A 56,768-nucleotide genomic window follows, 5' to 3' on the forward strand; every position below is an offset into this window, starting at 1 on the left:
ATTTTAAGCTTTAGAGACTAATCGTCGCAGCTCGCATCGTATTGCTCTGCGGTAAGCAAATCATCAACACTCGTGGCGTCATCGAGGCGCATCTTGAAGAACCAGCCATCACCATAAGGGTCTTCATTGATGACTTCCGGGTTATCTTCTAAGTTTTCGTTGATCGCAATAATTTCGCCACCGATGGGTGCGTAGATATCCGACGCGGCTTTTACCGACTCGACAACACCCGCCTCATCGCCGGCACCGAGTTGGGCGCCAACTTCGGGTAACTCGACAAACACAACATCGCCTAGCGCTTCTTGCGCATGATTCGTGATGCCGACTGTCGCAGTACCATCGTCCTCAACGCGGACCCACTCGTGGCTGCTAACGTAACGTAACTCTGCTGGTGATTGGCTCATGGCATTCCCCCAAATTAAAAAGCGTATTCTACCCCAGAGCGGTAGAAAGACAATCAGGCAAGACCCATTGCGATTTTGGCCACTTTCCGCTTCACCGGACTTAACCGGTTAAACGTGGACATTCCCGCATTGCGCAACCAGCGCACGACAGGATTGTGCTGATCAAACAAGCGAACAAAACCTTCCATTGCGCCCGCAACGACCAGATTGTCAGTTTTACGCCGACGCTGATAACGCGCTAGCACCAGCGTAGACCCAAGATCTAGACCTTTGCTGGCAGCTCGGCCCAACTCTTCGGCCAGCACAGAAACATCAGCAAAACCCAAATTAATACCCTGTCCGGCTAAAGGATGAATGGTATGCGCAGCATCGCCCACCAGCACACAACGCTTGGCTTGATAGTTCATTGCGTGGCGTTGCCGTAGAGGAACGCAAATCCGCTGAGATACCCCCGTGATTGCACCCAGTTGGATTTCGCTTTTGTGCGCCAGCGCGTCCATAAAATCAGCGTCCTCAAGCTGCATCAGGCGCTCGGCCTCGCGCTCGTGCGCAGACCAAACAAGGGATACAAATTGATCGCTGGGATGACTCAAGGGCAGAAAGGCGAGCGGACCCGTGCGCAGAAACCACTGCCGCGCCACGTGCTCATGCATGCACTCTGTCCGAAGGGTGGCCACAATCGCTGACTGACCGTAAGGCCACTCGACGACATCAACACCCATGTATTGCCGAATAATCGAAAGTGCACCATCAGCACCAACTAACAGCTGTGCTGACCAAGTTTGCCCCGACTTTAACTCAATGCGCGCCTCGGACTCGGTTGTGTCAATCGCGTTAATCTCTTGCTGCATCAACGTTCGCACGCGACTTTGTTTCAGCTTGTCATGCAAAGCGGCCAGTAACACAGAGTTTTCGACGATGGCTCCTAGCTCACTCACTTGCAGCTCGGCGGCATCAAATTGCACAAAGCCTGTGCCCTCGCCGTCCCACACCTGCATCGATCGGTACGCTTGGCGACGGACCGACGGTAAATCTAGGCCCTGTTCACCTAAGAACTGCCATGAATTTGCCGCCACGGCACTGACTCGAGCGTCGAAGTCGTACACGGTTTGGGGCTGTTCATGTTGCACTTCGGCCCACGAACCCCGTTCGACAATCACCACATCAAGGCCCTGCCTATCTAAGGCCAGTGCGAGACTCGCTCCTGCTAATCCGCCACCAACGATCACAACATCACATTGACTAGACATAGTCGCCCTCACCAACAGCGCCCGCGGCAATCGCAGTAAATCGCTGCTTCACTGTCGGTATCAGATCCATGAAACCCAGGGCAAAATTGCGTACGGCACCCACCGCCCCTGTGTACTGAAATAGCTCGGGCAATAAATCACTGGCGTTCACGGTACGCCACTGATCCAGAGCTCGGCGCTGTGCATAGGGCGACAGAGCCGCGCTAGAAAAATCCTGGCTGCTCACGCACTGTGTTAGTACCTCGGTCAGACTGCGAATATCCCGCACGGATAAATTAAACCCCTGACCAGCTACCGGGTGAAGGGTGTGCGCCGCATTTCCTAACACCACAATACCCGCCCGAACTTGCTCAATACGATGCATCATTTGCAGCGGATACACGTGGCGCTCACCCACCTGTTCGATACGGCCCAATCGATACCCAAATTGCGCCTCTAAACTTTTGCAGAATTGCCGATCAGTCAGGCTCATAAGCTCGTCGATTCGATCTTTAGGTGCGGTCCAGACCAGCGCGCTGCGATTTAAGTCGCCCGCGTTGTTTAGGGGCAACATCGCCATGGGCCCCTGTTCGCTAAAACGCTCATAAGCGCAGTGACCATGGTGCTCTGCGGTGGCGACGTTGGCAATAATCGCACTGTGAGCGTAGGCCTTCGATTCGCGGAGCATGCCCAGACGCTGCGCCAAAGCAGATTGGCCACCGTCGGCAATAATCAGACAATCTAACAACTGTGCTTTACCGTCGGCATCGAATACTTCTACGCCGCGGGCTTTGGGCTGAATGGTCGCCACCTCGCTGGGGGCATGCACCCTGACTCGGCTATCTTTGAGTTGTTGGGAAAGTGTTTCGCCCAAAACCCGATTCTCGATGACGCCGCCTAATTGCGGCCAGTTGACCTGCTGCGCGGTCAATACTGTCGATCCCATCCTTCCCTTATTCGAGACATGAATGGACCGGATAGGACACGCTTGCTGGGACACATCCAGCAGACCCAAACTGTCCATATAGCGCAGAGTGTCAAAGCTTAAAGCCGTGGAGCGATCATCAAAAGATGGCTGGGACAACGGGCGATCAAAGTCTATCGACGCTACATCAAAAACATGAATAGCACAGCTTGCTCCGAACGACCTATCGAAAGCCAACGCGGCCAGCAAACCCACCATGCCGCCGCCGACAATACCTACATTATGCCTTATCGATTCATCCACAGCTCGATCTCTTCAACCGTTTTAGGCGCTTGTTCAGTCAGCACCTCAGGGCCTCGTTCACTAATCAATACGTCGTCTTCAATTCGAATACCGATACCGCGCCAACGCTCGTGCACCAAAGCGTTATCAGAGGCGATGTAAATACCAGGTTCTACCGTTGTTACCATACCAGCCAACAAATCACGCCAGCGACCCTCTCTCTGATAATCGCCGACATCGTGCACATCAAGCCCCAGCCAGTGCCCAACACGATGCATGTAAAAGGCTTGGTATGCTTTGGTGTCTATCAGGTCATTCAGGGTTCCCCGCAAGATACCCAAATCCAGCAGACCCTCGGTAATAATACGCACGCTAGCGTCATGACTTGCCTGCCAAGGCAGCCCCACTTGGAGCTGCTCGATCGCAGCCTTCTGGGCCAGTAACACGATCTCGTACACAGCTTTCTGCTCGGGGCTAAAACGCCCGTTCACGGGGAAGGTACGGGTGACATCGGCAGCATACATCTGATACTCGCACCCCGCATCGATCAGCACTAACTCTCCGTCACACATACGGCGGCTGTTTTTGTCGTAGTGCAAGGTACACGCGTTTGGACCGCTTCCAACAATGGGCGCATAAGCCTGTTCGCGTGCCCCATGACGAGCAAACACATACTGTAACTCCGCTTCCAACTGGTATTCATAAACACCCGGGGCCGCCGCTCGCATCGCCGCCTGATGGCCAGCAACTGTAATATCAGCCGCCTTACGCATGACCTCAAGCTCCGCAGCATCTTTAATTAAGCGGTGCTCATGCAACAGGCGATGCAAATCGATCAAATCGCCCGGGGCCAAACTTAAGCTCGAGGCGTGCTGACGCAAATGTGCCAAAATACCCAGCACCCGCTGATCAAAATCAGGACGCAAACCCACCGAGTAGTACACATGCTCACGCCCTTCCATTAAGCCAGGCAAGATGTCATCGATGTCATCCAAAGGGAAGGCGTCGTCGAAGCCGTAGTCACTGACCGCGCGCTCAGGGCCAACTTGCTCGCCCTCCCATAGGGCGGTTTTAGGGTCGGGCTCGGCGCAAAACAAGATCGCCTCACCGTGCGGACGCCCGGGGACCAATACGATCAGCGCGTCGGGCTCATTAAAACCACTGAGGTACCAAAAATCACTGTCCTGCCTGAAGCGAAAATGCGTATCACGACTTCGTATTTTTTGCGAAGCAGCCGGCACCAAAGCTACCGCATTGTCGACCATGTCGGTCATTAAGCGCTGTCGACGGGCTGCGTGATTTTTAAAAGAAGAACGCATGACTTGGATTAGTGCCAGATACGCTCGTGCTCATCTTCCAACGAGAGCTCATCGTCGTCGAGCGCGTAGGTGGAATACAAATTCAAAACCACCACGCGAACGTATTCTAACAACTCAAAAAAATCATTCTCTTGCTCATCGAAATCATCGAACCCACTCACCTCGACTCGCGCAATTTGGGCTAAGTCTCTGAGAATCTCTGCCGACTCGGTAGTCACCTGATCCGATTGTGTAACCCCTGCCGCAAAGCCTTTTAAGAAACCCTCGCACCACAGCGCTAAACCCTCTGATCGCAGCTCCAACTCATCATCATCGTCCGGCACGAGGGGCGAAAACCCGTAGTCAGGATCGCATAAGGCCCGCAAACTCGCTGCGGCTGCCTGTTCTGTGGCGACCATCAAATCACCAGTGATGGACTCTTTTAGCGCGTGCCCCATGGCCGCTAGCAAGTCGTCCGACCGAAGCCCGGACACCAGCAAACCCACCACGCAACCGTGCCACTCTGAGGGTGACAAATCGACCCCTTCCATCAAAAACAAATCGGCTACCTGATCAAAGTCACTCGCCAGGACTTCGTCACTTTCTATCCACATAAAAAACTTCCTTATCGCAACACGCCACGGCTCGCGTTGACCTAAATCGATGTCCCTACTATAGTAACCGAGAATTCATCGGTATACCGCAAATGCCTGCACATAAACCCGAAGCCCTAGAGCAAAAGATCGACCAACTCATTGCGTTGTGCAAAGAGCTTAACGCCGAAAACCAAATGCTGCTGGAACAACGCAACAGTTGGTATCGTGAGCGTCAAATGCTGGTCGAGCAAAACCAAGCCGTAAAAAATAAAGTCTCTACGGTGCTGGCTAAATTACAAGCCATGGAGCGTAGCGCGTGAATAAACCTTCCGGTGTCACGATTAACCTGCTGGATAAGCAATATCAAATTGCCTGCCCAGATGAGGAGCGCGAAGACTTAACGCTATCGGCGCGCTACCTTGACCAGCAAATGCGCAATATCAAGGCATCGGGCAAGGTCGTCGGCCTGGACCGTATTGCGATCATGGCGGCCTTAAATATCAGTCATGAATTGCTCAAGCTCAGTCGCGAACACAAAGCGTCATTGGAGCAAGCGCAGGACCCCGTAGACTCCGCGTCATCAGCAAAACTGTGCGAAAAAATCGAAGAAGCTCTGTATGAGCTACGTCAACTAAAGATTAGTTAATTCGAGGCATTGCGCCCCTGAATACGCTATACTAAGCGCGGATTCCTGGCATATTCGCCAGATATTTGTGTCCGCGAGCCGATATCAGCAAATCAGGGGCAAGCTCGCAGCGTCGGTGTGCACGTCCGCTCGACGGAAAGCCTAAAGCACTGCAGTAAGTCCCGCCTTGAACCGTTGGGTTCAAGGGCGCCCTTATCAGCGGTATGTTGGGAGTCCTTTTCACCCCTCGACCTTTTATGTCCACGTTCTATGGTCTGTCGCGTTAAGCACAGATACACTCACAGATCGTAGCAACACAGTAATCCGCCACCTGCGCACGTTCTGCCTGGAGGCGATAGTGCACGACTAGCTCGAACTCGATGAAATATGAACAACCAAGAAACTATCGCTCAGCACAAGCAGAACTTACGCCTTGAACTCAAGCAACGACGCCGGTCTGTCACGCCTGCCCAGAGAGATCGAGCAGCTGAGCAAATAGCGAAGTCCGCCTTGGCCCTAGCGAGCAACAGCAAACGCATCGGTCTTTATTACGCACTGCCCAACGAAGCGCCCACTCGGCCTTTAGCTCAGGCGCTGTGGAAAATCGGCAAACACGTCTACCTTCCACGTATCCACAACGATCGCCACTTACACTTTTTTTTGTGGGAGCAAGACACTGTTCTAGAATCCGGCAAGCTTGGCATACCCACACCAACAAGCAACAACACTGAAATTGCCGCTGAGAATCTCGATCTAATATTCATACCGCTGCTGGGGTTTGATCAATCGGGGCATCGCTTAGGCATGGGCGGCGGGTACTACGACACCACGCTATCTCGCACTGCGCAACCAATTAAGATCGGGCTAGCGTTTGAGTGTCAAGAGGTCGAACAAGTCCCTGTCGAGGAGCACGACATTCGCCTAGACCTCTTGATTACTGAATCGCGCGTGTTGCGCTTTCAATAATCTCTACTCTGAATAGACACCTGCTTGCAGGGGTGTCTCGGGGTTACGCGCCTCGGTCTTTCCGGCAAACATAGGTCCCACCACCGACACCAAAGCCCCCAACACAAAGCATACAGCAAGCACCACTAACGCATCTGGTTTACGTTTCACGACTTAGCCCATTGTTTCTTACGGCGCTCCTCTGCGGGGGCGCTCGCTTCTAATACTGTGAATATTTCACAAATGAAAGGAAAAGCTAGCACTACCAATAAGTATTGGCAAGTGCTGAGGCTTAAAAATTTAAATGCTTAACAAAGACATCCCATCAAGATGCCGCTTGCTCGGTGCTGGCCAGAAATTGCTGGTAAGCCGTATTGTTTGTCTCGTTCCAGAATCGATAGCCTAGGCGATTAAACGCTTCTTCTAATAGCGGCTCGTCTTTCTTACCCGCCTGAAAACCTACCAGCACACGCCCGTACGCGGCACCGTGATTTCGATAGTGGAACAAGCTGATGTTCCAACGATGTCCGAGTACCGATAAGAATTTGGCCAAAGCACCGGGGCGCTCGGGGAATTCAAAGCGGTAGACGAGTTCTTGACCTGCCTTGAGCGGCACATGCCCACCCACCATAAAACGGACATGCAGCTTCGCCATTTCATTATCGGTAAGATCTTCCACCTGATAATCGGACTCACGCAAAGAGCTTAACAAGCGTTCCAAATCATCACCGGCGGGGTTCACACTTAAGCCCACAAAAACTCGCGCTTTTGCTGCATCTGCGTAGCGGTAGTTAAACTCTGTGATATTCCGCTTACCGATCGCCTGACAAAAGGTTTTAAAGGCACCGGGTCGCTCGGGAATGACGGCACTGAGCACCGCCTCACGCTTTTCACCGATCTCGGTGCGCTCTGAAATGTAACGTAAGCGATCAAAATTGGTATTAGCCCCGCTGACGATAGTCAAAAGGGTTTTATCTTCCAACTCTTCCTGCTCGATGTACTTTTTTAGCCCCGCCAACGCCAAGGCACCGGCCGGCTCCGCAATACTGCGCGTATCTTCAAAAATATCTTTGATGGCGGCACACATTTCGTCGCTGCTGACCGTAATAACACCATCTATCAAATCTTTAATGACCCGAAAAGTTTCTTTGCCAATTTGCGCCACCGCGCACCCCTCGGCAAACAGACCGACTTCTTTTAAGGTTCCACGCCGCCCCGTGCGCATCGCCAAATCCAAACAGGCAGCATCGTCAGGCTCAACCCCAAAAACTTTGGTTTGCGGCCAGATGTACTTGATGTAGGCGGCCACGCCAGCGAGTAAGCCACCGCCACCCACCGGTACAAAAATGGCATCGGGCGCCTCGCCCAACTGACGCACAATTTCCACGCCGACAGTGCCTTGCCCAGCAATGACGTCGGGGTCGTCATAGGGCGGTATGTAAACCAAGCCCTGGGTCTCAACCAGCTTTTTGGCGTAGGCCGCAGCCTCTTCAAAGGTATCGCCATGCAGTACTGTTTTAGCGCCGCGCCCTCTTACCGCCTCGACTTTAATCAGAGGCGTTGTTTTAGGCATAACAATGGTAGCTTTTACCTTCATGGTCGCCGCTGCCAGGGCTAGACCCTGCGCATGGTTGCCTGCAGAGGCCGCCACCACACCACGACTTAGCTCCTGCTTAGAGAGCTTAGACATTTTGTTGTAGGCACCGCGACATTTGAACGAGAACACTGGCTGCATGTCTTCGCGTTTGAGTAAAATACGATTGCCAAAGCGCTGCGATAACAATCGCGCATCGTCGATGGGCGTTTCACGTGCGACATCGTAAACACGCGCGTTTAAGATGCGTTTTATGTATGATTGCGGCATGGTAGCGTTGGCTTAGTCAAATCAGCGAGTACCATACCAAATTGTGCCTCAAGTTTCAGCAGATTACCGTCGATGAATGCAGGCAGATACTCGATACGAACAGCAGAGATAAACCAATGAGCAAAACGCAAGACGAACTGAAACGGGAAGTGGCCCAGGCGGCATTGGATTTTATTGCTCCGCATCTCACGCCAGCCAGTATGCTCGGCATTGGCACGGGATCGACGGCCAATGAGTTCATTAACTTGCTGGGCACGAGCGGCTTGCCATTCTCTGGAACCGTTGCCTCGTCGGAAGCATCAGCCCAACGCCTGCGCGACTTTGGCATTCCAGTCCTGGACCTCAGCTTAGTCGACAGCCTGCAGTTCTACATCGACGGGGCCGATGAAGCTAACGGTGCCTTGGAACTGATCAAAGGTGGCGGTGCAGCGCTAACACGCGAGAAAATTGTGGCTGCAGCGAGCGAGTTTTTTGTTTGCATTGCCGACGAGTCAAAAGAAGTGGCGACGCTTGGCAAATTCCCGCTCCCTATCGAGGTGATACCAATGGCGGAGAACATCGTCATCAACGCCCTTCGCGCGATGGGCGGACGCCCAGAAGTGCGCGAGGGCGTTATAACCGACAATCGCAATATCATCATTGACGTCCACGATTTTATGATCGCAGATCCAAAAGCGACCGAAACAGCCATTAATCAAATTACTGGCGTGGTATGTAACGGCCTATTCGCTCATCGAGGTGCCGACTTGTTGCTTTTAAGCGGACAGACAGGCGTACGAAGCCTTAGAGCCTAAACATGGATCCAATTACCGCCTTTGTTACGCTCGCGCTAGTGATGGACCCTTTGGGCAACGTTCCCTTGTTTCTATCAGTATTGAAGGACGTACCACAAGAACGTCGCTTTAAAGTCATTCTGCGTGAACTCGTTATTGCATTGGCGGTGATGCTGCTGTTCCTGTTCGCCGGCGAAAAGGTGCTTAACCTGCTCGGCTTACAACAAGAGGCCATCGCAATTGCTGGTGCGATTATTCTATTTTTAATTGCGATACGCATGATCTTTCCCTCGCCTCACGGCATCATGGGCGAAACCCCAGAGGGTGAGCCGTTCATTGTACCTCTCGCAATCCCCGCCATTGCAGGCCCATCAGTACTTGCGATCGCCATGCTGCTGGTCAGCAACGACCCCGCTCGCATGGTTGAGTGGACGATCGCCCTGATCTGCGCGTGGCTCGCGACTTCGGTCGTGCTGCTAGCCTCACCCTTATTACTGCGAGCACTGGGCAATCGCGGCCTGATCGCCAGCGAACGCCTGATGGGGATGGTCTTGGTGATTATTGCCGTACAGATGTTTTTTGACGGTGTGGGCAAGTTTTTACATTTGAACTAGATTGACCCCAGCGAGCCGGCGCCATTAAAACGCCAAGCTGAAGGTAACGGGCCCATCGTTGACAAGAGCAACCTGCATGTCGGCGCCGAATCGCCCCGTCTGCACGTCCAAACCAGAACCCAGCATACAGCCAACAAAATAGTCGAACATTACATTGGCTTCAGAGGGCGGCATAGCACTGGAAAAGCTGGGACGAAGACCTTTACGAGTGTCGGCAGCGAGCGTGAATTGCGACACCAGCAACAGGCTTCCACTGACATCGCGCACCGACCTATTCATGCGCCCCTCGCCATCGGCAAAAACGCGATAGGCGAGCAGTCGTTCTGCCGCGCGCTCGCACAGCTGTCTGGTATCGTCTTTTTCTAAACCGACAAAAACTAAGAGTCCTTGCTCGATGGCGGCAACTCGGTCACCGCCAACATCTACCGATGCACTTTTCACTCGCTGCAAAAGTAATTGCATAGAATCACCGAGTCACTTGCCTTGCCCACCCCCGCCGCGAAGCAGGGGCTCGTCGCTTTAGGCTGCGCGCGAAGCGCGCTTGCGCTCGTGCTCAACCAGCAGCTTTTTGCGCAACCGAATAGCACTCGGAGTGACCTCAACCAGCTCGTCATCTTCGATAAACTCGAGCGCTTGCTCTAAGGTGTGACGAATCGGTGGCGTCAGCAGCAGGTTTTCATCGGTACCGGCAGCACGGATATTCGTCAGCTGCTTTGCTTTCGTTGGGTTAACGGTTAGATCGTTAGAACGACTGTGCAAACCGATGATCTGGCCCTCATACACCTCAATGTTCGGATCGATAAATAAGCGACCGCGGTCCTGCAGGGTGAATAAAGAGTAGGCTAAGGTTTTACCTTTCACCATGGATATCAGAACACCATTAACACGCCTAGCGATTTCTGTATGTTTAACAGGTGCATAGTGATCAAAGATGTGCGTCATAATCCCACCACCCGACGTGAGCGTCAGGAAGAGCGAGCGAAAACCGATCAAACCGCGTGCGGGCACCATAAACTCTAAGCGCACTCGACCATTGCCGTCTGGCACCATATTCTCGAGCTCGGCTCGACGATTGCCCAACTCTTCCATGATGGCGCCCTGATGCTGGTCTTCACAATCAATGACCAACTGCTCGTAAGGCTCTTGCATCACACCGTCGATTTCTTTGCGGATAACTTCCGGACGCGAAACACCCAACTCAAAGCCTTCGCGACGCATCGACTCAATCAACACAGACAAGTGCAATTCACCTCGGCCGGACACAATAAATTTATCAGGCGAATCGCCCTGCACGACACGCAGCGCCACATTATGTATCAATTCACGCTCCAGGCGCTCTTTAATGTTTCGCGACGTCACGTACTTGCCGTCTTTACCCGCAAAGGGCGAGTCATTTACCTGAAACGTCATGCTCACCGTTGGCTCATCGACCGACAGCGCAGGCAGAGCTTCGATGTGCGCTTGGTCGCACAAGGTATCTGAAATATTCAAGCCATCGATCCCCGTGATACAAACGATGTCACCGGCCTCAGCTTGGTCAACTTCGACACGCTCTAAACCGTGAAAGCCCATTACCTGAAGGATTTTTGCGTTGCGCTTGTTGCCTTCTCGATCGACCACAGCCACCGGGGTATTGGGCTTTAATTTGCCGCGAGTGATGCGACCCACGCCGATAACACCCACGTAGCTCGAGTAGTCCAGCGCTGAAATTTGCATCTGCAGAGGGGAGGTAGCATCAACTTCGGGCTCGGGCACACGCTTGATAATTTCGTTGAACAAGGGCGTCATGTCGTCGGCCATCTCATTGGGATCTAAACCCGCAATCCCCTGAATCGCCGAGGTGTAAACGATCGGAAAATCCAATTGTGTCTCGTTAGCACCCAGACGATCGAACAAATCAAACACCTGATCAATGACCCAGTCTGGTCGAGCACCGGGGCGATCAATTTTGTTCACCACAACAATGGGGTTTAATCCACGTTCGAAGGCTTTAGAGGTCACAAAGCGCGTTTGTGGCATTGGTCCATCGACAGCATCGACCAATAACAATACCGAATCGACCATCGACAATACACGCTCTACCTCGCCACCGAAGTCAGCGTGTCCCGGCGTATCCACGATATTGATACGATAATCGGACCAACGAATCGCCGTGTTTTTCGCCAAAATGGTGATACCGCGCTCACGTTCTTGGTCGTTACTGTCCATAACACGCTCAGCGCCATCTGAACGGCGATCAAGCGTGCCCGATTGCTGTAACAAACAATCCACTAAGGTTGTTTTACCATGGTCAACGTGCGCGATGATCGCGATATTGCGGAGCTGTCTAGTCAAGGGGGTTTACCTCAGTAGGATGGGCTAGGCCAAAAATGGCGCGCAGTATACAGCAGGCCGAGAATGCAAGCTACGGCAGTATTACCGTTACATATCCACATCCCCAGCCCAAAAGATCTGCCTCCCGCTACGCTACTCACCCTCAGAAAGCCTGTCGCGGCCACTAGTGCACCATATTGGCACTTACGCGCACCAATATGGCGCAAAAACCTCGTTTAGATCCATCCGATTTAGCTTCAAACCCACAAAAACAGTGCGAAATCGCCGAAATCGGTGCACAATCAACATGGCACACATATTGCTTTTAGGTTGTTAGCGATTTTGGACCAAGGACCACCATTAGGGGACGCCTGAGGTTCACACAACCGCAAACAGGCAAAAGCCCGCAATCAACGGAGGAATTACAATGTCAGAGCATACTCTGGATCTTATCAAAAGCAGCGAAGCACGCTGGGTGGACTTACGCTTTACCGACACCAAGGGTAAAGAACAACACGTAACCATTCCTGCGTCGGAAGTAGACGAAGACTTTTTCGAAGAAGGCAAAATGTTCGATGGCTCATCGATCGCCGGCTGGAAAGGCATCAACGAATCAGACATGATCTTAATGCCCGATGACGCGGCGTCTGTGTTAGACCCGTTCACCGACGATGCGACCGTTATCGTTCGCTGCAACATCATCGAACCTACCACGATGCAGGGTTACGATCGCGACCCTCGCTCGATTGCACAACGCGCAGAAGACTACCTGAAAACAACGGGTATCGGTGACACCGCATTCTTCGGCCCAGAGCCAGAATTCTTCGTGTTTGACGACATCAAATGGCACGCTGACATCAGCGGTGCAGGCTATACCATCAACTCCGAAGAAGCTGCGTGGGCATCAAACCTGCACTACGATGGCGGCAACACAGGCCACCGTCCTGGCGTGAAAGGCGGTTACTTCCCCGTACCACCAGTCGATTCGCTGCATGAGTTACGCGCAGCCATGTGTATCGCCATGGAAGAAATGGGCCTACCCATTGAAGTACATCACCACGAAGTGGGCACCGCGGGTCAGTGTGAGATCGGCGTCAAGTTCAACACCCTGGTGAAAAAAGCTGACGAAGTTCAAATTCTAAAGTACTGCGTACTCAACGTAGCGCACGGCTTTGGCAAAACAGCGACCTTTATGCCCAAACCACTGGTTGGCGACAACGGCTCAGGCATGCACGTTCACCAGTCTATCAGCAAAGACGGCGTTAACATGTTCGCTGGCGACGGCTACGCAGGACTGTCTGACACTGCGCTGTACTACATCGGCGGTATCATCAAGCACGCTCGTGCCCTGAACGCCTTTACGAACGCGTCTACCAACAGCTACAAGCGTTTGGTACCAGGCTTCGAAGCTCCTGTTATGTTGGCTTACTCAGCCCGTAACCGCTCCGCGTCAATCCGTATTCCTTACGAGCCAAGCCCCAAAGGCAAGCGCGTAGAGGTGCGATTCCCTGACCCAACAGCTAACCCATACTTGGCTTTCGCAGCGATGCTGATGGCAGGTATTGATGGCATCAAGAACAAGATCCACCCTGGCGACGCCGCTGACAAAGATCTTTACGATCTGCCAGCAGAAGAAGCCTTGGCGATTCCAACCGTATGTTCTTCGCTGCAACAAGCGCTTGAGTCACTGGACGCAGACCGCGCATTCTTAACCGAAGGTGGCGTATTCTCTGACGACATGATCGATGCTTACATCGACCTGAAAATGGAAGAAGTCACCCGCTTGAACATGACGACTCACCCCGTTGAGTTCGACATGTACTACTCTTGCTAAGCGACACCACTCAAGCACAAAGCCCGCCACTGGCGGGCTTTTTTATTGCTGACACAAACGATTCGCTCTGCTAGTCTGGATATCCTTAGGAAACACTCGGTTTTTAAATGCGAATTGCTCTGTTGTTTTTGATGCTAACGCTCTCTAGCTTCGCACAGGGGCAGACCCGAATTTACAAAGTGGTGGATGCAAATGGCAACATTACATTCACCGATAAGCCGCCCATAAGCACCCAAGAAAAGTCGAGCGCCGTAGAACTCAATCAGATCAATATCAGTGCACCGCCACCGGAGCGTGCGCGCAACACCAGCATCGACAACAGCAAGCCTGAAGCCAATATCGACTACGACATCACCATCACCAGCCCGCCAGACAGCACGACCATTCCCATGGGACCGGGCAACTTCTCACTCAGCGCCTCGGTTAGCCCTGCGCTGGAATATGGCGATAAATTGCAACTTATCCTCAACGGTGAGCCTTACGGCAGGCCTCAAAGCACCAGTACTTGGGGCCTAACAAATGTGCTTCGTGGCGCTCACGACCTGTCGATTCAGGCGGTGAGCGACTCAGGTAAAGTACTCTCGCAATCACGCCCTGTTCGCGTCTATGTACTGAGACCCTCCAAACTCTATCGCAACTAGCGCACCAAATTGGTGCAATTAAGTTTAGGCTGTGCTCAAATAGGGCGCAGCGCTCGACAAAATACCCGTTACACTCGCGATTTTTGTCCCAAATGGCGTTGTTTTGGCTCTCGATCAGCACCAAAAGTTGGCGTCATTCTTGCTAGATGTTAGCGAATAATTCGCGTTTTCTGGCAGATCATGGTCTGCCGATAAAATGGAAGGCACTCATGGCCCCAATAGATACAATCGATAGCTTAAGCACCGGTGTAATAACACTGGATAGCGAGTTGTGTATTTGTGCCATGAACTCCGCTAGCGAGGCCATGCTCTCCACCTCGAAAGCCCGCTTGGCGGGTACTCATTTTATCGACCTAGTGAAGAATGCAGACGACGTGGTACCTCAAATACGCGCTGCCATTGAAGCCCATACGCCCATCACACAACGCAGCGTTACGCTACAAAATAATGGCAACGAGCCCGTCACAGCTGATTTGACGATAACCCCATCAAGACCCGATCGTGATGGCAGTCTGCTAATTGAGCTGCACCCCGTCGATCGGATCATGCGCATCAGCCGAGGACAAAATCTCCTGCAGACCACTGAAACGACGCACCAAATCGTCCGTGGACTGGCTCATGAGGTAAAAAACCCACTGGGCGGTATCCGCGGAGCGGCACAATTGTTAGCCCGCGAACTCGAAGATCCCGATCAACTGGAATATACCCAGATTATTATTCGGGAGGCCGATCGTCTAAGAGCCTTGGTCGATCGTCTGCTTGGCCCGAATAAACCCGTAGACCGACTCCCTTTAAATGTGCACGAAGTGCTCGAGCACGTGCGACGCCTGCTCGAAGTCGAGAGCGACCAGAAGGTCAGGATCGAGCGCGATTATGACCCAAGCCTCCCGGATATCGTTGGAGACCGCGCTCAGCTGATTCAAGCCATCCTGAATATCGCGTTAAACGCTATTCAAGCCAACGACGGTGAGCACGAGTGCCTGATTACTCTGCGCTCTCGCGTACTGCGTCAGTTTACGATTGGCGCAATCCGCCACCGCTTAGTGTGTAAAATCGATATCGAAGACAACGGCCCGGGCATCGACGAAGCACTGATGGGATTAATCTTTCTGCCCATGGTCACCGGCCGCGCGGAAGGCACAGGCCTGGGCTTGTCGATATCGCAAAGTATTATCAATCGCCATGGCGGTCTGCTCGAGTGTCAGAGCGAACCCGGCAAAACCCTATTCTCACTATACCTTCCCTTGGAGCTAGATCATGAGTGATACCTCAAATGTGTGGGTCGTAGATGACGACGATTCGATCCGCTGGGTACTAGAACGCGCTCTCACCCAGGCGGGGATAAAATGCCGGTGCTTCGAAGAAGCCGACAGCCTGCTGGCAGAGATCAAATACGAACAACCCGACGCCATTATCAGTGACATTCGAATGCCGGGAACCGACGGGCTCGCCATGCTCGACGAGCTACACGCGAGCCTTCCAGAACTCCCTATCATCATCACCACAGCGCATTCGGACCTCGAAAGTGCCGTCGCCTCGTATCAGCAAGGTGCTTTCGAATATTTACCCAAACCCTTTGATATCGACGATGTCATTGCCATCACCGAGCGCGCCATCTCACATCGCCGCAAAACGTTAAAGACCTCGGAGGCAAAAGAGGAAGCGCTTCCTACCACCGAGATCATCGGTGAGGCGCCCGCAATGCAGGAGGTGTTTCGTGCGATCGGACGCTTAGCGCACAGCAATATTACGGTGTTGATCAACGGCGAATCGGGTACAGGTAAAGAGCTTGTCGCTCGAGCATTACATCGCCATTCACCTCGTGCCAGCGCGCCATTTATCGCACTTAATATGGCTGCGATACCTCGCGACCTTATGGAGTCAGAGTTATTCGGCCACGAAAAAGGGGCTTTTACCGGTGCCGCTCAAAAACGTGAGGGCCGTTTTGAACAAGCCAACGGTGGCACCCTGTTCCTCGACGAGATTGGCGATATGCCAGCCGAAACCCAAACACGGCTACTTCGAGTACTTGCCGACGGTGAGTTCTATCGAGTGGGCGGGCACGTCGCGGTAAAATCCGATGTTCGAATTATCGCTGCAACCCATCAGAATCTTGAAGAACTGGTGCGCAAAGGCGATTTCCGCGAGGATTTATTTCACCGCTTAAATGTCATTCGAATTCATATTCCACGCTTAGCTGAGCGACGCGAAGATATTCCAAAATTGATGCAGTACTTCTTTCAGCGCGCTGCCGAGGAATTGGGTGGCGAGAAAAAAGTTCTGCTGCCTGAAACCGAAAAATACCTGTGCACACTTGACTGGCCTGGCAACGTACGCCAGTTAGAAAACACCTGCCGATGGATCACCGTTATGGCATCAGGCCGGGAAATCCATATTGACGATCTCCCTCAGGAATTACGCGAACCCACTGTCCACGAGGCGATCGATTCGCCCTCAGATTGGGGTGGACAGCTCCGCGAGTGGGTCAGCACCCAGCTAGCGTCGGGGCGACAGCATATTCTGGACGAGGCAACACCGCGATTCGAGCGCATCGTCATTGAAGCGGCCCTAAACTACACCGGCGGCCGCAAACGCGACGCGGCAGAACTGCTAGGCTGGGGCCGCAACACGCTAACGCGCAAAATGAAGGAATTGGAACTATCCAGCCGGAGCTAAGCGTCTTACACTAGCGCCATGTTTCACGTTGTTTTATTTGAACCCGAAATCCCGCCCAACACAGGCAACATTATGCGCCTGTGTGCCAACACGGGCTGCGAACTGCATCTGGTTGAACCGTTGGGGTTTAGCCTCGACGAAAAACGCCTCCGTCGTGCGGGCATGGATTATCGCGACATCAGCGTGGTAACCAGCCATCGCAACTGGGAAGAGTGCCTACACGCTATTCGCGTAAAAAGCCCGAGCACACGTGTTTTCGCCTGCACGACGAAGGGCTCTCAGGCTCACACAAAGGCCGTTTTTCAGTCTGGCGACATTATTTTAATGGGCCCTGAAACTCGAGGCTTACCCATAAATATCATCGAATCTACCCCGGCCGAATATCGTATTCGTATTCCGATGGCGCCTGAATCAAGAAGTTTGAATTTATCGAACGCCACCGCAGTGATTCTGTACGAAGCACTGCGGCAGACAGGGTTTGAGGGATTGAGCTAAAACCCTAGTGAGTAGCTTCGCCTTGCTCAGCAGCTTGCGATTGAGCTTGAGCCTGTGCTAAAGCCTGCTGATACAGCGCATCAAAATTTACTGGCGCCAGCATCAACGCTGGGAACCCGCCTTTAACCACCATCGTATCGATGCTTTCACGCGCGTAAGGGAACAAGATATTCGGCGCTGCCGTGCCTAACAAGCGACGCAGGGTCTCACCTTCAAAGCCTTTGATAAAGAAGATACCGGCTTGCTGAACTTCGACTAGAAAAGCCGTTTCTTCCTCGATTTTAGCCGTGACCGTAATGGTAAGAACCACTTCAAAGTTGCCCTCTTCATCGATTTTGTCGCTCTTGGTGTTCAGATCGATGTTGATTTTGGGCTGCCACTGCTGACGAAACACACCGGGCGTTGCTGGCGACTCGAAAGAGACGTCTTTGGTGTAGATGCGCTGCATCACGAATTGTTGTTCTGGCGCCTGTGCTGCACCTGCTTCTGCTGTAGTTTGCTCGTCGGCCATGTAGCCGTCCTCCATTTATGGTTAGTTAAAAAATGTATCGAGTTTACCGGCACGCTCGAGCGCAGCCATGTCATCGTAACCGCCGATGTGAGTGGATCCAATCCAAATTTGTGGGACCGAGGTGCGCCCCGCTTTACGCGTCATTTCCTGACGCAGCTGCGGATCGCCATCGACCGCTATTTCTTTGTAACGAATGTTTTTCGCATTGAGTAAATGCTTGGCGCGAATGCAGTAGGGGCAAAATCGCGTGGTGTAAATAACGACTTCTGGCGTCATGACTTGGTGACCACTGGCAATTGCAACGCGTCCCACTCCATCATCCCGCCTTTCATCTTGTAGACGTCGCTGAAACCGGCGTCCAATAACTGCTTGCTGGCGCCTGATGCTGTTTGCCCCATGCGACACACAACAATCACAGGCTTCTCTTTGTAAGCTTCAAGCTCGCCCACTCGCGAACCCAACTTGGCATTGGGGATATGGACACTATCGGCGATGTGGCCTTTTTTGTAATCTGCAGCTTCGCGAATATCCAAAAATACGCCGCCGTGACTATTCACGCGAGCGATCGATTGCTGTGGCGTTAGGGCGGGCGCACCACGCGACAACTCGTGACGAATAAACATCACAATCAACACCGCCAGCGCAGCAAATAAGATCCACTGCTGTCCAACGAACTGCAAAAATAAACTTGTGTTCATGAGCTACCCATTCAGAGGCTGAAGCTTGCCCGTGTAGATTTACCAGCTAAGCGGCGCAGTATACAGGCTCAAGCGGCGTCTCACCAGCGCTCGGAACCCGCAAGGGTGCCCAAAAACGCAAATCCCGATTCGACACCAGCCCTACTCGGCGAAGTCCGCTTCCGTTACAATACTCAAGTAGCAAACACCCAGCGCCAAACTCTCGGAGACCCCTACTCGTGCCCGACAAAACACCTACCCTACTGATTATTCTTGATGGCTTCGGTCACCGCGAAGCAAAAGAAGACAACGCCATCGCAAACGCCAGTACGCCAACATGGGATCGCCTGTGGTCGCAGCGCCCCCATTCGCTTATTTCTGGCTCAGGTCTAGACGTCGGGCTACCCGACGGGCAAATGGGAAATTCTGAGGTGGGCCATATGAGTCTTGGCGCAGGACGAATTATTTACCAGCAAATCACGCGCATCGACAAAGCCATCGAAGACGGTGAATTCTTCAACAACCCCGCGCTATGCCAAGCAATTGACAGCGCCCAGGCGAACTCCGGGGCGGTGCATATTTTTGGACTTTTGTCGCCAGGCGGGGTCCACAGCCATGAAAACCACATCATCGCCGCCATGAAACTGGCGGCCCAGCGGGGTGCAACCAAAATTTATTTGCACGCCTTCCTCGATGGCAGAGATACGCCACCACGCAGCGCTAAAGCATCCCTAAAAGCCGTGGAAGCCGCATTCACGGAACTGGGCAAGGGACAAGTGGCAAGTGTCGTGGGACGTTATTATGCAATGGATCGAGATCAGCGCTGGGATCGAGTCGAACAAGCCTACACCTTGATTACCGAGGGCAAAGGTAAATACACGGCAAGTTCCTCACTCGAGGCTCTGGAGCAAGCCTACCGACGCGATGAGAATGATGAGTTTGTCGCGCCCACCGCAATTTCCGCCGGCGAACCCATTCGAGTCGAAGACGGCGACAGCATCATTTTTATGAACTTTCGTGCGGATCGCGCCCGCGAAATCACCCAATGTTTTGTCGACCCTGACTTCAATGGATTCGAGCGCCAGCGGCCGCTTAAGCTGGCTAATTTCACCTCGGCAACCGAGTACGCCAAGTCGTTACCAACTGAAATTGCTTTTCCCAGCGAGAGCCTCAGCAACGTGCTAGGTGCCTATCTCGCTGACCTAGGCAAAACTCAACTACGCATCGCCGAAACTGAAAAATACGCCCACGTCACTTTCTTTTTTAGCGGCGGCCAAGAGACTCTGTTCGACGGCGAAAAGCGCGAGCTAATCCCGTCTCCTGATGTCGCGACTTATGACCTACAACCCGAGATGAGCGCCCCAGAAGTCACCGCCAAACTCTGTGAAGCTATTCGATCAAAACAATTCGATTTGATCGTCTGTAACTACGCCAACGGCGATATGGTGGGACACACCGGGAATTATCAAGCAGCTATTAAAGCGGTCGAGGCGCTTGACCAATCGCTGGCGCAAGTAGAACAAGCCCTGGCCGAGGTAGGAGGACAAGCACTCATTACTGCCGATCACGGCAACTGCGAGCAAATGCTCGACTACGACAGTGGGCAGTTACACACCCAACACACCACGGAGCACGTACCGCTTGTCTACATCGGCCCAAAAAATATCAAGTTCAAACAAACTGAGGGGCGCTTGGCCGATATTGCACCGTCGTTATTGCACCTTATGGAACTCGATATTCCCGCGGAAATGACCGGACAGTGTTTGATTGAAAACGCCTAGAGCTATCTTTATACGCTTGCTCCTATGCTGCGCGTTATGCGCTGCAACGGCAAGCGGCGGCCAGGCGCAAACAGAAGACCGAGAACAAGCGAGCGCAGAGCTGCAACAAGTCAGCGATAAGATCAACCAGGTCGACGCGCAACTCAAACGCAATGCAGCGCAAATTAGTCGTTATCAGACCGAGATTGAGTCAAGCGAACGCGCTATTTTTAGTACTCGCAGAAAAATTGCCGACGAACGGCTGACGCTCACGCGACTAGATACCGAACTGTTAAAGCTAGAAGCTGAAGAGCAAGTTGCACGCAATGAACTCGCATCCGAAGCGCAGCGCATTAAAACGCTGCTCAGAGCGCTGTTCGCCAATCGGGACAGCGACACTCTGAAGCTGCTGTTGTCGCAGGACAATCCCGCCAATTTGGCCCGCAACTTAGCGTTTCATGCCCGCGTACTCAAACAGCAAAACATTCAAATTGACGCACTGATGTTGCTGCTCGCGAAACTCGACCAAACACAGAAAGAGTTAGCGCAAAATCGTCAAGATCGCGAGCGCACACTGACAGCCCTAGAGAGCGAAGAGCAAAACTTGAGCCGGCAACAGCAAGAGCGCACACAACAGGTCGCCGCACTGCAGCAAATGACGCAGTCACTACAAGTGCAAAAACAGCAGCTCGAGCAAGACCAAGCCAGGCTGCAAAATCTAATCGACGAATTGGACACTCTGGCACTGACCAATGAGACTATACAAATCGCCCCCTTCGCCGATCAAAAAGGCAAATTACAATGGCCCACAGAGGCCAAGGTAAGTACCCGGTTTAATAGCAAACGAAACACCAATGTGCGCTGGCAAGGCATGCGATTTAGCAATATTGCCGATGATCCAATCAGGCCCATTTATCACGGAAGAGTCGTTTTCGCCGACTGGCTGCGCGGCTATGGCCTGCTCGTCATTATTGACCACGGCGAGAATTACATGAGCCTGTATGCACACAATAACAGTATTTCGGTCGAGGAAGGTCAGTGGGTAGATCCCAGCACCGTCATTGCCTCGGCGGGTAACACTGGCGGCCAGGAAGAGCCCGGCCTATACTTCGAAGTACGCCATCAAGGTGAACCGCAAAACCCAGCGCACTGGTGCCGCTGAAATAAGGACACATTATGCCAACCAAACGCCTTCGTATAATCGCCTCAAGCCTTTTGCTGTGCGGCATCAGCGCTGTAAGCTTTTCCGAAGAGCCGGCCAATCCCGAACCCCAAGCGGAAATCAAACAAGAGCTTCCACTTGAGGCATTAAAACGCTTTGCGGATGTCTTTAATCAAATCCGCCAGGGTTATGTCAAAGAAATCCCGCAAAGTGAGCTCATGGACTACGCCATTCGCGGCATGATGTCGAATCTGGACCCTCACTCGGTGTACCTCAACAAAGAAGCCTTCAGCGAACTGCAAGATTCCACCTCGGGAGAGTTCGGCGGTATCGGCATAGAAGTCGGCAAAGAAAACGGTTTTATTACCATCATCTCCCCGATTGATGACACCCCCGCCGCCAAAGCGGGCTTGCAAAGCGGCGACGTCATTCTCAGTATCGATGGCGAGTCCATGGAAAACAAAACTCTGAGCGAGGCCATTGATCGCATGCGAGGCGAGGCGGGTACCCCAATCACGCTAGAGATTGGACGCAGCGGCGAGAGTCAGCCCTTTGACGTCGATTTAGAGCGAGCCAATATCCCGGTAAAAAGCACGCGTGAACGACTGCTAGCACCCGGCATTGGCTATCTACGAATTTCGCAATTCCAACGAAAAACGCACGAAGATGTGGCTAAAAGCCTAGATAAGTTGCTGGAGTCAGGTGAATTGAGCGGACTGGTGCTCGACCTTCGGAACAACCCCGGCGGTGTACTCCAAGCCAGCGTGGGAGTTGCCGACCATTTCCTAGATGGCGGTCTGGTCGTTTACACCGAAGGTCGCATTGATGATGCGGCCGCGGAGTACGAGGCGACAGAAGGCGACCGTCTCAATGGCGCTCCCATCGTTGTATTAATTAATCGCGGCTCCGCCAGCGCTTCTGAAATTGTCGCCGGAGCTCTGCAAGACCAGAAACGTGCCGTTATCATGGGCACGCAAAGTTTCGGTAAAGGTTCAGTACAAACCGTCTTGCCGCTGTCGGAAGAGATCGCGGTTAAATTGACCACGGCGTTATATTTTACGCCTTCAGGCCGCTCGATTCAGGCCGAGGGCATTACCCCCGACATCAACGTCGAGCGCGCCAAAGTCACCGCAGTGGCCAGCGGTCGACGCATTAGCGAAGCGGATCTGCGCGGACACTTGGAGAACATTCAGGCCGAGGATAAGACTGAGGAGAATGAACCATCGTTCAATGCCGAAGAAAGCTTGCAGCTGCTAGAAGACGACAACCAGTTATTTGAGGCCTTTACGCTACTGAAGGGCTTAAGCATTTTACAGCAGCGACTCAGTTCGCCAGCACCCAATGCGGACGCGACAACTCGCGTAACAGAACAAGAGCCGCAGTAAGTCGGGCTACAGGCGCATCTCTATGCCGCACGCGGCCATATGCGCCTTAGCCTCGGCGATGGTGTACTCACCAAAATGAAAAATACTCGCCGCTAGCACAGCATCAGCATGTCCCTGCAGCACGCCTTGGGCTAAGTGATCAAGGGTACCCACGCCACCCGATGCAATAACGGGAATGGAAACGGCGTCTGCAATTGCGCGGGTCACCGCCAAATCGAAACCATTTTTGGTGCCATCGCGATCCATGCTGGTTAACAAGATCTCGCCGGCGCCTAACTCAGCCATTTTCTCAGCCCAGCGAACAGCATCAATGCCCGTTGGCTTACGACCGCCGTGAGTAAAGATTTCCCAACGCGGTGTCTCGCCTTCTTCATGCACGGCTTTTGCGTCAATCGCCACGACAATGCACTGGCTGCCAAAGCGATCGGCCGACTCTTGCACCAAGGCCGGGTTGTGAATTGCCGCGGTATTGATACTGACCTTATCAGCGCCCGCATTTAACAATACTCGAATATCGTCAACCGAACGCACCCCGCCGCCAACGGTTAGAGGGATGAATACTTCGCGCGCGATTTGCTCGACCGTGTGCACGGTGGTATCACGATTTTCGTGGCTAGCGGTAATATCGAGAAACGTAATTTCATCAGCACCGGCCTGATTGTAACGACGCGCGATCTCGACAGGATCGCCAGCATCGCGAATACCGACAAAGTTCACACCTTTGACAACGCGACCGTTATCGACATCTAGGCAAGGAATGATGCGTTTGGCTAGGCCCATTAAGCGCAGACCTCATCGCAGTAGGCTTGCGCTTCTCGCACATCTAGCGTGCCTTCATAAATTGCTCGGCCCGTAATCGCACCGCAAATACCTTTAGAGGAAACCGCCGCCAAGGCTTTAATGTCTTCCATGTTAGTAATGCCACCCGAGGCAATCACCGGAATGGACGAGGCTTGAGCCATTTGCACCGTGGCTTCAACATTGACGCCCTGCATCATGCCGTCGCGGGCAATATCGGTGTACACAATAGCCGAAACGCCAAGTGCGTCAAACTGCTTGGCCAAGTCGGTGGCTTGCACATCCGATACTTCGGCCCAACCGTCGGTCGCGACCAAGCCATTCTTAGCGTCTAAGCCAACGATCACACGACCGGGAAACGCCTGACAAGCCTCGGTCACAAAGTCGGGTTCGCGCACCGCTTTGGTGCCGATAATGACATAAGACACACCGGCTTTAACGTACGCTTCTATGGTTTCTAAAGAGCGAATGCCGCCACCAATCTGTATGGGTAATTGCGGGTAAGCCTTAGCGATGGCTCGCACCACTTCGCCATTGACCGGCTCACCAGCGAAGGCACCGTTTAAGTCGACTAAGTGTAAACGCCGAGTGCCAGCCTCTACCCACTGCGTAGCCATAGCAACAGGATCATCCGAGAAAACCGTGCTGTCCTCCATTAAACCTTGGCGCAGACGTACGCACTGTCCGTCTTTTAAGTCGATGGCGGGGATAATCAGCATGATCCGTTCCAATTTAAAAAGTTTGTAAGTAGTTGCAAACCCGCAACATGGCTTTTTTCAGGGTGAAACTGCGTAGCAAAGATATTATCGCGGGCAATGGCGGCCGCGAAGGGCAACCCGTACTCGCACACACCCGCCTGGACCTCGGCCCTTGTGGGTGTTACGCAGTAAGAGTGCACAAAGTAAAAGCGAGTGTTGTCGTCAATACCGTGCCACAACGGGTGAGGCATAGATTGTTGCACAGTGTTCCAACCCATGTGCGGAATCTTTAAGGTATGGCCCTGCTCATCTACGCCGCCGGGAAAGCGCTGTACGACACCTTCAAACAGCCCAAGGCATTGGGTACCACCTGATTCTTCAGAACCTTCCATCATGGCCTGCATGCCTACGCAGATCCCCAGCAAGGGCTTGCCCGAAGTAACCACCTCGCGAATCAAGCGGTCAAAACCCAGGCGTTTAATTTCGGCCATACAGTCGCCAATGGCGCCCACTCCGGGAAATACCACCCGATCAGCAGCGGCAACAATCGCGGGGTCGTCGGTAACCACCACGTCGCAACGACCGGCGTGTTGCAGCGCGCTTTCAACCGAATGCAAATTACCCATGCCGTAATCAATTACGGCGACTCTTTGCGTTGCCATTAAGCTTACAACACCCCTTTGGTCGAGGGAGTCACGCCAGCCATGCGCTCATCAGCCGCGAGGGCCATCCGCAGAGCACGCCCAAAAGCTTTAAACACCGTTTCGATTTGGTGGTGCGTATTTTCACCGCGCAAATTATCGATATGCAGAGTCACTTGAGCGTGATTAACAAAGCCGTGGAAAAACTCAGAGAACAAATCCACGTCGAAACCGCCAACCGAAGCACGGGTAAACGGCACCTCAAATACCAAGCCCGGACGACCACTGAAATCGATAACGACTCGCGACAAGGCTTCATCTAAGGGCACATAGGCGTGGCCATAGCGGGTCATACCTTTTTTGTCGCCCACCGCTTGGGCAAACGCCTGCCCCAGAGTAATGCCAATATCTTCTACCGTGTGGTGGTCGTCGATGTGCAGGTCACCTTTGGCGTTGATGTCTAGGTCGATTAAACCATGACGTGCGATTTGATCCAGCATGTGCTCCAAAAATGGAATACCGGTATCAAACTTTGCCACACCGGTGCCATCCAAATTCACGCTCGCGGTGATTTGTGTTTCCAGCGTGTTGCGCGTTACGCTAGCGCTACGTTGGCTCATGTCATGCCCTCTTGTGCCTAAACAGCTTTAAAGGGGCGCATTATATGAGAAACCATCCGCTTAATACACTCCAAAGCAACAGGACAAAACGGGATTGAGCAAATCACAGACTAACCCCAACTTCGCCGACCGCGTGCTTGCTTGGTTTGAAGACCATGGGCGCAAGCATTTGCCTTGGCAACAAAACGTCACGCCCTACAAAGTATGGGTCTCGGAAATCATGCTACAGCAGACGCAGGTCGCAACCGTTATTCCCTACTTCGAGCGCTTTATGGCCAGCTTTCCCACGATAGAATCTCTGTCCTGTTCACCCTTAGATGATGTGTTATCACATTGGACCGGGCTTGGTTACTACGCGCGCGCGCGCAACTTGCACAAAGCGGCCCAGCAGGTGTGCCAGCACCACGGTGGCGTCTTGCCCAAAACGATAGAGGGACTTGAATCTTTACCCGGCATTGGCCGTTCGACTGCGGGCGCCATTGTCAGCCTGGCGCTGAATCATCGGGCTACGATACTCGATGGTAACGTAAAGCGGGTGCTCGCCCGACATCAAGCGGTACCAGGCTGGCCCGGCGAGACAAAGATCCATAACGCACTTTGGGACATCGCGGACAGATTTACGCCGGCAAACAATTGCAAAGCGTACAATCAAGCGATGATGGACCTAGGCGCGACTATTTGTACGCGGAGCTCGCCCTCTTGTCTGCTCTGTCCAGTCTCAGCAGACTGCATCGCACTAAAGGAGAACACCTGGCAAAACTATCCCGGTAAGAAGCCAAAGACCGTGAAGCCTATTCGGAAAACGAAATTCGCAATCATTCAAAACGCGCAGAATGCGATCTACCTAATACGCCGCGCAGAACAGGGTATTTGGGGTGGGCTTTGGTGCTTCCCCGAAATAGGCGAAGAGGATCATGCGCTGACGGAGCAGGCTGACAAAACTGAGGCGCTACCAGTTTTTCGCCACACCTTTAGCCACTTTCATTTAGACATTGAACCGATTGTCTTTACAATGACGAAATCAACCGCGGAAATCCGTGAGGACTCCGGGGCATGGGTCTCAATAGAGGACGCTATGTTGAAAGGACTCGCCGCGCCGGTGGTCAACTTATTAAAGCAACTCCAAACACGAGCTCGATCATGACCAACACAGTATTTTGTCAGAAACACAAAAAGACGCTAGAGGCGCTGGATCGGGCGCCATTCCCAGGCCCCAAAGGTCAGCAGATTTTAGAGACCATATCCAAGCAAGCTTGGGCAGAATGGCAAGACCATCAGACGCGACTCATCAACGAGAAGCACCTGAATTTAATGGACCCCGCAACGCGTAAATATCTTCAAACAGAGATGGATAAATTTTTTGCAGGTGAAAACTATGATAAAGCGGAAGGTTATATACCAACGTCTGACTAGCTCTACAGCTTTCCAACGCCATCATCGGAGCTCCGTCGATAGCCTAATCTACCCAATACCAAACATATTTGCTTCCGATCGCCTGAGCTTTCATACTGATTCTAATGTCAAAGCACAGGATTCAGTAAATGAATGATTCTTCAAATAGAGGCTTAAGCCTGAACGACTACGTCAGTGAAGGCCAGCTATTTTTCAAACCAATAGATAAAGTATGCTTTGAAGTAGCGCTGGCGGCGCTATGCGACAGCCATCGTCACGTGGTGATTGTGACTGACGATAAAGTCATAGCAGACCGTTACTACCGCTACTTTACTACCCGCATTGCCATACGCGAAAATATTACGCTGGACACTCGCGCCCCTACTGGCGCAGATGATGTACTGAACCGCTTCAACACGATTTTATCAGCATCGACAGTCGAATCCGCGCGCTCGGCGGACAACAATGACCTGCATCACGTGATGGCCATGGTCGATACATCCAATATGAGCGATCACGAATGGGGCGTATTGGGCCGTCTATTAAAGAATTTTCCAGGCGCCAACATTCGCATTTTAGCCTTCGTCTCCGAGTCGCAGCTAGATGTTATCGATAGCGTCTTAAGTGAGCTCGACGATCAGGTGTATCGATGGATATTAACGACGCCAACGCCCGAATATTTAGAAGCCTTACTGGAAATAGGTGAGCAATATAATTATCAAGGCCAAACCCAGCAGATGGCTGCAGCAATGGGCTATAAGCGCAAGCAGCCCAAATCAGACCTTATCGATGAACTCGACGCACTGGATGCTCATTTAGAGTCGCTACAGAATAATCACCCCAATGAAACTGTTTCAAGCGAGACCGCGCCTACAGCTCCAAAGGTAGAAAATGACTTTGACGCTAACCCAAATTCGCCACTCGGCGCTATTAAGCAGTCTCATTGCATTGACGAAAGCCAGCAGGCGCCCACAAGCGACAAAAGCGCAAACACACAAATTTTGCCTCCAGACAGCAAAGCAAAAGCCCCTTCCCCTCGTTTGATCTGGACCACAGGAATTACCGGTGTCGTCTTGATTTTGGTGGCACTTTTTGCGCCTTGGAAGCAAGCAGAGGTCGCAGCAACACAAGTGCAACTATCGCCTCGTACCTTTAGCGTGAAGACACTGCCTAAAGTCAATCCGCCTGGGCCGGAACCCCAGAATGCTGCTGCGCCAGGCATCAGTGCTAATGCGTCAAATTTAAGCAGCGAGGAGGCTACAGAAGCTACTGAACGCTTGAAGATGCCTTCGCAGATCGGAGAGCAGAATCGCAATGAGGCTCGCCAAGCAGGCACCCAAGAACACGAGCCGACTGAAACAAACACCGAGTGGAGTGACGACATGGCGCGTATTTTGGCAACTGAAATCACTAGCGTTTCTAGCATTCAAGGACCAAGAAGCGACGACACTCAATTGCCTGAGTCAGTGGATACGAAAACCTACTTTGAAGCTGCGGCTATGGCAATTACCGGGTCTGATCCAATTCTTGACCATGAGAATGTAGAGGCAACGGCCGTCGAAACTGCACTTGCAACCGAGACCACAATGTCCACCACCCCAATGAAGGTTAGCGATTCGGCCGAGCAAGTGAACTTAGAGATTAACTCGGTTGAGGCGAACCCACCTCGACGCCAACCGGTGGCTTCAAGTACAACTAACCCAACCGATGGCAGGCTAATTATTCAGCAGGCACCCCCATCCACCTACTTCATTCAACTCGGTGTTTACGCTAATCAAACGCAAGCACTTGTGTTCACAAACACGCTGCCCCGCGACGCACGCGCCTTTCAGGCACGCTTGAACAAATCAGGACGCGAAATGACTACGGTATTAAGCGGCCCCTTCGAATCCAGGGTAAAAGCAGAAGCGGCGGCGGCATCGGTGCTCCGCGACACCAATGTATGGATTAGAGATTCAGCAAGGGTAAAAGCCGAGCTTGGCAACTAACGAAGGACCCTAAAGTTCGTGGCTACACGGTCGACTCAATGCGGTGAGCAAAAGAGGAAAGCCGCTATGGCGAGTGATAAATATGCATTCAATCGCCTCCAACGATGACGATGACGACTCTGGTTTAAATCCCGGAGACCAAATCGCTGCGCAGCGATTTGGTCGAGCCCTATTAAGAAACGCAGGCGGAGTCCTGCGCGGCCGCTACTCAATAATGATTTTGATGCGCCCACCGGCTCAAGCAATGATTTCACAGTGGGATAAATCTTCAGTTGATTGCGACGATGTAGTCAAGGAAACATACTTAAAGCGCGAACTCAACAAGCCTGACGTAGGCGGGTAAAACCAAAATTATTCGCAGTAAGGACCAGTTCACGATCACACTCGAAGACAAAGGTCTGTTCTTGAGCGGAACCGCAGACCTAGAACCTTCAATACTGTCAACGATTAACCAAATCCTCGCACCTTTGCGAATTCAAACTTGCTCATACGCATTCAAGGCCACTCAGACGACAGGCCAGTGAGCTTTTCAGATAAGTTTGCGCCTAACCGGGATCTATCCTCAGCGCGGGCGAGCTCAGTAGCCAATCACATGATCATCAATCAAGGTTTAGCCGAATTGCGATTTTCAGTAACAGGTTTTGCTGATACCGAACCGGTTGACACCAACGAAACGCCAGCGAGCCGCCAGCGTAACCGGCGGGTCGAAATCATAATAGATAATTAAAGCCGGCCTCTTGACTCTTAGGTCTCGCACAGGTTTAATAAGCCCCTCCGCATTTCGCGCCCAGGTAGCTCAGTCGGTAGAGCAGGGGATTGAAAATCCCCGTGTCGGCGGTTCGATTCCGTCCCTGGGCACCATACCTCGCTTAAATTGCATCTAAACGTCACGATCCTCGTCGATCCTGCTTGACAACTTCATGTCACACTCGTGTCACACTTTTTCAAGCATCTTAACAGCCAACACAACTGAGCCGAAGCTAACCACACCTGAAGGAATTTCACTCGACTTGAGCTGCTTTTAGATGATGTCATGAGCATCCAGATGAAGAAAAGGATGCTCTTAAACGACGTTATTGGATCAAGAAAGGAATAGTGCCCCATCTATCAATCACAAAAGGATTATGCAGCGTTTGCAAGTATCTATGGCTGATATCAAACTTAACAAACAACTCTAAAGCACTGGCGCCTATGAGACTTTAAAGCGAGAGGATCGTTCTCGATACCCCTTGAATCGCCACTAGTTCAGTAGACACTTGACACAACCCTTGACGGGTTATAAAAGAGGGGTTTAACTCCACATAGAAATACCCGATGTTACCAAATACAAGCAAAAGCTCCGCACTCTTGAGCGCTGAAGAACGCCGCTCAATCAAAGAGCTGGCATTATCGTTAACTCCTGTACCGAAGCTCAAACGGCGTTATTGGATTGTGGCTTTTGTTATTGTTTCACACGGATTAGTGACGAGTATCTTGGCTATCCTTCAGCCGGAATTATACGTGGCGATGCTAGTATCACCCTCAATAGAGAACACCAGCTTTCTAGTACAGAACACCAGACTGCGAGGCTTTTTCGGTCTTACTCTGATACTCGGCTGGATGGTCGTTAGGGATAACGAGAAGTGGGCTACCCGAATCATCGATTTGGCGATTCTTTTTGTCTGCTCATCAACAGCTTTTTTTTTATATCAATTTGATGCGTTTAGGGCATTTTGAGGCAACGTCTTCGACTCTAATTTTTACAGTTTGGCGCCCAGCTCTGATTATAATGCTCTTCACACTCAGAAAGAGAATAAAACTCTACCTGCGCAGTCTTAAAAAGCATCAGGAACAAAATGAATTGGGGACGACTCCAGTTTCAAAAGACTAAGGGTGTGCCACAAGTTGACTCCACGCGTTACTCGTCTATCAGGTGCGCTCACTAATGCTTGGTCTCTTACATAGCGAACGAACGTTTCGCTCGCTGAACAGAAGACATTGATATCCCCAACACGTCAGCGGCTTCACGAATACATTTGCCCTTATTTACCAAACGAATTATCTCGTCATCGTTAATCGTTTTTTTACGCCCCGTAAATTTGCCCTTTGTTTTTGCAGCCGCTATGCCTTCTCTCTGCCGCTCTCGCATAATTTCTCGCTCGAACTGATAAACAGCACCTAACATAGACAACAGCAAAACGTTCATTGGTTCTGACTGGTCGCTCGAAAACGACGGTCCTTCTTGTACGAAGCGCAGAGAAGCGCCCTTAGATGTATTTTCTTCAACCAAGCAATGCAAGTCCTGAATATTACGAGCAAGTCGAGATATGTCGTGAACAACTACACTCTCCCCATCATGTATGTAGTTCAGCATCTCTTGCAATTTAGGACGATTCTTAGCTTTGCGGGGATTTTTTCTTCGAAGACGTTGTCTAAATGGCTACCCTTCGGCTGTCGGTCGACATTCTGGTGAACCGTTGAAACTCGAACATAGCCAATTGCTTTGTTTGCCATCAGCACCTCATTCATTAAGCTCTCAAGATATTATTTGATGAGCATAAAGAGAGACCTTTCTTTCATGTCATTGAAGAATCTTGTCATGAAGAGGATGCATACGGTAGACAGGCCTTAATTGAAGTAACCCCTGCTTCCAAAAAGTGTGTTGTCGACAGCGCCATAGATTCTTTTCAGTGCGTGATTGCATGAAGCGAAAGCAAGAGCCACCGTGAACGAATCCATCCACTGTAATATCATTACTCAGAATCGATAATTCCTCGGGCTGAAGCTTCCTCTTTAATCCTGCAGGCATCTTCTAGACGCCCGGCTCTTAAGAGTGTATCGATATAACTCAACCAATACTGCTTCTCTTCCACATTCGCATTTATGGCATTACTGAATAGAACCAATGCTGTCTCAAAATCTTCCATGCCCACAGAAAACACCCCTAAATTATAGTTGGCGACGGCGTTTGTAGGCTGCTCAGTTAAAACTAAACCATATAGTCGAACGGCATCACTGAAGGCTCCAGCTTGTTGGGCCGCGACAGCCTGCTCTAATAAATTGTGAATTGACATGTCTCGCTCCCAAATGAGATCTACCTAATCGTTTGAACACATAAAGCGTCAAATTCTAAAAGCTTGTAGCCTGAACTGCTTATTGTGGCTGTGCCGAGTCGGCATGAATCCAAATATCCTCTGCCTTTTCACCTTCGAAGTACCGATCGTACGCTTGTCGCAGGCCCATCTCGAAATGCCGCGTATATTGCCTCGTATCAAACAACGGCTTAGTCAGTCGGTTTCTCGCCAGTTTCGATTTGAGCGCGTTAAGCCTATTAGTATCTGTGGCAAGCTCCAATATTAGGGCTTCATATTCTTCTTGAGTATTAACTATCAGCTCTGGAAGCCCGATAGAATTGAGCAAACTCGCCGAAACTCGGGCTGCAAACTGTGAGCCTTGCTTCGTTACAACTGGGAGCCCCGCCCATAAAGCATCACTTGCTGTCGTATGTGCATTACAATTAAATGTATCAATAAAAAGATCTGCATGCTTGTGGCGCGCAAGGTGTTCTGACTGCGGTAACCTTTCTGCAAATACTATACGGGAGGGATCAATACCTCGTTGCTTTGCCTCCTTTCTTAAATTATGCTCTGTCCATTTGTTGGTCTTTAATAACCATAATACAGCCTTTTCAAGACGGTTTAAAATACGCATCCAAATATCAAATTCCCGCGGGCTGATTTTGAAATTATTATTAAAGCAACACAAAACGAAAGCATTCTCAGGTAAACCAAAATCGGCACGGGACGTATCAGTTTGAGCAATTTCACGCTTATCGTCATTTGGTTGGTAGCTGTGAGGTAGATAAATTACTTTCTCAGAGTAATGTTCTCGCTGATTTTCAGGAATTACCACTGGATCAGCAATAATATAATCAATAAAGTCGGCACCTAGGGAGCCAGGATAACCTAGATAATTTATTTGAATCGGTGAAAGTCTGTATTGAAACAACTCAGTTCGAGAGCTCTTAGTATAACCATTCCTATGGATCGATATATCAATCCCATAGCCCCGCACAAGATTCACTACATCATTGTCTGATAAGTCACAAATTTCGACGAAGTGATCCACCGCAGATTGTATACGATAACGCATTTCATCATGCTTGGGTGGGCCATATGAAAACGCGTAGATCTCGAAATGCTGTCGACTGTGATGCTCTAGCAAACCAGCCATTAAATACATCCCAGGAAAATTATGGAAATCAGCACTGAAATAACCGACTTTAATTCGTTCAGGTCGACGTGCTGGTTTTTGGGGCAGCGATCCAATGGGCCTCGTGAATTTTAACTTCGCATAAGCCGATGATAATGCTAGTTGCTTCTCGGGATTATCAATCCAACTTAAATTAATCCATGGTGAAGGACGGCCCATTTCATCCGAATGTTGGCAAGAAATCTCAGGAAAACTATTCCAAGCCGTGAAGTCACAGATATGTTGCTGTTGATGACACATTGCAACCTCGGCAAGTAAGTAACTCGGCCTAAGCTTAAGGGCGTCCCTGTAAGCGGCAATAGCGCCTTCCAACTCTCCCAGATCTTCCAAAGTCGTTGCCAGATTATAGTGCGCCTCTGCAAGTTCAGGGGCAATTTTTATTGCGGTGCAGTGACTTTCTGCAGCCTCTGTTAACTTACCTAAGCGCCTTAGCACATTTCCGAGGTTGGTATTAGCTTCGGCGAATTGTGGCTCAAGCGTTAAAGCTATCCTATAATTTGATTCAGATGCTAATAGTTTACCCAGAGAATGCTGTGCTATCCCCAGATTGTTGTATATCTTAGCTTCGTTTGGAGATATTCTGATTGCTTTTATAAAACAGATCTCCGCATCTTCAACCTCCCCTAATTGCTCAAGCACTACACCTAAATTAGTAAGCGCCTGGGAAAATTCTGGCTTCAAAGAAAGTGCGTGTTTAAACATTGAGACTGCATCGTCAAGGCGTTTCAGATCTGCGAGGTTAACAGCTAGGTTATAATAAACATCCGCGTCTTCAGGTGCGAGATCGATAGCCTTTCTGTGGATGTCGAGAGATTCACTTAATCTACCTGATTTTTGAACCAACACGCCAAGCAGTTTCCAAGAAAACGGATTCTCGGGAAATTTTTGTGTCATTAGTAGCGCCTGATGCTCCGCTTGGGCATAGTTTCCTAACTCATAATATTCAACAAGCTTTCTGACAAAGTCATTCTCTCGCTCTACTGCTGATTCTTGCTTTGAGATTAGATGAGCCTTGGCTTCTTCCGCGACTTTTTTCGCGTCATCGTACTGCCCGAATTCTTTCAGCGTATCAATGAATCCTTGCCAATATTTTTCTTCAGCCGCGTTTGCTTGGATGGCATTTTTAAGAAACAACAAGGAGGCTTGGCGATCGCCGAGATTTGCCGCTAACAAGCCTAACTGGTAATTCGCTTCGCAATTCGAAGGGTCGGCTTTTAAAATTATGCTATAAATCTGGGTGGCCTTTCCTAGATCTCCATTGCTCGACACTTTGGCTGCTTTTTTCAATAACTTAGGAATATTCAATCCAATCTCCAAAGGCGCTCGAACTCACGATTTAAACATATAAAAGCTTAGCACTAATCTTTACTGGAAGTTACGCGCGGACCTATAAAATAGCAAGTCTTTGCCTGAAAAGAGTCAAGCATGCCCCTGGTTATATTTACAAGAATGTTGCTATGCTATTTTGAATAACCGAGCGTCTTGCAGATGCCCGCAGGATTACATAGGAAACTTCAGACCACGGAATTGTCGCTGCTGAGTAATGGTATTTAAGGGCGAGGAGGATCTGACGAAATGAACGCAATCTTGCAGCGATAGGCGCGCTAAGTGACCGCCCAGTCGGAGTCGGCTAAAGTATCGAGCAGCCCGCAAGCACCGCTCGATACTTAAGATACCCCACCTACTTGAGAAGTGCTAGCACTGTTTGCGGGATTTGGTTAGCCTGCGCGAGCATCGCCGTAGCTGCTTGCTGGATTATCTGCGTCCGAGCCAGCTCTGTTGTGACAGAAGCGTAATCTGTATCCTCGATCCGACTGCGCGAGGCTTCAGCATTACTCTTGACGTTAAGCAAGTTGTCGGCTGCAAATTGCAAACGGTTAATGGTCGCCCCCATCTCAGATCTCTCAGTATTTATAAGCCCAATCGCAGTATCGAGAGCCGCAACGGCTGTATTAGCGAGGGACTGCGAGGTTATTTCAGAACTGGATATTCCGGACATCAGACCACCATCGCCAACTTGAAGATCGAATGAATTCGATCCATAGGATGTCGATGATGCAGTGAATGTGATCGTGGCACCACTCACAGCTTTGGTTATTCCGCTGACAGTACCAAGCGCTGTGGACAACGCAGTGGCTACAGTATCCGCGGCTGTGCTAGATCCAGTGGCTACGTCGGCGGCAGTCACGGTGTAGGAAACCGAAGCCCCACCAGCTGCCAAAGTCAAAACGTCACCTTCAGTCACCGTGCCACCAATTACGACGGTACTAACCTGCGCCGCCCCAGTAGCTGAGGGACCCGAGGCAGCCGTTGACGTATTTGCGGTCAAAGTTGTTGACTGAGAATCGCTGGTGGTCTGAAAGTCATCTAGAGTGACACTAATAGTTTGCGAGGCGTTAGCTCCAATTTGAAACGACAGCTCTCCTGAGCTACCCACTGTACCATCGAGAATGTTGGTACCGTTCCACTGGGTATTTGCGGCGATTCGATTGATTTCGCTTCGAAGTTCCGTGAATTCCTGATTGAGAGCAGTTCGATCCGCAGACACGTTCGTATCTGACGCGCTTTGAACTGCGAGCTCGCGCATTCTCTGTAACATTGATGTTACCTCTGTAAGCGCCCCATCCGCGGTTTGGACAAGGGATATCGCATCATTGGCATTTCGAGCCGCCTGTGCCAAACCATTTATCTGCGATGTCATTCTGGATGCAATAGCCAACCCCGCGGCATCATCGCTCGCGCTATTAATGCGCTTGCCTGTTGATAACTGCTCCATCGCAGACGACATAGCTCGCTCATTCTTCGAAATAGCATTCTGCGTCAAGGTGGCGCTAACATTTGTATTAATTACTGACATACTCTTCTCCTAGTCGTTCATGGGGCAGTAATGTCTGTCGCCCACTTGATTTGATTGCATTTGTACCCGCGAGTGAATGTTTCTATTTTCCACCCATACCCTTGTATCGAGTGCATGAGCAAAAACTTTAGCGTTAGGTTGTTTTTTATTGTGATCGGAGGCATAAACGCTTGATTTTTAAAGCTGGAGCGTTTGATGTACCATGTGGCACCAGCAACCTGAGGACACACCTGTGAAAAACGATTGCCCAACGTGTCGCATTATTCGCAACTTCTTATTCTTAGCTGCCCCAATGATCCTCATCCTAGCTATTAATAACAACCGGCCCGAGGCAAAGGCATTTGCTTTGACGATACCCTTGGGTATAGACCTGATAGATGTGGTCTCTTATGGATCGCTGCTGCTCTTGTGCGTCGTAGTGGCGTATCGGTATTACCAGGAGTTTTACAAGCCAAAGCAAGACGAGAAAAAAAGACGAGCACTTGCAGATGATGCTCAGCGAGCCGACGATGACGAAACGCAATGACGCGCCAAACTGCTGGCAGTGTCAATTTTTTCAGATCACGCACGTCGCTGCCTTTCCATACGGGTGCCGTGCTATCGGGTTTAAATCAAAGCAGCTGCCCTGCTTAGATGTTTTGCGCGTGGATGGCAGAACATGCCGTCAGTTCATCCATAAGCAATCGCCACGCTAGTCCCCATCTCGCACCAAGAAAAAGGGTTGCTCTAATTCTCGGTCGTGGCGACAAAACGCGCGACCCTGATAGCTGTAAACCGCGCAACGGAATCTGTCCTGATGCCACCCTTTAGACGCTGTCCAAAAGTTGGTCACCTCCATGTCGGGAAATACGAAGGGATTTGCCGCAGGATTGATGCACTGCTTGACTAAGAGCGATTGCATTTCTTGGTAGTTCGGCAGTCGCCATGCCTCACCGCTCTTATCCGACACCTCGGCAGCGTATGCGACAGCATCGTCCCAACTCATCTTCAAACTGTCGCCGGTGCAGCGATAATTGCGAAAGACCTGACCGGCCGCGCAGCGAGTGGCAAAAAGTTTGCTGTCTTTGTTTTGAGCATAGCCGCTGTCGAACAGCTCGAAACCGTGAGGCTCTAGCCGAGTCTCTATCGCCTCACTACAGTCGGGAAGGTCTCGTTGACTGCCGCAGCCAGCGAGGAGAAAAGAGGCAATACTGAGTGCGAACAAGGATTTTGTCATGGTCTTCCCCGAAAAGTACGATAGTACCTAAAATATGAATGATTTCATCCGATAGATACACCATAATTTAGAATATCGGTTACTATCGGCAAGTCTTAAATCCAGGTTAGGAGTACAAAATGGATATCGCAACGATTATTGGTCTTGTTGGTGCGTTTGGCATCATTTATATGGCTATTTCCGCGAATGCTGCGGCCTTCGTCGACACCGCATCGCTCTTAATCGTGGTCGCAGGGTCTATTGCTGTGGTGCTAGCACGCTGCACACTCAGCGAGTTCTTGGGCGCGATTGGGGTGTTAGGCAAAGCGTTCTCTCGAAAAATTGAGAATCCGTTTGAGTTGATCAACCAACTGGTAGAACTTGCCACTATCGCTCGAAAAGATGGCATGATTGCCCTTGAAGGACAAGACATCAAAAATGCCTATATGGCAAAAGCGGTTGCTATGCTGGTAGATGGCACGGATCCCGACATCATCAAGTCATCGCTAGAACGCGACACGGCCATGATGAAGCAACGCCATGCCATGGGCGCAGGTGTGTTCTCTGCCTGGGGTGAAATAGCACCCGCCATGGGAATGGTGGGCACATTGGCTGGATTAGTGATCATGCTAGGTAATATGTCAGACCCCAAGGCGATTGGTCCTGCAATGGCCATCGCGCTACTCACCACAATGTATGGTGCGATTCTGGCGAACGTCATCTGTTTGCCTATGGCACAAAAACTGGCCAATGCCTCTGCCCTTGAGGCGGCCAACAACGAGCTGATTCTAGAAGGCGTGCTGTTCATGCAATCTGGCGGCAACCCCAGAGTGATGGGGGATATGCTAGCGTCATTTGTGGCCCCCAAAATGCGATCCAAGATCGCCGCGCAATAACGCTCCGAGATTGAATAGAACCCCATGTCGGACGCAGAAAGCGAAGCAATAAAGCCCGAGGATGAGCAGGGATCCGTGCGCGAAGAGGAGGATTTTCTTGATCTTCCAATAGTGCCCAAAGAGTCCCCGGAACCTCAACCGGAAGAGTGCCCCGAGTGCAAGAGTGGTGCCCCTGCTTGGATGGCCACTTTCGCCGATATGGCAACCCTGTTAATGGCATTCTTTGTTCTCCTCCTGTCCTTCGCCGAGACCGAAGTGCCAAAATTTAAGCAGATCTCCGGTTCTTTAAAGGCCGCTTTCGGCATTGAAAAAATCGTCCCAAAGATCACCGTACCCATGGCGCGAAGCTTACTGGTCGAGGAATTCACCCCTGCCGTTGCGGAGCGAACCGTCATCAATAGAAAAGAACAACAGTCCGACGAGACACGGCTAGAAAGCATTGTCAAAAAGACCGAAGATGGCGAATACGACGAAGAAACACAGCTTAAATTCCAACAAGTTCAAGATGTGCTTCGAGAAGAGATCAATAGGGGCATGGCCGAGGTCAAGATTGAGAACGGCGAAATCTTAGTGAACCTTTTAGACCCCTCCTCTGCAGGAGGCAAGCCTGATGATAGTGGCTCACAGAAAGGCGGTCCGATACCGCAAGAAGTTGTAGAGATGACCGCTAAGATCGCTAAAGTCCAGGCGGAGATAAAAGAAGAGATTTCAGTCAATTTAGTCGATCGTGCTAGTGGGCAAAGCTTTGGTGGTACATCCGACAGCACGACAAGTAATAGCAGCGAGGCGAACGCAAATTCAAAGTACCAGCAATTACAGGCGGATCTTGCTGACGAAATTGCGTCAGGACTGGCTGAAATTGAGAAGCAAGGCGATAAAATTATCGTCCGTTTGGCTAACCAAGGTTCGTTTGATTCTGGCTCCGCTACGCTTAAGAACAGCTTTGGAGGAACTCTATCAAAGCTGGGTAATACGTTATCGCGATACTCGGGGTCGGTGTTAATAGAAGGGCATACAGATAACGTCCCTGTCGGGTTTAGCGAACGGTTTAAGTCTAACTGGGATCTATCGGCCAGCCGAGCTGCTGCGGTCGCCGATTACCTCCTGACTTCAACACCACTGCAAGGTGGCAGCGTTATGATTAAAGGCTACGCTGATTCGAAGCCTCTTGATACCAATGATTCACCGGTGGGGCGAGCTAATAATCGGCGCATTGAAGTCATCGTGGACGATACTTAGAGATGGGGGAGTCGGGTGGAAACTGACGATAAGCCGATCGACGAAACCGGCATCGAAGAGGCGCCTCCAGCGAGGCCTATTGCCTCGGTTCCGCGAGAACCTGAGCCAGACGCGCCGGAGCCCGATTGCCCCGAGTGCAAGGGTGGTGCCCCTGCTTGGATGGCCACTTTCGCGGACATGGCGACCCTGTTGATGGCATTTTTCGTGTTAATCCTTTCCTTTGCCGAAATGAATGTCCCAAAATTCAAGGACGTGAGCGGGTCGATGAACGACTCTTTCGGGGTGCAAAGAAAAGTTCCCGTGGTGGAACCACCCTTATCCGACAGTGTCATTGCTAAGCAGTTTTCTCAAGCCAAAGTCGACACAACCGCGTTGAGTGTTATTCAGGAGCAGACGACCGACGAGCTTCAGCCCGAGGATGCGGAGCTCAGAACAACGACCAAACCATCGGATGCGACTCTGGGGTCTGATATTGAGAAAGTGCGTGCCGCGTTGAGTGAAGAAATAGCGCGAGGGCTGGTGGAAGTCGTGCAGGAGAACGAGAAGATCAGCGTCATAACAAAAGCGGCGAGTAATGAGGGGCTTGAAAGTGGCGAGGAATCTACTCAGCGGGGGCGTCAACTAGATCAAGACACCATCTCATTGTTTGCCAAGGTTGCCGATGCTCAGACCCAGGTCGTGTCAGAAATTGAAATACGCGACTCGTCTCCATCAGATAGCGCGGAGAGCGCGCAGTCTCAGGCCAACGCGCCCGCGCCGCCTGAAGACGACATTGGGGATAGTGACTTAGAGCAAATTCGGCAAAATTTGGCGCCTGAAATCAGCCGCTCGCTCGTCAATGTCGAGATGGACCAGGATCAAATTAAGATCACCTTGGCAGATCAGGGCGCCTTCGTTAGCGGTAGCGCTGATTTGCGCCCAGAGTTCTTGCAGTTATTAAATCGCGTCGGGGATTCGATATCGGATACAGACGGCGTAGTCACCGTGTCTGGACACACCGATAGCATTCCAATGGCGTTCAGCATGCGTTTCAAGTCTAATTGGGATTTATCGGCCGCTCGTTCCGCGTCCGTCGCCGATTATCTGATCACACAAGGATATCTTGGCGACATTGAAGTCTCTGTTCAAGGGTATGCTGATACCGTACCTATAGCCACAAACGATACGGCGGAGGGTCGCGCAAAAAATCGTCGCATCGAAATTATGATTGACAAAAAAGGTTAGTGACAATGAAAACAATGCTCACCATTGGATTGCTCTTCCTCGGGTTGTTTCATAACGCACCAGCGTTGGCCAACGACGAGGCAGACGTTAAATTTATTGATTCAATCAAAGCGTTGGATGCGTTCGACGATGCTGTCGTAAAGGATGATGTTCTTATTCTATGGCCCAACCCGACCACCCAGCAATTTTTAAACTTTGAAAGGATCGGTAAAGTACTCTGTGGTCAGCACCAAGTGAATGGATTTTTGGTGGTATGGCTGATGGACTCTTCACACTACCGAGCGAGTAAAGAGGTAAAAATGCTGGAGAGCCTCAATTGCCTTGCAGGAGAAAGCTAGTGGGGCTTGGGGCTCGAGTCGTGCTACAAATAGCGTCACTGATAGGCGCGAGTTTGGTATTGGTTGCCTGTGGTGGTGGCGAGGGGGGAGCAAGCACTAATGCTCCTACTATGATTCCCAACCCGAATGCGCTGGTAGCAGCGACTCCGGGCGAGCTCGCTGTGACTATTAGCGGAGCCAATCGCCACTTCTCTGATGAAACCTATGTTTTAGCTGTTGGGCTAACGGGTTCTTTAGCGACGAGCGCCACTCTCTCACTGGAAGATTCCCCCTCATTTTTAGAGCTAAATACCCAAAACAAAGTAATCAGCGCTCAGTATTCTGTTGCCGGTGAGCATACCGTAACTGTGTCGGCTAAGTCAGGGAATAAAGTCGCGTCGGCAAGCTTCGAGTTGATCATCGATGCAAGCTTAAACGCGCGCTATCAGGGTATCACTCGCTCTGATGAGACCTCTTATACGGCATTAATAACGCGGTCGCGCAAGATTTTTTGGGAGGCAGCGCCCGCGGGAGACCTCAATCCAACGCTGCATTGCTGGGGTAATTTTGAGACCGATACCACTTCGGCCACTGGCACCGGTCACTGTAAGCGGCTCGTCAGTGATGGTGTTGCTGTAGTCAGAGCAAACTTCAATTTGAATCTCAATGAAGACGAAGTTATGATTGAGGTCGAATATCAGGATTCTTCTGGGAGCGCACTGTTCTCTGAAACCGCAACTGCCATGACAAGACTTGATCGTGAATACTTAGACGAAAGTGTAGATATCACCGGTATATATGTTTCTACGCAGTTAGGTTCTCTGAGGTGGATTCAAGTCGACACTGACAATGTCCTTCGCGATGTCGGTGCGAGCGGTTACGAGCGCGTTCGTTGTCAGGTGGATGCAGTCGTTTCCAATATCGATGTGACAGATGTTACAGTTCGGTATGATGGATCGATCAAAGAACTGAGTGGCGCCTGGGATCGTTGTGATTTAACAGATCAAGCGGGTCTCAGAATTTTGGTGGGAGATGCCACGGGTCTCAATGAAGGCGCGATTCGCTTTTATGAATCTGGGCCAGACCTCTACTTCAGTGCTCACCTAGCAAGGGAAATCCCAACCTATCAAGATCCTGTCAGTAAAATGAATTATGTAAGAGTCTGCTCGGCCGGAAATGCGACGCCAATCGCCGCCGAGTACAATGTCAACGACGATGTGTGCTTACAGTTTTAACAGCGACGTCATTGTTTACGAGGTATACCGATAGCCGAAAAAAATGTTGTCTCTCGGCACGTCGAATTTGCAGAAGGTAGGAGCTTAGAATGATGAGTTTACTTCGAAAGAAAAGCTTAGCGGAGCAGGTAACGGCGAAATTTGACCTGATCGACCCCAGTAATGAACTCGACCTTAAAGCGGTGGGGCTGGCCATTTTTGATGTGCCCGACGATATGGAATCTTCTAAATCGAACCAGTATTCAAGCATGTTAGAAGAGATCATCTGTTCGCTGTGCTCTCGCGATCGAGACGGCAATCCGAATCAACAGCGGGTCGACAAGCTGAAACTTTGCGTGTCACTTGCGGCGGAAGAAAAGCCGGGCTCTAACCGAGGTGAGCTCATTGAAAAAATGATGCGAGCTGCGTTAGGTGAAGATGCGATAGTCGCACCGAACAAGGCTTCGGCAGAAACCCGGCAAGGCAACAACGTCACGCCTAAAAAGAGCAGCAAGTACGAGCTGTTTAGCGTCCAACACGCAGAAGCGGTGATTGAAAAGCTAGAGGAGTCCAAACAAACATTCGTTGATAGCTACGCCACAAATATTGTGCCGGAAGATTCCGAGTTGCCTTACAAAAGCGAGGGTTCCGATTTAATTCTACAAGGATTAAACAAGCTCGGTCGCGACTGTGTCGACTTATTCAGCAAAGCTTATGCTGGCGAGCTACGCAGTGCAACTCAGTACCTCAAGGCTTGTGAGAGTTTGCAAGAAGCAACGAATAGTCAGAGTGACATCGATTTATGCTTGCTTTATGCAAGATCCATCATCGACGGAAACCCCCTGAACGTTGACCTTAGTAAAACTCAAAATGCATGGCTTGGCGAAATTGCCAATGGCTTGGAGAAAATTGAGGATCAGCTGTTAGAGAAAAACAAAGCATTGGACCTTAAGCTTGAAAAGGCAATGTCTAGCAAACAAACAGAACATGACCTCGCTGTTTCAGAACTCAAGGTCCTGCAGGATCAAACAATAGAGCCCCCTGCTGAAGTGCTTGCACGTTTAACCGGGCAAAATGAAACTGCCGAAAAGTCCGAGAATCCGCTGAACTTCGCAGACGACCAATACGAACAGTCGCTCGATTTCTATTTAGAGTGGATGCAGAACCAAAGGGCTCTAATTAAAGGTAAAAATCAGAAGATTAGAGAACTTGATGCCGAATTGATCGAGATTGAGGAAAACTTAAGACAGGTGCACGCCGAAGAAGTCGGCAAGCTGAGGGCTGAGGCGCAGGAAAAACAAAAAACAATTAAGAGCACCATCGATATTTTAGTCAAGGACAAAGCAGACCTAGACGCCCTGTTAGAAACGATTAAAGTGGATGCCAAGCATTACTTTACTGAAATACAGACCTCAATTAATAACCGGAAACTCTTCTCTGCACAGTTCGAGAATTCACTTGCAAGCGCTTCGATACAGTTAGGGCGAATTCTAGACAATGGTTCTAATTTGCTTTTCCTCTCGACCATTACTGGTAGCGAAACGGAAGCTTAAATGATCAGATTACGCAAGCCTGTCGCGGCCGGTATTTTGATATGCTTGTTACAAGGATGTAGCAAGGAGGACGCAATAACAGACGAGGACCGAGACGCGTGCTTTGATCGCTACATGGCTGAGTTTAAGGGGCAGTATCCCGACGGTACACTGGAAAAAACGGCTGCTCTCAAGTGTTATTCTAATTAGAGTTTTTACTGAGTCAGGGTCTCTGGGTCTGGGTCTGGATCTAAATCTGGGTCTGGGGCAAGAATGCGTTCCCAGATACAGCGCATGAGCAAGACGACGCACCTGTTTTTTGTCTGGTCGGAACGCTCAGCCACCGTGGTAAAGCAGATGCCGGTAGTTTTGGTGCTAAGGTGCTGCGGCTGTGGCAATTAGGAAGGCACAGTCCGTTTCAAATTTTGGGTTTAGGCACCGGTCTACCGCGGCCTCGGCAATGACTATCTCGGCAGGCTCTAACAGCATTCGCGCTAAGTCTCTCAATTCCTCGGCTTGCACCTGCCCGCTATCGAGCGCTAACACCGCCCAAACATAGGCGTTAAAAGCATCTTCGTCATCAAGTGCCAGCAGTGAATAGGACAGCATATATTGCGCGTCTGCATAGCCACGTTGCGCTGACAATTCAAAATAATGGCGCGCTGTTTCCTCATCAGGAAGTTGCCCCAGGCCTCGATAGTAACTCAAACCTATCATGTAAATGCTCGCAGCGAAATCTTGCTCCGCAGCCCGTTTAAACCACATTAACGCCCTGGCCCAGCTTACCTCAGTACCACGACCCTCTGCGTACATGATCCCGAGATTGTGCTGCGCCTCGGCGAGTCCACCCTCGGCCGCTTCGGCGTACCACTCCATCGCTCTGGTGTAGCTTTGCCCAAGACCTAATCCGTTCTCATACAGATATCCGATATTCGATTTGGCCTGCAGATTACCGTCCTGAGCCATATCGATCCAAGCGCGATACGCAGTCGCATAATGCCCCCGCTGCATTGCCGCCAAACCGGCATTGAAAGTGCTCGACGCATCCTCTGCGCGGATTGTTTGTGAACCCAAAGTTACGATAAGCAGACAGGCTATTGTGAGTCGCTTAATTCCTCTCATCTGCTTTCATCTCCTCTTGTAAGGTCAGCACCGCACCCAGAATATCGCCCTCACTCATACTACCCAATAATTTATTATCACTACTGACTACTGGGATGGCTTCCCCAACGAACTTACGTGCCACTTCCATCGCCTGCTTTAAGCTCTGATCAACAACAAGAATCGACGGGTCTGTATCAATGACTTCGCGCGCCGTTAACCCCGAAGATCGAAGTGCATTGGTTAAGGTTACCACACCCAGCAAGGAATTATGCTCATCCACAATATAGGCTTCGGTATTATTCGTGTCACACAGGCTGGTCACAATGTCCTCACAACGATCTGCCGGCGATAGCCCCTTGACTGGACTAATGGCAAGATCTGCTACTTTGACTTTTCCGAGGATTAGATTTTCACGCCCATGGCGTAAATCAAAACCCCTGAGCAAAAGCTGTCTGTCAAAGTAAGAGTAACAGTAGGTCCTGGTCGATATCAGCGAGCAGATAGCAACCGAAAAAATCGCAGCGACCGCATATTGATACGATTGGGTTAACTCAAACACGATCACCACAATGGCGATTGGGGCACCGACCACACTGCTCGCGACACAGGCCATTCCCACAGTCGTCATTAGTGGCACCACACTCACCGGGTATCCGAGCATGACTGCAATGACCCCGACCACCGTACCGCTGCAAGCGCCAAGGAAAATCGCTGGCGAAAAAACGCCCCCAAACAACCCCATTCCTAAGCAGAGGATGGACGCCACAAATTTAGCGCCAAGAATGATCAAGAGGTAGGTGAGCTCGAAGTGATTCGAGAAGAAAAGATTCACTGTGGCGGTGCCTAAACCAAACACCTCAGGCACTATCGTTCCGATGACTGCCATCATCGATGCTGCCAAAAAAATCGTCAGAGGTTCATTGTTTTGCTTACCTGTCCAACTGACCAGTTTTAAAAGATTAGACATAAATAGAATGGCGATTGCCGCAGACAAGAGTGCCATAGCCAAAAGAAGCGGTATCACCTCGTGCATTGAAAAATCCAGTGGCGCAATGTCGTAAGGTGCACCTCGCTTGAACAGCAGATTGGTTATGGCCGCAGCTGACACCGACGCCACTGCCAGCGGCGCTAGAGCACGCACTGAAAAATGGCGCAGTATGGCTTCGCTGGCAAATATAACGCCTGCAATGGGCGCATTAAACCCGGCCGAAATTGCCGCAGCAACGCCTGCCGCCAGATAGACCTCTGGCTTGATTCGAGTTGGGATCATGGTTCGAATGAAGCTTGCTACCGACGCGCCAAAATGCACTACTGGGCCATACTGCCCAACCGATGCGCCGGCACTGGCTGAAGTGAAAGCAGCGAGAGTTGACAACATGCCAACCCTGGTCTGGAAAGGCTCTTTCGGCACCTGGGCCGAAAGAATAGTATCTGCAGGACCATGCCATCTTGCGATACCGTTGAGTCTTTTTAGCGCTAAGATGACGCCCGCAGCGATAACCAATACCAGCCAGTGCACTGAAAAATTTTGCCACCAGTTTTGCTCGGGCGACACGGGTATTAACTCAAACAGAGTCTTCGCACCGATCACAAACCCGTTAGCGGCAAATGCACCGAGAACACCAATGATAATCCCCAATAAGATGATCAGCAGCAAGTCAAACCACAGCCGGTCCTGATCGCCCTTCGAATCTTGCATTGGAATAGATCCTGTTCAGTGAGGTGTTCCTAATTCTACCCAGACGCTCGAATTCGCGCTACCGCAAATAAACCCTCAGGGCTTATCTGCGGCAGCGAAGAAAAGCCCGAAGGCTTTCTATGACTTTACCGATCTGAAGTTGTGGTAGCTAGGGGGAATGGTCTCCCACGCTAAATTAAGCTCTGAGATAATGAATAGGACTTCTCTCATACGCTGCTCATCATTTTGAGCGTTTGCCCTGATGATGATGCGGATGCAATAGTCATAGAGCTCACTCAGCGTCTCAGCTAAACTACCGCCAGCATCGGTGTCTAAACACTCCTTAAGCCCAAGCAGTATCTGTATTGCCTTATTGACGCATTCTACTTTACCCGCAATGTCTCGGTTAGAACGATGATAGTCCCAAGTATTAAGGAACGAGGTGACTTCTTTAAACAGCATGGCTATAAGCCCGTGGGGGCTCGACCCAACAGCGATCGATTGTTGACTTACTGTGTGATACGCGGTCGATGCTTTCTTTAGTTGGTACATATAACTCCCTCATCACATTGGATTGAATTTAGTATCGGATGAAGAGATAAAATATTGAGTCAGAGACGTGAGGTTTGTAAGAGCAATCGAAACCAGAGGATTTTCAGATATACTGCAAGCCGACATTGACAATGCTCGGTGAACCCTTTCGGATACCAGAAGCGCATGAAATTCGCAGACCCTCGCTGCAGGCTGCGATAACAGAGTGATTATGAGGCAATATATGACACGCCACACACTGCAATACAAGGTATTCAACCTGCTGGAACCAGGTCTGGGTAAGGACAAGCTCAGCAAGGCGATTGATTTTGTGATCATGGGCCTCGTCACAATGACGGTTCTGGCTGTGATTCTCGAGTCAGTCGAGTCGATTGGCGGCCGGTATGGCGCGTTTTTCGCTGACTTCGAGACGATAACCCTGTCCATATTTACCGTCGAGTATTTGCTACGCTTCTGGTGTGCGCCTCTTAAATATCCGGAGATGTCAGCAGGTAAAGCTCGAGTTAAATACTTTTTTAGCTTTTACGGCATGGTCGATTTACTAGCCATCTCGCCGATCATACTCGCACTTGTCTTCCCAAATTTAGACCTAGTTATCGTGAGAATTCTGAGACTGATGCGGTTTGTAAAGATCACTCAGTATAACAACGCCCTGCAGGACTTATTCCAGGCGGTGTATCATGAGAGAAGATCGTTTTTTTCGGCAGCTTATATTTTCGCTCTGGCTTTACTACTGAGTGCTTCCCTCGCTTACTTTGCTGAGAATGAAGCGCAACCAGAAAAGTTCAGCTCCATACCAGAGGCTATGTGGTGGTCAATTATCACATTAACAACCGTCGGATACGGCGATGTATCGCCCGTCACAGCCATGGGGAAAGTCGTTGGGGCGGTAACCGCGTTACTCGGTGTTTGCTCCGTTGCGTTATTAACCGGTATCGTCGCGAACGCCTTTTCAGCTCAGTTGGCGCGAAAGCGCGCGGTATTCGAGAATGCCATTTTGAGAGCCCTACAAGACGGTGTGATTAGCTCGAGTGAGCGGGACTATTTACACAAAATAAGGGATGAGTTTAACTTGACTCGAGAATACGCTGACGCTGTCTTTGAGAAGTACGTAAAAGATTATGGCGATCACAAGATCAAGCAACCAAACATAGACGATTAACCGTTGCTCTGAGACGCTTTGCCCTCGCCGCGGCTTCTAATGGTCCGCGAGTTGAACGTGCGGCTACTCAAAGCCTGCGGTATCGCACTCAAGCTGTTAAAGTTTTTGCGACTTGGTACGATACTACTCATATAATGTTGTCTGTTTCAGATTCTGATCATAGAAGGACTGACTGCAGAAGGCGCCGACTAACTACGAAAAGGAGAAGGGTTATGGCCGACACGACCGTATCAACTGCCACACCCGCTGCGCAGGCAAAGGTAGCTGTACCTCTTGCGCCTCAGAGCAAACCTGCACCAAAAGAAAAAGTCGTTAATAGCGGAGAGCAACTCGCGCAGGCGAAGAAAACCGCCAATGTCACCTTTTCTGAGCTAAAGACCAACTTAGACCAAGCGATCGTTGAACTCAACAAAGCGATGAAACACAAACAAGTCGAAGCCACCATATCCCATGACAAAACGTCGAATCGCTATGTTGTTAGTATCACCGACAAAGCTTCCGGTGAAGTGATTCGTCAAGTCCCTAGTGAAGCCATTCAACAGTTTGCAAGAAATTTAGAGGAACTCAAGGGCGTTCTATTTGACGCGATGCTTTAGGCTTCTGTTAAGCACTTTACGAGTATTAACCGACACTCCCTTGCCAACACATCCGAGCGCAATTCATATTAAACCCAAGTTAGGGCGAATAGCGGCGGACTTGCATTGGTTTAATGCAGGACAAGCAGACCAAACAAAACCAGCGACACAGTGACAACGTCGGCGCTTCAGCTGAACACTGCAGATCAATTATCCTGACCAATGTTGGCAATAGAATCCAATTGCTGCTTAACGTAGTCTCGGGTGCCGTTCAGTGTATTCACAAGATCTTCCATAACACTAAACTGCTTGAGATAACTCTGATAAACCTTTTCCATTCTGAGCTCTATCGCTAGCAATCGGTCCTCGTAAGTCCTCAACTGCTGGGTCGCTGTATCCTCGCGAACAGCAAAAATGCCATCCATTGAATCCATGAGCCCATTAATGACTTCCATAGAATCGAAGGCAAGACCCTGGTCAGCGCCATCATAAGCAGACTGATTGGTCGTGCCGGCAGAGAGCATCGTCACCACATCAGAAAAATTATTCAGTACCACCTCATCATAGGTGGCCTCATTAAAAGATAAGGTGCCGGTTTTTGTTAGCTCAATTCCAAGGTCACGTAATGCCGAGACGTCACCTGAAGGTGTCGATGAATCGGTCGTAACCGCGGCGTAAATAGCGTCTCTGACGCTCCTAACGAATGCCATATCGTTCGACAGAGCGCCTCCTACCTCTTCTTCAGTTGAAGCAGGATCAGAGAGTTCGTTCAGTACTACCTGAACCACGTTGTAGGTCGCAACGAGTTCTTTCAGCTTCTCTTTGAGCGTCGTCGTATCATTTGTAACTTGCAAACTGGTACCGCTGGCTACCGCATTCAGGTTAAGAGTAACGCCCGAGATCGCGTCTGATATGGTATTACTGGTGCGCTCAATACTCATACCATCGACCGTTAGCAGAGCGTTTGCGGCAGACTGTAATTGATTACCGGCGGTGTGAAACCCTAGATCAGGCGTGGACGATATCGTAAAGGCATTGTCCTCACCACTGGGACCCTGCAACACAATCCTGTAGTTCGTGCCCGCGGTGTCGGTATCAATCAGGGTGGCTGTAAACCCAGTACCAGAGGCGTTAATAGCAGCTACAACGCCAGCAGGTGTATCATCGCCAGCGTCCACGCCAATCGTTTGAGTCGAGCCGTTACTGGTTACCGTAATATCGAATGCACTACCGGAATTCAAACTTTCCGTGCTTGAAGTGTATTCACTCGAGCGATTACGCTGCGATGCCGCTAACTGTGTCACATCAATTTGGTGGCTACCCGAGACCGCGCTACCTTGAGTCGAACCAATCGAAACAGCCGGCGTATTGCTGGACACCGCAATGGGCGTCGCTAACTCCTGGGCATCGTTGAGCCCATTGAACTGCTCTGTCAGCAGTTCAACATTGTACTTTAACACTGCATAAGCAGAAATGGCCGCCTCAGTATCGGTCTTGGCACGAGTGACTCTATCTTGCTGAGGCATCATCTCAGCATCGGCTAAATCACGCGCGAGCTTAATGACATCGATCCCCGAACCATTTCCCATATTTAACAGAACGCTTGATGCGACGTCCGAGGTTGCCATGCCTTACTCCAAGTTAAACCAGTTTCAATGTACTCATCGGATGTAGTCGAACAGTGTGAGCTGTGAGATTTTTGCAAAGCTGCTCTGCAGCGCTTCAAGAGCCATCGCTTCCTTAGACAGCTCAGTGACTGCCGAAGCGTAATCTAAATCTTTTTCACCCGAGAGGAGCACCGACAAGCGAACTTGCGCATCCTCGAGAATGAGTTTTTGAGACACGATAGTCGATGCGCGGCCCGCGGTCATAGAAAGGGCAACTGTCGAGGCATCAACCAACTGAGAAACTTCGCCCAAGCGCTCCCGGATGCCACTGCCATTATTGGTGTTCAAATCATACAAAAGATCGTCTAGCACCTGAAAATAGTCGGCCTTCTGAGCCTCCCCCGGTCGAGTGATCGACACGTCGCCTAACTGAACGGAGGTGTTTACGCTACCATCGCCGTCAGCATCGTATGCGCCACCGACAAAAACCACCTTGTAATCACCATACTTTTCAACACTGATTTCGACACTTTGCCAGTCGCCGTCATCATCAGCACTCAGCGTTTGGTTCACAACTGCTTGCATCTCGCCTGTGCGAGCATTGAGCAGATAGGCCATCACATCGACTTGGTCACCACCACCATTCGCCTTAAAATTAAGAGTCACTTTGTCGCCGACGCTTAAGCTTCTGGCTTCACCTGCTGTCACGACAGGACCTCGGATTACACCATAATTATCTAAGCTCGCCGTGGTTGTCATTTCAAGCGATTTTTCGCCCGCTTCGACACCGTCAGCGACCACTTGTGAAGAGAAAGAACTACTGGTAACCGCTGGATTATCAGAGACGGTGTTAAGGGTTGGATAATCGTCATCCACGAGGGACGTAAAACCAGCGACCGCAGCGCCACTCACGAGCTGTACGTTGTTGACAACCCAACCCGATGGTTGCTGCGAGCCAGTATCTGCGCTGGTAAAACTCGAACCGAAGATCGCTGAGCCGCCGTCTCTGTCCACTTGCGAAAATGCGCGAGTGCCGATGGTATTGATCACCATTTTCCGGTTGTCGGTCACATTGACTTCGACCTCGGAATAATCGCCATTATACTGAACGCGGTCGTAGGCATCCTTCACGAACGCTGGTTCAGATGACTGCGAACCGGCGAAGATGTAATTCCCAAAGGAATCTTGCGTATTAGAGAGATTAAACAGCTCGTCTCGCAAGCCTGTGATTTCTGCCGCTACGATGCGCCGGTCAACGGCCGTTAACGTATCTGATGCAGCACTGATAGTCAGCTGATTCACTCGTCGCATGATGTCGCTGACTGAGCGGAGCGCGACTTCTTCGGTAGACAGTCGCGTTTCAACCGCATTCAAGTTGCGAGCAAAAACATCTTGCCTCTCTATCGCCGACGTTAAACGATTGATGCTCGCTGATTTGGAAGGATTGTCGCTGGGATTCACCAACTGACTACCCGATCCGAGCTGAGCTTGTAACTGCGCGACCTTCGCTTGCTGCTGCTGCATCTGGTTAATGCTGTTTCTAAAAAACTGACCCGTTGAAATCTTCACAATAACCCCTACGAAATCCGCATGAGAATATCAAAGGCTTTCTGAGATGCCTGAACCACTTGGGCAGCGGCCTGATACGCTTGCTGGAATCGAATTAAATTGGCCGCCTCGTCGTCTAAGTTAACGCCAGAGGCCTGCTCCCGACTGTTATACGCTTGATCGTAGACCACTTTCAGCGCTTCCTGTCGTAGTTCGCTCATCTCTGACCGTGACCCAACGCCAGTCACCAAATCTAAATACGCTTCAGTGAACGTTTGTCCTGATATAATCGGACGTTTCGACCACTCCATTAGCGCTAACAGATTTTTATTGTTGCCCGCCGGGCTGCTGTTGGCTTCTACAAAAAACTCGTCGCCCTTGCTGGGTTTGGCTTCAAAGCTGATGGATGTGCCCCGATATTCAATCGGTTTACCATATTCAAAGGCTCGCGTGGCGACCACAGTGTCCGTGGCTATATCGGTAATCGTATACACCGACTCTGCCGTGAAGTTTAATTTGTAAGGCGCTGCCGGTAGCTGCTGCTCAGTGTCTTCGGCGGCCGTCATACGGCTATTCGTGATTGAAGCGCCGACCGCCCCGGTTCCAGTCACGAATACTGCCAGCTCCTCATTGAGCGGCTGATCTGAATAGATGCCTGTGTAAAAACCAAGACGTCCCATATCCGATGGTTGACCTGACGCTATCGTTAGGGCCACTTCAGATTGCTCAGCAGATGCGATTGAAAATCTGCCCGTGTAAACGCCGGTGCTGAGGTTGAGAGCTGTTGTCGAGTCTGTGCCTCCAAGCACAATATTCTCTCCGGCATGACCTGCAGCATTGACCAATTTGAAGCTTGAATCAGAGAGCCACTCCGCTCTAACATTTGTATCGTTAGTACTGGCGTTGATGATATCTACCATCTCCGCCATCGTTACGCTTGGGTCGAAGGAGATAGACTCTCCGTTGATCTCGAGCGTTTTGCTGGGGTCTATCTCGTTCACGATGAGAGTGTTGCTGGCCTCGATAGTCACGTCAGATATGCCCAATCGATCGGCTTCGTCGGTCAGCCACTCTTTAACAGTCGCCGCCGAAAGCACCTCTCCATTAGTCAGTGTTAAAGGACCCAGTGCGTTACCATTCAGGCTCAATGTGCCATCAGCAATGTAATCCTCTGAAGCACCCGAAGTGTTTTCGTAGATCGGTATCGCACCTGATGAAATTGCCGCCTCGAACGCCACGCTTTCTGTAATCAGGGACCCGGTAATGGGATCTATTTGATCAACAAGCCTTTCCGTCCTAAATCCGATTGCGCCAAGTCGAATAGCGTTATCAAGGTAGGCGTCTGTCCCCGATTTATTCAAGTAGGCACTGCTATATGCCGCCGTAGTATTAAAGCCCCCATCGCCGGTTTTCAATGCCGTCGCTTCTGCGCTGGTTAGAGAGGTACCCGCTAAATGAGCAGATTCCGCAGTAAATATTTGTATTTTTTGATCACTGTTTGGGCCAATATCAAACAACACCGTTTGCGAGTGACTACCCGCATCTATCTTCAACACAGGACGGTTGTTGCTTGCGCTTAAAACGAAATCCGACTCGCTGGATCTGTTCGGTTTTAACTGACTCAGGCTGATGCCATTCTCAAAGCCCTCGCTGCGAGCGCTCGCCGGAATGTAAGATAATGCGGCGCTCAAGTCAGCAGAATTCGATACCGCGGGTCTGAGGCTCATAGGCTCGGATGCGGCGAGCTCGTATGGGTCATTTAACGTCATTGCAAAGGTTGTAGCAGGTCTGTCACGAGGCGTGATCGTTAGGGTATCACCATCGTTTGCTTGGCCAGAGACGATCAATTGTAGCCCTTTATAAGTAAATGCATTGTCTGCAGATAGTTCCGCCTCTGGATAGACGGTCGCACCTGAGAAAACCAGCCAGCTATCTGAGCTTTCCCTGTACATCACTCTCATGGTGTTGCTTGGCAGCTCTGAGTAGTCGATCACCTCCATCGCTACTGAAATATCGCCAGTTACCGCGTCGGTTGAAATATCATAACTCGGTGCAATCGAAAATACGTCGCCGCCAAAGGACCCGCGGAGATCCACCCCTTGCCGGTGCGTCTCATTTACGTTGGCAGCAAACTCAACCGCTAGATGATCGAGACCATCTCTTACCACCGCCACGACCTCGCTTCGAAACGCCAGAAGTCCACCCAACTCGCCGCCATTCAAAACGGGTATCGGCTGTTTTTTACCCCTTGGATCGAGCACCAGCTGAACATCGGATGACGGATCCGCAGAATCATTCGCGATTCCTACTCTCTGCGTCCCTCGCGAATCGACAAACACGAAGCCTCTGCCTGGCCCACCGAGATTAACCGATACTTCTCCGTTATCGGATTCATTCACGCCAATAGTGACCAAACTCGCCATCTTTCGTAGGATCAGATCTCGCTGGTCCATCAACTGCGGGGGCTGCTTGGTCACATCTGACTTGCGCCCCAATTGCTTGTTGACCGCTAACAACTGATCCGCTAAACCATTGATCTGAGACACCGTCGAATTCACTTTTGCTTTGGACTCAGCTGCGACTGAATCGACCTGTGCAGACAACGTGTTGAAACGCGACGCCAATTCACTGCCACTGTTCAACACTTCGTTTCTTAGCGGAATTGAGGCGGGCTCGACACTAAGCAGTTGGTTAGCATTAAAAAAAGCATCTATTGCGTTCGCTAGATTAGAGGTCTCGGAACCCATAATGTCGACGATCCGCTGTGTGTACTCAATGAATGGAGTCGTCGCATCTAAATCACTGGCACTATCACGCAACGACCGCTCTACAAACTCGTCGTAGGAGCGCTGAACGCTCCCGGTAAAGGCCCCTGTACCCAAGTAGTAATTGGCAATCTGGGTTGGATACGACTCCGTGATCTTCACTTCCTGCTTGGAATAACCCTCGGTATTCACATTCGAGATATTATTACTGGTCGTGGCTATGGCTTGACGATACACATTGATCGCGCTCGCTCCGATCGATAGAAAATCGCTCATTTAATAAATGCCTTTACCAATGACATGGTCGGTTTCATCCCTACCCCTCTGTACGCCTCAATACCCTTGGCATCAGCCTTGCCACCACCCATATTGTTCTCCATTGCTCTTTGCATCCAATCCCCAACCCCCAACGAGCCGGTCTTGGCCATCTGAACAGACAGCTCCTCATCGAACATCTGCTCGTAAACCTTGGACTCGCTCGACGACATAAGATCGCTTTTCAAGACATCGCCGGCTTCCCGCATAGATTTCAGCATCATCTGCATGAAATAGGCTTCAAATTGCTGCCCTACCTCTCCTACCGCTGCTGACGCATCTGTCCTCGCCTTTGTACGCAGTGTCGCGAGACCCGAAAAATCGCTGTAAGAACTGATACTACCCTCCATTCACATCACCAAAATATCGGCGTGGAGGCTGCCAGCCATCTTAAGAGCCTCCAGGATGGCAATCAAAGAAGACGTCGATGCGCCCGCTGCATTCACCGCCGATACGACCTCTTTTAAGTCTACACCGGGTTCAAAAACGACCGCTTCTCCTTCGGTATCGACTGCGATACCGGCATTTTGTACGCCTACGGTAACCCCGTCAGAGAACGGTTCCGGCTGCGACACGGTATTCAAGGTCTGGATTCTGACCGAAATGCTACCATGCGATACCGCAGCCGCTTTAACTGCAACGTTTTGATTGATAACGACCGTGCCCGTGCGGGAATTTACCACGATGCGTGCTTCAGGATCGGAGGGATCCACTTCTAGATTCTCGATCATGCTCACAAACTTAACTCGCTGAGACGTGTCAGATGGGGCGTTGACTGCGAGAGAGACGCCATCCAGAGAAAACGCTGTGCCCTCACCGTATTCCTCATTGATCGCCGTTGTTATCGCATCAGTGGTGCCAAAATCTTTGGCATGAACATTAAAAACTAAATACTCACTAGTACCAAACGGGGTATCGACTTCTCTCTCGATAATAGCGCCCCGAGGAATTCTGCCCGAGGTCGGCACGCCAACCTGGATACTTGTGCCTGCCATTTCTTCGTTTAAACCCGTTACCGTGAGGGAACCTTGGGCAATCGCATAAGTTTGACCGTCAATGCCCCGCAAGCGCGTCATGATCAGTGTTCCGCCGCGCAAACTCTCAGCCACGCCCAACGCCGACACATTGACATCCAGACGCTGCCCAGGCTTCGCAAAGGCAGGCAAATCTGCTGTCACCATGACAGCAGCAACGTTATCAAGCTCTAATGGACGTCCGCGGGACTGCGCCAGATCAAAGTCATCATAAGGGTTTGTAGTGACCCCTAAACTCGACAAAATCGACTTTAAGCTTTGGCCTGTAAATGACACATCTTTGCCATCGCCTGTCCCTTGCAAACCTACAACCAACCCATAGCCGATTAATTGGTTCTCGCGAACGCCGCCGACGGACGCGAGGTCTTTAACTCTCTCGGCATGACTTGGATTTGCCACCAGACTGGTGCAAACAAGAAGGAGCAAAGAAAGGAGTCCTTTGGTGCCGCCGTTTCTTACTTTACTTAAGGTCATAACAAACTCCTTCCATAGATCATCGGTCATAGGGGCCAGAACTTGAACAGCATTGAAGTCAGCCAGCCAGGTTGAGTGCTTGT

The 56,768-nt window shown here is 50.8% G+C and carries 59 protein-coding genes, 1 tRNA gene, 1 other RNA gene and 1 pseudogene (2 of these 62 running past the window's edge); 32 read left to right on the forward strand and 30 right to left on the reverse strand.

Going from position 1 to position 56,768, the window contains the following annotated elements; genetic code table 11:
• A protein-coding gene (locus EYZ66_RS12285; protein WP_009576001.1) for a histidinol-phosphatase crosses the window boundary here: on the forward strand, positions 1 to 21 show its 3' portion. 639 nt of this gene lie to the left of the window's left edge; only the last 21 of its 660 coding nucleotides appear in the window; its start codon lies off the left edge, out of view; it ends in the stop codon at positions 19 to 21.
• Here EYZ66_RS12285 and gcvH read toward each other — a convergent pair.
• From gcvH to EYZ66_RS12310, 5 genes are read right to left on the reverse strand one after another with little or no spacing between them, the layout of a single operon-like run.
• Positions 18 to 404, reverse strand: a complete 387-nt coding sequence (gene gcvH / locus EYZ66_RS12290; RefSeq protein ID WP_009576002.1) for a glycine cleavage system protein GcvH — start codon at positions 402 to 404, stop codon at positions 18 to 20. The two genes, EYZ66_RS12285 and gcvH, sit on opposite strands and share 4 nt — an antisense overlap.
• Before the next feature lie 53 nt (positions 405 to 457).
• Positions 458 to 1,654 (reverse strand): FAD-dependent oxidoreductase, encoded by a 1,197-nt coding sequence (locus EYZ66_RS12295; RefSeq protein WP_009576003.1) that lies wholly within the window; start codon positions 1,652 to 1,654, stop codon positions 458 to 460.
• Complete coding sequence (locus tag EYZ66_RS12300) at positions 1,647 to 2,861, reverse strand: FAD-dependent monooxygenase (protein ID WP_009576004.1); 1,215 nt, start codon at positions 2,859 to 2,861, stop codon at positions 1,647 to 1,649. Before EYZ66_RS12300 ends, EYZ66_RS12295 begins: the two co-directional genes overlap by 8 nt.
• On the reverse strand, positions 2,846 to 4,159 hold the full coding sequence (locus EYZ66_RS12305; RefSeq protein WP_009576005.1) for an aminopeptidase P N-terminal domain-containing protein: 1,314 nt from the start codon (positions 4,157 to 4,159) through the stop codon (positions 2,846 to 2,848). Before EYZ66_RS12305 ends, EYZ66_RS12300 begins: the two co-directional genes overlap by 16 nt.
• An 8-nt stretch (positions 4,160 to 4,167) precedes the next feature.
• Positions 4,168 to 4,752 (reverse strand): UPF0149 family protein, encoded by a 585-nt coding sequence (locus EYZ66_RS12310; RefSeq protein WP_009576006.1) that lies wholly within the window; start codon positions 4,750 to 4,752, stop codon positions 4,168 to 4,170.
• 92 nt (positions 4,753 to 4,844) lie between these two features.
• On the opposite strand from EYZ66_RS12310, the gene EYZ66_RS12315 reads away from it, so the two are divergent.
• From EYZ66_RS12315 to EYZ66_RS12330, 4 genes are all read left to right on the forward strand, one after another.
• Complete coding sequence (locus tag EYZ66_RS12315; RefSeq protein WP_009576007.1) at positions 4,845 to 5,054, forward strand: hypothetical protein; 210 nt, start codon at positions 4,845 to 4,847, stop codon at positions 5,052 to 5,054.
• A complete protein-coding gene (locus EYZ66_RS12320) occupies positions 5,051 to 5,380 on the forward strand; it encodes a cell division protein ZapA (protein WP_009576008.1) in 330 nt (109 codons plus the stop codon). The genes EYZ66_RS12315 and EYZ66_RS12320 overlap by 4 nt, the downstream gene beginning before the upstream one ends.
• A gap of 39 nt (positions 5,381 to 5,419) precedes the next feature.
• A non-coding RNA gene (gene ssrS / locus EYZ66_RS12325) (6S RNA) lies at positions 5,420 to 5,597 on the forward strand.
• A 149-nt stretch (positions 5,598 to 5,746) separates the two neighbouring features.
• Entirely contained in the window at positions 5,747 to 6,325 is a 579-nt protein-coding gene (locus tag EYZ66_RS12330; protein WP_009575952.1) for a 5-formyltetrahydrofolate cyclo-ligase, read from the forward strand.
• A 3-nt stretch (positions 6,326 to 6,328) separates the two neighbouring features.
• On the opposite strand, the gene EYZ66_RS12335 is transcribed toward EYZ66_RS12330, so the two are convergent.
• A complete protein-coding gene (locus tag EYZ66_RS12335; protein ID WP_158027005.1) occupies positions 6,329 to 6,475 on the reverse strand; it encodes a hypothetical protein in 147 nt (48 codons plus the stop codon).
• A gap of 154 nt (positions 6,476 to 6,629) precedes the next feature.
• The gene (ilvA, locus tag EYZ66_RS12340; protein WP_009575950.1) at positions 6,630 to 8,168 is read right to left on the reverse strand and encodes a threonine ammonia-lyase, biosynthetic; all 1,539 of its coding nucleotides are present in this window, start codon (positions 8,166 to 8,168) and stop codon (positions 6,630 to 6,632) included.
• A 116-nt stretch (positions 8,169 to 8,284) separates the two neighbouring features.
• Between ilvA and rpiA the strand changes: the two genes are divergently transcribed.
• Positions 8,285 to 8,962 (forward strand): ribose-5-phosphate isomerase RpiA, encoded by a 678-nt coding sequence (gene rpiA, locus EYZ66_RS12345; protein ID WP_009575948.1) that lies wholly within the window; start codon positions 8,285 to 8,287, stop codon positions 8,960 to 8,962.
• 2 nt (positions 8,963 to 8,964) lie between these two features.
• On the forward strand, positions 8,965 to 9,555 hold the full coding sequence (locus tag EYZ66_RS12350) for a YhgN family NAAT transporter (protein WP_009575947.1): 591 nt from the start codon (positions 8,965 to 8,967) through the stop codon (positions 9,553 to 9,555).
• Between the two features lie 24 nt (positions 9,556 to 9,579).
• On the opposite strand, the gene dtd is transcribed toward EYZ66_RS12350, so the two are convergent.
• On the reverse strand, positions 9,580 to 10,017 hold the full coding sequence (dtd, locus tag EYZ66_RS12355) for a D-aminoacyl-tRNA deacylase (RefSeq protein WP_009575946.1): 438 nt from the start codon (positions 10,015 to 10,017) through the stop codon (positions 9,580 to 9,582).
• A gap of 57 nt (positions 10,018 to 10,074) precedes the next feature.
• Positions 10,075 to 11,889, reverse strand: coding sequence for a translational GTPase TypA (gene typA / locus EYZ66_RS12360; RefSeq protein ID WP_009575945.1), 1,815 nt, complete (start codon positions 11,887 to 11,889; stop codon positions 10,075 to 10,077).
• A gap of 406 nt (positions 11,890 to 12,295) precedes the next feature.
• Between typA and glnA the strand changes: the two genes are divergently transcribed.
• The 5 genes from glnA (at position 12,296) to EYZ66_RS12385 (ending at position 17,514) form a co-directional block, all read left to right on the forward strand.
• Positions 12,296 to 13,702: a glutamate--ammonia ligase gene (gene glnA / locus EYZ66_RS12365; RefSeq protein WP_009575943.1), complete on the forward strand. Its 1,407-nt coding sequence runs from the start codon at positions 12,296 to 12,298 to the stop codon at positions 13,700 to 13,702.
• A 107-nt stretch (positions 13,703 to 13,809) separates the two neighbouring features.
• On the forward strand, positions 13,810 to 14,343 hold the full coding sequence (locus EYZ66_RS12370) for a DUF4124 domain-containing protein (protein ID WP_009575942.1): 534 nt from the start codon (positions 13,810 to 13,812) through the stop codon (positions 14,341 to 14,343).
• Between the two features lie 209 nt (positions 14,344 to 14,552).
• Positions 14,553 to 15,608, forward strand: coding sequence for a nitrogen regulation protein NR(II) (gene glnL, locus EYZ66_RS12375; protein ID WP_040816747.1), 1,056 nt, complete (start codon positions 14,553 to 14,555; stop codon positions 15,606 to 15,608).
• The gene (gene glnG / locus EYZ66_RS12380; protein WP_009575940.1) at positions 15,601 to 17,019 is read left to right on the forward strand and encodes a nitrogen regulation protein NR(I); all 1,419 of its coding nucleotides are present in this window, start codon (positions 15,601 to 15,603) and stop codon (positions 17,017 to 17,019) included. Before glnL ends, glnG begins: the two co-directional genes overlap by 8 nt.
• A gap of 18 nt (positions 17,020 to 17,037) precedes the next feature.
• Complete coding sequence (locus EYZ66_RS12385; RefSeq protein WP_009575939.1) at positions 17,038 to 17,514, forward strand: tRNA (cytidine(34)-2'-O)-methyltransferase; 477 nt, start codon at positions 17,038 to 17,040, stop codon at positions 17,512 to 17,514.
• 4 nt (positions 17,515 to 17,518) lie between these two features.
• Here EYZ66_RS12385 and secB read toward each other — a convergent pair whose 3' ends face one another.
• From secB to EYZ66_RS12400, 3 genes are read right to left on the reverse strand one after another with little or no spacing between them, the layout of a single operon-like run.
• Positions 17,519 to 18,025, reverse strand: a complete 507-nt coding sequence (gene secB, locus EYZ66_RS12390; protein ID WP_009575938.1) for a protein-export chaperone SecB — start codon at positions 18,023 to 18,025, stop codon at positions 17,519 to 17,521.
• Between the two features lie 21 nt (positions 18,026 to 18,046).
• Complete coding sequence (gene grxC, locus EYZ66_RS12395; protein ID WP_040816746.1) at positions 18,047 to 18,301, reverse strand: glutaredoxin 3; 255 nt, start codon at positions 18,299 to 18,301, stop codon at positions 18,047 to 18,049.
• Positions 18,298 to 18,723: a rhodanese-like domain-containing protein gene (locus EYZ66_RS12400; RefSeq protein WP_009575936.1), complete on the reverse strand. Its 426-nt coding sequence runs from the start codon at positions 18,721 to 18,723 to the stop codon at positions 18,298 to 18,300. Before EYZ66_RS12400 ends, grxC begins: the two co-directional genes overlap by 4 nt.
• A 218-nt stretch (positions 18,724 to 18,941) precedes the next feature.
• Between EYZ66_RS12400 and gpmI the strand changes: the two genes are divergently transcribed.
• From gpmI to EYZ66_RS12415, 3 genes are read left to right on the forward strand one after another with little or no spacing between them, the layout of a single operon-like run.
• Positions 18,942 to 20,483 (forward strand): 2,3-bisphosphoglycerate-independent phosphoglycerate mutase, encoded by a 1,542-nt coding sequence (gpmI, locus tag EYZ66_RS12405; RefSeq protein ID WP_009575935.1) that lies wholly within the window; start codon positions 18,942 to 18,944, stop codon positions 20,481 to 20,483.
• Positions 20,470 to 21,624, forward strand: a complete 1,155-nt coding sequence (locus EYZ66_RS12410; RefSeq protein WP_040816745.1) for a murein hydrolase activator EnvC family protein — start codon at positions 20,470 to 20,472, stop codon at positions 21,622 to 21,624. Before gpmI ends, EYZ66_RS12410 begins: the two co-directional genes overlap by 14 nt.
• Before the next feature lie 14 nt (positions 21,625 to 21,638).
• Entirely contained in the window at positions 21,639 to 23,009 is a 1,371-nt protein-coding gene (locus EYZ66_RS12415) for a S41 family peptidase (RefSeq protein ID WP_009575933.1), read from the forward strand.
• Positions 23,010 to 23,015: 6 nt separating this feature from the next.
• On the opposite strand, the gene hisF is transcribed toward EYZ66_RS12415, so the two are convergent.
• From hisF to hisB, 4 genes are read right to left on the reverse strand one after another with little or no spacing between them, the layout of a single operon-like run.
• Positions 23,016 to 23,789, reverse strand: coding sequence for an imidazole glycerol phosphate synthase subunit HisF (gene hisF, locus EYZ66_RS12420; RefSeq protein WP_009575932.1), 774 nt, complete (start codon positions 23,787 to 23,789; stop codon positions 23,016 to 23,018).
• Positions 23,789 to 24,526, reverse strand: a complete 738-nt coding sequence (gene hisA / locus EYZ66_RS12425) for a 1-(5-phosphoribosyl)-5-[(5-phosphoribosylamino)methylideneamino]imidazole-4-carboxamide isomerase (protein ID WP_009575931.1) — start codon at positions 24,524 to 24,526, stop codon at positions 23,789 to 23,791. Before hisA ends, hisF begins: the two co-directional genes overlap by 1 nt.
• The gene (gene hisH / locus EYZ66_RS12430) at positions 24,520 to 25,167 is read right to left on the reverse strand and encodes an imidazole glycerol phosphate synthase subunit HisH (protein WP_009575930.1); all 648 of its coding nucleotides are present in this window, start codon (positions 25,165 to 25,167) and stop codon (positions 24,520 to 24,522) included. Before hisH ends, hisA begins: the two co-directional genes overlap by 7 nt.
• Before the next feature lie 5 nt (positions 25,168 to 25,172).
• A complete protein-coding gene (hisB, locus tag EYZ66_RS12435; RefSeq protein WP_009575929.1) occupies positions 25,173 to 25,766 on the reverse strand; it encodes an imidazoleglycerol-phosphate dehydratase HisB in 594 nt (197 codons plus the stop codon).
• Between the two features lie 94 nt (positions 25,767 to 25,860).
• Here hisB and mutY point away from each other — a divergent pair, with 94 nt between their 5' ends.
• The 7 genes from mutY to EYZ66_RS12470 all read left to right on the forward strand — a co-directional run bounded on the left by mutY (position 25,861) and on the right by EYZ66_RS12470 (position 30,862).
• Positions 25,861 to 26,910, forward strand: a complete 1,050-nt coding sequence (mutY, locus tag EYZ66_RS12440; RefSeq protein WP_009575928.1) for an A/G-specific adenine glycosylase — start codon at positions 25,861 to 25,863, stop codon at positions 26,908 to 26,910.
• Positions 26,907 to 27,179: an oxidative damage protection protein gene (locus EYZ66_RS12445; RefSeq protein WP_009575927.1), complete on the forward strand. Its 273-nt coding sequence runs from the start codon at positions 26,907 to 26,909 to the stop codon at positions 27,177 to 27,179. The genes mutY and EYZ66_RS12445 overlap by 4 nt, the downstream gene beginning before the upstream one ends.
• 128 nt (positions 27,180 to 27,307) lie before the next feature.
• On the forward strand, positions 27,308 to 29,146 hold the full coding sequence (locus EYZ66_RS12450; RefSeq protein ID WP_009575926.1) for an SPOR domain-containing protein: 1,839 nt from the start codon (positions 27,308 to 27,310) through the stop codon (positions 29,144 to 29,146).
• Positions 29,147 to 29,228: 82 nt separating this feature from the next.
• The gene (locus tag EYZ66_RS12455; RefSeq protein ID WP_009575925.1) at positions 29,229 to 29,489 is read left to right on the forward strand and encodes a hypothetical protein; all 261 of its coding nucleotides are present in this window, start codon (positions 29,229 to 29,231) and stop codon (positions 29,487 to 29,489) included.
• Positions 29,490 to 29,627: 138 nt separating this feature from the next.
• On the forward strand, positions 29,628 to 29,873 hold the full coding sequence (locus EYZ66_RS14410; RefSeq protein WP_083814377.1) for an OmpA family protein: 246 nt from the start codon (positions 29,628 to 29,630) through the stop codon (positions 29,871 to 29,873).
• Between the two features lie 58 nt (positions 29,874 to 29,931).
• A tRNA-Phe gene (locus EYZ66_RS12465) sits at positions 29,932 to 30,007 on the forward strand.
• A gap of 453 nt (positions 30,008 to 30,460) precedes the next feature.
• Entirely contained in the window at positions 30,461 to 30,862 is a 402-nt protein-coding gene (locus EYZ66_RS12470; RefSeq protein WP_040816743.1) for a hypothetical protein, read from the forward strand.
• Positions 30,863 to 31,082: 220 nt separating this feature from the next.
• Here EYZ66_RS12470 and EYZ66_RS14380 read toward each other — a convergent pair.
• The 4 genes and pseudogenes from EYZ66_RS14380 to EYZ66_RS12490 form a co-directional block, all read right to left on the reverse strand.
• Positions 31,083 to 31,520, reverse strand: a pseudogene (locus EYZ66_RS14380) (recombinase family protein); the annotation flags it as partial.
• Positions 31,521 to 31,878: 358 nt separating this feature from the next.
• Positions 31,879 to 32,199, reverse strand: a complete 321-nt coding sequence (locus EYZ66_RS12480; protein WP_009575921.1) for a tetratricopeptide repeat protein — start codon at positions 32,197 to 32,199, stop codon at positions 31,879 to 31,881.
• A 79-nt stretch (positions 32,200 to 32,278) separates the two neighbouring features.
• Positions 32,279 to 34,702 carry a tetratricopeptide repeat protein gene (locus EYZ66_RS12485; RefSeq protein ID WP_009575920.1) on the reverse strand — a complete coding sequence of 808 codons (2,424 nt, stop codon included), beginning with the start codon at positions 34,700 to 34,702 and terminating at the stop codon, positions 32,279 to 32,281.
• 376 nt (positions 34,703 to 35,078) lie between these two features.
• Entirely contained in the window at positions 35,079 to 36,254 is a 1,176-nt protein-coding gene (locus tag EYZ66_RS12490; RefSeq protein ID WP_009575919.1) for a flagellin N-terminal helical domain-containing protein, read from the reverse strand.
• A gap of 232 nt (positions 36,255 to 36,486) precedes the next feature.
• Between EYZ66_RS12490 and EYZ66_RS12495 the strand changes: the two genes are divergently transcribed.
• Entirely contained in the window at positions 36,487 to 36,780 is a 294-nt protein-coding gene (locus EYZ66_RS12495) for a hypothetical protein (RefSeq protein ID WP_009575918.1), read from the forward strand.
• A gap of 165 nt (positions 36,781 to 36,945) precedes the next feature.
• Here EYZ66_RS12495 and EYZ66_RS12500 read toward each other — a convergent pair whose 3' ends face one another.
• Positions 36,946 to 37,470, reverse strand: a complete 525-nt coding sequence (locus tag EYZ66_RS12500) for an Lcl C-terminal domain-containing protein (protein ID WP_009575917.1) — start codon at positions 37,468 to 37,470, stop codon at positions 36,946 to 36,948.
• A gap of 119 nt (positions 37,471 to 37,589) precedes the next feature.
• Here EYZ66_RS12500 and EYZ66_RS12505 point away from each other — a divergent pair, with 119 nt between their 5' ends.
• From EYZ66_RS12505 to EYZ66_RS12535, 7 genes are all read left to right on the forward strand, one after another.
• Entirely contained in the window at positions 37,590 to 38,345 is a 756-nt protein-coding gene (locus tag EYZ66_RS12505) for a MotA/TolQ/ExbB proton channel family protein (protein ID WP_009575916.1), read from the forward strand.
• Between the two features lie 24 nt (positions 38,346 to 38,369).
• Positions 38,370 to 39,584: a flagellar motor protein MotB gene (locus EYZ66_RS12510; RefSeq protein WP_160195691.1), complete on the forward strand. Its 1,215-nt coding sequence runs from the start codon at positions 38,370 to 38,372 to the stop codon at positions 39,582 to 39,584.
• A 15-nt stretch (positions 39,585 to 39,599) separates the two neighbouring features.
• Positions 39,600 to 40,808 (forward strand): flagellar motor protein MotB, encoded by a 1,209-nt coding sequence (locus tag EYZ66_RS12515; RefSeq protein WP_160195692.1) that lies wholly within the window; start codon positions 39,600 to 39,602, stop codon positions 40,806 to 40,808.
• Positions 40,809 to 40,813: 5 nt separating this feature from the next.
• The gene (locus tag EYZ66_RS12520; protein WP_009576027.1) at positions 40,814 to 41,146 is read left to right on the forward strand and encodes a hypothetical protein; all 333 of its coding nucleotides are present in this window, start codon (positions 40,814 to 40,816) and stop codon (positions 41,144 to 41,146) included.
• Entirely contained in the window at positions 41,146 to 42,360 is a 1,215-nt protein-coding gene (locus EYZ66_RS12525) for a hypothetical protein (RefSeq protein ID WP_009576026.1), read from the forward strand. Before EYZ66_RS12520 ends, EYZ66_RS12525 begins: the two co-directional genes overlap by 1 nt.
• An 89-nt stretch (positions 42,361 to 42,449) precedes the next feature.
• Positions 42,450 to 43,892, forward strand: coding sequence for a hypothetical protein (locus EYZ66_RS12530; RefSeq protein ID WP_009576025.1), 1,443 nt, complete (start codon positions 42,450 to 42,452; stop codon positions 43,890 to 43,892).
• Positions 43,893 to 44,081, forward strand: coding sequence for a hypothetical protein (locus EYZ66_RS12535; protein ID WP_040816771.1), 189 nt, complete (start codon positions 43,893 to 43,895; stop codon positions 44,079 to 44,081). It begins immediately after the preceding gene.
• Between the two features lie 165 nt (positions 44,082 to 44,246).
• Here EYZ66_RS12535 and EYZ66_RS12540 read toward each other — a convergent pair whose 3' ends face one another.
• The 3 genes from EYZ66_RS12540 to fliS all read right to left on the reverse strand — a co-directional run bounded on the left by EYZ66_RS12540 (position 44,247) and on the right by fliS (position 47,205).
• The gene (locus tag EYZ66_RS12540; protein WP_009576023.1) at positions 44,247 to 44,993 is read right to left on the reverse strand and encodes a tetratricopeptide repeat protein; all 747 of its coding nucleotides are present in this window, start codon (positions 44,991 to 44,993) and stop codon (positions 44,247 to 44,249) included.
• Positions 44,980 to 46,674, reverse strand: a complete 1,695-nt coding sequence (locus EYZ66_RS12545; RefSeq protein ID WP_009576022.1) for a chloride channel protein — start codon at positions 46,672 to 46,674, stop codon at positions 44,980 to 44,982. The genes EYZ66_RS12540 and EYZ66_RS12545 overlap by 14 nt, the downstream gene beginning before the upstream one ends.
• 117 nt (positions 46,675 to 46,791) lie before the next feature.
• The gene (fliS, locus tag EYZ66_RS12550; protein ID WP_040816770.1) at positions 46,792 to 47,205 is read right to left on the reverse strand and encodes a flagellar export chaperone FliS; all 414 of its coding nucleotides are present in this window, start codon (positions 47,203 to 47,205) and stop codon (positions 46,792 to 46,794) included.
• A gap of 223 nt (positions 47,206 to 47,428) precedes the next feature.
• Here fliS and EYZ66_RS12555 point away from each other — a divergent pair, with 223 nt between their 5' ends.
• Positions 47,429 to 48,367: an ion transporter gene (locus EYZ66_RS12555; protein WP_160195693.1), complete on the forward strand. Its 939-nt coding sequence runs from the start codon at positions 47,429 to 47,431 to the stop codon at positions 48,365 to 48,367.
• Positions 48,368 to 48,579: 212 nt separating this feature from the next.
• Complete coding sequence (locus tag EYZ66_RS12560; RefSeq protein ID WP_009576019.1) at positions 48,580 to 48,963, forward strand: flagellar protein FlaG; 384 nt, start codon at positions 48,580 to 48,582, stop codon at positions 48,961 to 48,963.
• 185 nt (positions 48,964 to 49,148) lie between these two features.
• On the opposite strand, the gene fliD is transcribed toward EYZ66_RS12560, so the two are convergent.
• The 6 genes in view from fliD to EYZ66_RS12590 are tightly spaced (at most 33 nt apart) and all read right to left on the reverse strand, a layout consistent with a single transcriptional unit that may run on beyond the window.
• Positions 49,149 to 50,570 (reverse strand): flagellar filament capping protein FliD, encoded by a 1,422-nt coding sequence (gene fliD / locus EYZ66_RS12565; RefSeq protein ID WP_009576018.1) that lies wholly within the window; start codon positions 50,568 to 50,570, stop codon positions 49,149 to 49,151.
• Positions 50,571 to 50,603: 33 nt separating this feature from the next.
• The gene (flgL, locus tag EYZ66_RS12570; RefSeq protein ID WP_009576017.1) at positions 50,604 to 52,118 is read right to left on the reverse strand and encodes a flagellar hook-associated protein FlgL; all 1,515 of its coding nucleotides are present in this window, start codon (positions 52,116 to 52,118) and stop codon (positions 50,604 to 50,606) included.
• Between the two features lie 8 nt (positions 52,119 to 52,126).
• Positions 52,127 to 55,138, reverse strand: coding sequence for a flagellar hook-associated protein FlgK (gene flgK / locus EYZ66_RS12575; RefSeq protein WP_009576016.1), 3,012 nt, complete (start codon positions 55,136 to 55,138; stop codon positions 52,127 to 52,129).
• Positions 55,135 to 55,527, reverse strand: a complete 393-nt coding sequence (locus tag EYZ66_RS12580; protein WP_160195694.1) for a rod-binding protein — start codon at positions 55,525 to 55,527, stop codon at positions 55,135 to 55,137. Before EYZ66_RS12580 ends, flgK begins: the two co-directional genes overlap by 4 nt.
• Positions 55,528 to 56,685, reverse strand: coding sequence for a flagellar basal body P-ring protein FlgI (locus EYZ66_RS12585; RefSeq protein WP_160195695.1), 1,158 nt, complete (start codon positions 56,683 to 56,685; stop codon positions 55,528 to 55,530). It lies immediately after the preceding gene.
• Between the two features lie 26 nt (positions 56,686 to 56,711).
• Positions 56,712 to 56,768 carry the 3' end of a flagellar basal body L-ring protein FlgH gene (locus EYZ66_RS12590; protein WP_009577233.1) on the reverse strand. It continues 624 nt past the right edge of the window, so only the last 57 of its 681 coding nucleotides appear in the window; the start codon falls outside the window, past its right edge; it ends in the stop codon at positions 56,712 to 56,714.

This window comes from Aequoribacter fuscus, assembly GCF_009910365.1.
GTDB lineage: Bacteria > Pseudomonadota > Gammaproteobacteria > Pseudomonadales > Halieaceae > Aequoribacter > Aequoribacter fuscus.

What these genes read in the sequence shown, in the direction of transcription:
- hisF (WP_009575932.1), bottom strand. Translation starts at nt 23,789, where the DNA reads ATGGGCCTAGCCAAACGCATCATTCCTTGCCTAGATGTCGATAACGGT.
- EYZ66_RS12310 (WP_009576006.1), bottom strand. Translation starts at nt 4,752, where the DNA reads ATGTGGATAGAAAGTGACGAAGTCCTGGCGAGTGACTTTGATCAGGTA.
- EYZ66_RS12505 (WP_009575916.1), top strand. Translation starts at nt 37,590, where the DNA reads ATGGATATCGCAACGATTATTGGTCTTGTTGGTGCGTTTGGCATCATT.
- EYZ66_RS12535 (WP_040816771.1), top strand. Translation starts at nt 43,893, where the DNA reads ATGATCAGATTACGCAAGCCTGTCGCGGCCGGTATTTTGATATGCTTG.
- EYZ66_RS12330 (WP_009575952.1), top strand. Translation starts at nt 5,747, where the DNA reads ATGAACAACCAAGAAACTATCGCTCAGCACAAGCAGAACTTACGCCTT.
- EYZ66_RS12510 (WP_160195691.1), top strand. Translation starts at nt 38,370, where the DNA reads ATGTCGGACGCAGAAAGCGAAGCAATAAAGCCCGAGGATGAGCAGGGA.
- EYZ66_RS12295 (WP_009576003.1), bottom strand. Translation starts at nt 1,654, where the DNA reads ATGTCTAGTCAATGTGATGTTGTGATCGTTGGTGGCGGATTAGCAGGA.
- EYZ66_RS12540 (WP_009576023.1), bottom strand. Translation starts at nt 44,993, where the DNA reads ATGAGAGGAATTAAGCGACTCACAATAGCCTGTCTGCTTATCGTAACT.
- ilvA (WP_009575950.1), bottom strand. Translation starts at nt 8,168, where the DNA reads ATGCCGCAATCATACATAAAACGCATCTTAAACGCGCGTGTTTACGAT.
- secB (WP_009575938.1), bottom strand. Translation starts at nt 18,025, where the DNA reads ATGGCCGACGAGCAAACTACAGCAGAAGCAGGTGCAGCACAGGCGCCA.
- glnA (WP_009575943.1), top strand. Translation starts at nt 12,296, where the DNA reads ATGTCAGAGCATACTCTGGATCTTATCAAAAGCAGCGAAGCACGCTGG.
- dtd (WP_009575946.1), bottom strand. Translation starts at nt 10,017, where the DNA reads ATGCAATTACTTTTGCAGCGAGTGAAAAGTGCATCGGTAGATGTTGGC.
- flgK (WP_009576016.1), bottom strand. Translation starts at nt 55,138, where the DNA reads ATGAGCGATTTTCTATCGATCGGAGCGAGCGCGATCAATGTGTATCGT.
- EYZ66_RS12530 (WP_009576025.1), top strand. Translation starts at nt 42,450, where the DNA reads ATGATGAGTTTACTTCGAAAGAAAAGCTTAGCGGAGCAGGTAACGGCG.
- rpiA (WP_009575948.1), top strand. Translation starts at nt 8,285, where the DNA reads ATGAGCAAAACGCAAGACGAACTGAAACGGGAAGTGGCCCAGGCGGCA.
- glnL (WP_040816747.1), top strand. Translation starts at nt 14,553, where the DNA reads ATGGCCCCAATAGATACAATCGATAGCTTAAGCACCGGTGTAATAACA.
- EYZ66_RS12315 (WP_009576007.1), top strand. Translation starts at nt 4,845, where the DNA reads ATGCCTGCACATAAACCCGAAGCCCTAGAGCAAAAGATCGACCAACTC.
- fliS (WP_040816770.1), bottom strand. Translation starts at nt 47,205, where the DNA reads ATGTACCAACTAAAGAAAGCATCGACCGCGTATCACACAGTAAGTCAA.
- EYZ66_RS12585 (WP_160195695.1), bottom strand. Translation starts at nt 56,685, where the DNA reads ATGACCTTAAGTAAAGTAAGAAACGGCGGCACCAAAGGACTCCTTTCT.
- hisH (WP_009575930.1), bottom strand. Translation starts at nt 25,167, where the DNA reads ATGGCAACGCAAAGAGTCGCCGTAATTGATTACGGCATGGGTAATTTG.
- EYZ66_RS12580 (WP_160195694.1), bottom strand. Translation starts at nt 55,527, where the DNA reads ATGGAGGGTAGTATCAGTTCTTACAGCGATTTTTCGGGTCTCGCGACA.
- glnG (WP_009575940.1), top strand. Translation starts at nt 15,601, where the DNA reads ATGAGTGATACCTCAAATGTGTGGGTCGTAGATGACGACGATTCGATC.
- EYZ66_RS12445 (WP_009575927.1), top strand. Translation starts at nt 26,907, where the DNA reads ATGACCAACACAGTATTTTGTCAGAAACACAAAAAGACGCTAGAGGCG.
- EYZ66_RS12455 (WP_009575925.1), top strand. Translation starts at nt 29,229, where the DNA reads ATGCATTCAATCGCCTCCAACGATGACGATGACGACTCTGGTTTAAAT.
- hisA (WP_009575931.1), bottom strand. Translation starts at nt 24,526, where the DNA reads ATGCTGATTATCCCCGCCATCGACTTAAAAGACGGACAGTGCGTACGT.
- EYZ66_RS12480 (WP_009575921.1), bottom strand. Translation starts at nt 32,199, where the DNA reads ATGTCAATTCACAATTTATTAGAGCAGGCTGTCGCGGCCCAACAAGCT.
- EYZ66_RS12350 (WP_009575947.1), top strand. Translation starts at nt 8,965, where the DNA reads ATGGATCCAATTACCGCCTTTGTTACGCTCGCGCTAGTGATGGACCCT.
- EYZ66_RS12560 (WP_009576019.1), top strand. Translation starts at nt 48,580, where the DNA reads ATGGCCGACACGACCGTATCAACTGCCACACCCGCTGCGCAGGCAAAG.
- EYZ66_RS12305 (WP_009576005.1), bottom strand. Translation starts at nt 4,159, where the DNA reads ATGCGTTCTTCTTTTAAAAATCACGCAGCCCGTCGACAGCGCTTAATG.
- EYZ66_RS12545 (WP_009576022.1), bottom strand. Translation starts at nt 46,674, where the DNA reads ATGCAAGATTCGAAGGGCGATCAGGACCGGCTGTGGTTTGACTTGCTG.
- EYZ66_RS12370 (WP_009575942.1), top strand. Translation starts at nt 13,810, where the DNA reads ATGCGAATTGCTCTGTTGTTTTTGATGCTAACGCTCTCTAGCTTCGCA.
- EYZ66_RS12470 (WP_040816743.1), top strand. Translation starts at nt 30,461, where the DNA reads ATGTTACCAAATACAAGCAAAAGCTCCGCACTCTTGAGCGCTGAAGAA.
- EYZ66_RS12490 (WP_009575919.1), bottom strand. Translation starts at nt 36,254, where the DNA reads ATGTCAGTAATTAATACAAATGTTAGCGCCACCTTGACGCAGAATGCT.
- EYZ66_RS12415 (WP_009575933.1), top strand. Translation starts at nt 21,639, where the DNA reads ATGCCAACCAAACGCCTTCGTATAATCGCCTCAAGCCTTTTGCTGTGC.
- EYZ66_RS12385 (WP_009575939.1), top strand. Translation starts at nt 17,038, where the DNA reads ATGTTTCACGTTGTTTTATTTGAACCCGAAATCCCGCCCAACACAGGC.
- hisB (WP_009575929.1), bottom strand. Translation starts at nt 25,766, where the DNA reads ATGAGCCAACGTAGCGCTAGCGTAACGCGCAACACGCTGGAAACACAA.
- EYZ66_RS12450 (WP_009575926.1), top strand. Translation starts at nt 27,308, where the DNA reads ATGAATGATTCTTCAAATAGAGGCTTAAGCCTGAACGACTACGTCAGT.
- EYZ66_RS12520 (WP_009576027.1), top strand. Translation starts at nt 40,814, where the DNA reads ATGAAAACAATGCTCACCATTGGATTGCTCTTCCTCGGGTTGTTTCAT.
- gcvH (WP_009576002.1), bottom strand. Translation starts at nt 404, where the DNA reads ATGAGCCAATCACCAGCAGAGTTACGTTACGTTAGCAGCCACGAGTGG.
- EYZ66_RS12500 (WP_009575917.1), bottom strand. Translation starts at nt 37,470, where the DNA reads ATGACAAAATCCTTGTTCGCACTCAGTATTGCCTCTTTTCTCCTCGCT.
- EYZ66_RS12555 (WP_160195693.1), top strand. Translation starts at nt 47,429, where the DNA reads ATGACACGCCACACACTGCAATACAAGGTATTCAACCTGCTGGAACCA.
- fliD (WP_009576018.1), bottom strand. Translation starts at nt 50,570, where the DNA reads ATGGCAACCTCGGACGTCGCATCAAGCGTTCTGTTAAATATGGGAAAT.
- grxC (WP_040816746.1), bottom strand. Translation starts at nt 18,301, where the DNA reads ATGACGCCAGAAGTCGTTATTTACACCACGCGATTTTGCCCCTACTGC.
- EYZ66_RS12400 (WP_009575936.1), bottom strand. Translation starts at nt 18,723, where the DNA reads ATGAACACAAGTTTATTTTTGCAGTTCGTTGGACAGCAGTGGATCTTA.